54 protein-coding genes and 1 riboswitch (2 of these 55 running past the window's edge) are annotated in these 57,671 nt (G+C 49.7%); of the genes, 19 read left to right on the plus strand and 35 right to left on the minus strand.

Annotation, left to right across the window (positions count from 1 at the left end; translation table 11 throughout):
• The 4 genes from nrdE to LRP54_RS06400 form a co-directional block, all read right to left on the minus strand.
• Positions 1-1,526, minus strand: the 5' portion of a protein-coding gene (nrdE, locus tag LRP54_RS06385) for a class 1b ribonucleoside-diphosphate reductase subunit alpha (RefSeq protein ID WP_231235412.1). The gene continues 631 nt to the left of window position 1, outside the view; 1,526 of the gene's 2,157 nt are visible here — the first part of the coding sequence; it begins with the start codon at positions 1,524-1,526; its stop codon lies off the left edge, out of view.
• Positions 1,496-1,912 carry a class Ib ribonucleoside-diphosphate reductase assembly flavoprotein NrdI gene (gene nrdI / locus LRP54_RS06390; protein ID WP_231205708.1) on the minus strand — a complete coding sequence of 139 codons (417 nt, stop codon included), beginning with the start codon at positions 1,910-1,912 and terminating at the stop codon, positions 1,496-1,498. Before nrdI ends, nrdE begins: the two co-directional genes overlap by 31 nt.
• Positions 1,913-1,997: 85 nt before the next feature.
• Positions 1,998-2,258: a glutaredoxin-like protein NrdH gene (gene nrdH / locus LRP54_RS06395; protein ID WP_231205707.1), complete on the minus strand. Its 261-nt coding sequence runs from the start codon at positions 2,256-2,258 to the stop codon at positions 1,998-2,000.
• A gap of 512 nt (positions 2,259-2,770) precedes the next feature.
• Positions 2,771-3,085, minus strand: coding sequence for a hypothetical protein (locus LRP54_RS06400; protein ID WP_231235413.1), 315 nt, complete (start codon positions 3,083-3,085; stop codon positions 2,771-2,773).
• Positions 3,086-3,221: 136 nt separating this feature from the next.
• Here LRP54_RS06400 and LRP54_RS06405 point away from each other — a divergent pair, with 136 nt between their 5' ends.
• The 3 genes from LRP54_RS06405 (at position 3,222) to LRP54_RS06415 (ending at position 5,050) form a co-directional block, all read left to right on the plus strand.
• Complete coding sequence (locus tag LRP54_RS06405; RefSeq protein ID WP_231205705.1) at positions 3,222-3,698, plus strand: RidA family protein; 477 nt, start codon at positions 3,222-3,224, stop codon at positions 3,696-3,698.
• 154 nt (positions 3,699-3,852) lie between these two features.
• Complete coding sequence (locus LRP54_RS06410; protein ID WP_231235414.1) at positions 3,853-4,401, plus strand: DUF2249 domain-containing protein; 549 nt, start codon at positions 3,853-3,855, stop codon at positions 4,399-4,401.
• Positions 4,402-4,570: 169 nt separating this feature from the next.
• Positions 4,571-5,050, plus strand: coding sequence for an SRPBCC family protein (locus tag LRP54_RS06415; protein ID WP_231235415.1), 480 nt, complete (start codon positions 4,571-4,573; stop codon positions 5,048-5,050).
• Positions 5,051-5,135: 85 nt separating this feature from the next.
• Here LRP54_RS06415 and msrA read toward each other — a convergent pair whose 3' ends face one another.
• Both msrA and LRP54_RS06425 read right to left on the minus strand, forming a co-directional pair.
• Positions 5,136-5,663, minus strand: coding sequence for a peptide-methionine (S)-S-oxide reductase MsrA (gene msrA / locus LRP54_RS06420; protein WP_231205702.1), 528 nt, complete (start codon positions 5,661-5,663; stop codon positions 5,136-5,138).
• Positions 5,664-5,744: 81 nt separating this feature from the next.
• Positions 5,745-7,472 (minus strand): L-serine ammonia-lyase, iron-sulfur-dependent, subunit alpha, encoded by a 1,728-nt coding sequence (locus LRP54_RS06425; protein ID WP_442984628.1) that lies wholly within the window; start codon positions 7,470-7,472, stop codon positions 5,745-5,747.
• A gap of 75 nt (positions 7,473-7,547) precedes the next feature.
• Here LRP54_RS06425 and LRP54_RS06430 point away from each other — a divergent pair, with 75 nt between their 5' ends.
• The 3 genes from LRP54_RS06430 to LRP54_RS06440 all read left to right on the plus strand — a co-directional run bounded on the left by LRP54_RS06430 (position 7,548) and on the right by LRP54_RS06440 (position 9,486).
• A complete protein-coding gene (locus LRP54_RS06430; RefSeq protein ID WP_231205701.1) occupies positions 7,548-8,021 on the plus strand; it encodes an S-ribosylhomocysteine lyase in 474 nt (157 codons plus the stop codon).
• A 42-nt stretch (positions 8,022-8,063) separates the two neighbouring features.
• Positions 8,064-8,843 (plus strand): 5'-methylthioadenosine/S-adenosylhomocysteine nucleosidase, encoded by a 780-nt coding sequence (gene mtnN / locus LRP54_RS06435; protein ID WP_231235416.1) that lies wholly within the window; start codon positions 8,064-8,066, stop codon positions 8,841-8,843.
• Positions 8,844-8,967: 124 nt separating this feature from the next.
• Positions 8,968-9,486 (plus strand): low molecular weight protein-tyrosine-phosphatase, encoded by a 519-nt coding sequence (locus LRP54_RS06440; RefSeq protein WP_231235417.1) that lies wholly within the window; start codon positions 8,968-8,970, stop codon positions 9,484-9,486.
• A gap of 106 nt (positions 9,487-9,592) precedes the next feature.
• On the opposite strand, the gene LRP54_RS06445 is transcribed toward LRP54_RS06440, so the two are convergent.
• Both LRP54_RS06445 and LRP54_RS06450 read right to left on the minus strand, forming a co-directional pair.
• Entirely contained in the window at positions 9,593-10,144 is a 552-nt protein-coding gene (locus LRP54_RS06445; protein ID WP_231235464.1) for a phosphoribosyltransferase, read from the minus strand.
• A gap of 142 nt (positions 10,145-10,286) precedes the next feature.
• Positions 10,287-10,925 carry a hypothetical protein gene (locus LRP54_RS06450; protein WP_231235418.1) on the minus strand — a complete coding sequence of 213 codons (639 nt, stop codon included), beginning with the start codon at positions 10,923-10,925 and terminating at the stop codon, positions 10,287-10,289.
• A gap of 374 nt (positions 10,926-11,299) precedes the next feature.
• On the opposite strand from LRP54_RS06450, the gene LRP54_RS06455 reads away from it, so the two are divergent.
• Both LRP54_RS06455 and LRP54_RS06460 read left to right on the plus strand, forming a co-directional pair.
• Positions 11,300-12,025 (plus strand): nitroreductase family protein, encoded by a 726-nt coding sequence (locus LRP54_RS06455; RefSeq protein ID WP_231235465.1) that lies wholly within the window; start codon positions 11,300-11,302, stop codon positions 12,023-12,025.
• Positions 12,026-12,507: 482 nt separating this feature from the next.
• Positions 12,508-12,903, plus strand: a complete 396-nt coding sequence (locus LRP54_RS06460; protein ID WP_231235419.1) for a hypothetical protein — start codon at positions 12,508-12,510, stop codon at positions 12,901-12,903.
• A 97-nt stretch (positions 12,904-13,000) separates the two neighbouring features.
• Here the strand turns inward: LRP54_RS06460 and LRP54_RS06465 are convergent, their stop codons facing one another.
• The 6 genes from LRP54_RS06465 to LRP54_RS06490 form a co-directional block, all read right to left on the minus strand.
• Positions 13,001-13,747: an amino acid ABC transporter ATP-binding protein gene (locus LRP54_RS06465; RefSeq protein ID WP_231205695.1), complete on the minus strand. Its 747-nt coding sequence runs from the start codon at positions 13,745-13,747 to the stop codon at positions 13,001-13,003.
• A complete protein-coding gene (locus tag LRP54_RS06470; RefSeq protein WP_231235420.1) occupies positions 13,747-14,631 on the minus strand; it encodes an amino acid ABC transporter permease in 885 nt (294 codons plus the stop codon). The genes LRP54_RS06465 and LRP54_RS06470 overlap by 1 nt, the downstream gene beginning before the upstream one ends.
• Positions 14,632-14,802: 171 nt before the next feature.
• The gene (locus LRP54_RS06475) at positions 14,803-15,663 is read right to left on the minus strand and encodes an ABC transporter substrate-binding protein (RefSeq protein WP_231205693.1); all 861 of its coding nucleotides are present in this window, start codon (positions 15,661-15,663) and stop codon (positions 14,803-14,805) included.
• 237 nt (positions 15,664-15,900) lie between these two features.
• Entirely contained in the window at positions 15,901-16,356 is a 456-nt protein-coding gene (locus tag LRP54_RS06480) for a cupin domain-containing protein (RefSeq protein ID WP_231235421.1), read from the minus strand.
• A 9-nt stretch (positions 16,357-16,365) separates the two neighbouring features.
• Positions 16,366-17,766, minus strand: a complete 1,401-nt coding sequence (locus LRP54_RS06485; RefSeq protein ID WP_231235422.1) for an amidohydrolase family protein — start codon at positions 17,764-17,766, stop codon at positions 16,366-16,368.
• Positions 17,767-17,889: 123 nt separating this feature from the next.
• Entirely contained in the window at positions 17,890-19,566 is a 1,677-nt protein-coding gene (locus LRP54_RS06490) for an adenosylhomocysteinase (protein WP_231235423.1), read from the minus strand.
• Positions 19,567-19,728: 162 nt separating this feature from the next.
• On the opposite strand from LRP54_RS06490, the gene LRP54_RS06495 reads away from it, so the two are divergent.
• Entirely contained in the window at positions 19,729-20,604 is an 876-nt protein-coding gene (locus LRP54_RS06495; RefSeq protein WP_231235424.1) for a Cof-type HAD-IIB family hydrolase, read from the plus strand.
• Between the two features lie 145 nt (positions 20,605-20,749).
• On the opposite strand, the gene LRP54_RS06500 is transcribed toward LRP54_RS06495, so the two are convergent.
• Complete coding sequence (locus tag LRP54_RS06500; protein WP_231235425.1) at positions 20,750-21,367, minus strand: hypothetical protein; 618 nt, start codon at positions 21,365-21,367, stop codon at positions 20,750-20,752.
• Between the two features lie 173 nt (positions 21,368-21,540).
• Between LRP54_RS06500 and LRP54_RS06505 the strand changes: the two genes are divergently transcribed.
• Both LRP54_RS06505 and LRP54_RS06510 read left to right on the plus strand, forming a co-directional pair.
• Complete coding sequence (locus LRP54_RS06505) at positions 21,541-22,062, plus strand: peptidylprolyl isomerase (RefSeq protein ID WP_231205688.1); 522 nt, start codon at positions 21,541-21,543, stop codon at positions 22,060-22,062.
• A 146-nt stretch (positions 22,063-22,208) separates the two neighbouring features.
• Positions 22,209-23,069, plus strand: coding sequence for a rhomboid family intramembrane serine protease (locus LRP54_RS06510; RefSeq protein WP_231235426.1), 861 nt, complete (start codon positions 22,209-22,211; stop codon positions 23,067-23,069).
• Between the two features lie 214 nt (positions 23,070-23,283).
• On the opposite strand, the gene LRP54_RS06515 is transcribed toward LRP54_RS06510, so the two are convergent.
• Positions 23,284-23,547, minus strand: a complete 264-nt coding sequence (locus tag LRP54_RS06515) for a cell division protein CrgA (RefSeq protein WP_231205686.1) — start codon at positions 23,545-23,547, stop codon at positions 23,284-23,286.
• A 122-nt stretch (positions 23,548-23,669) separates the two neighbouring features.
• Here LRP54_RS06515 and LRP54_RS06520 point away from each other — a divergent pair, with 122 nt between their 5' ends.
• The 4 genes from LRP54_RS06520 to LRP54_RS06535 all read left to right on the plus strand — a co-directional run bounded on the left by LRP54_RS06520 (position 23,670) and on the right by LRP54_RS06535 (position 26,197).
• Complete coding sequence (locus LRP54_RS06520) at positions 23,670-24,470, plus strand: DUF881 domain-containing protein (RefSeq protein WP_231205685.1); 801 nt, start codon at positions 23,670-23,672, stop codon at positions 24,468-24,470.
• The gene (locus tag LRP54_RS06525; RefSeq protein WP_231205684.1) at positions 24,451-25,224 is read left to right on the plus strand and encodes a class E sortase; all 774 of its coding nucleotides are present in this window, start codon (positions 24,451-24,453) and stop codon (positions 25,222-25,224) included. Before LRP54_RS06520 ends, LRP54_RS06525 begins: the two co-directional genes overlap by 20 nt.
• A gap of 16 nt (positions 25,225-25,240) precedes the next feature.
• The gene (locus LRP54_RS06530) at positions 25,241-25,396 is read left to right on the plus strand and encodes a hypothetical protein (protein ID WP_231205683.1); all 156 of its coding nucleotides are present in this window, start codon (positions 25,241-25,243) and stop codon (positions 25,394-25,396) included.
• Between the two features lie 156 nt (positions 25,397-25,552).
• Entirely contained in the window at positions 25,553-26,197 is a 645-nt protein-coding gene (locus tag LRP54_RS06535) for an anthranilate synthase component II (protein ID WP_231235427.1), read from the plus strand.
• 120 nt (positions 26,198-26,317) lie between these two features.
• Here the strand turns inward: LRP54_RS06535 and pknB are convergent, their stop codons facing one another.
• From pknB to LRP54_RS06620, 17 genes are all read right to left on the minus strand, one after another.
• A complete protein-coding gene (pknB, locus tag LRP54_RS06540; RefSeq protein ID WP_231205681.1) occupies positions 26,318-28,291 on the minus strand; it encodes a Stk1 family PASTA domain-containing Ser/Thr kinase in 1,974 nt (657 codons plus the stop codon).
• Positions 28,264-30,012, minus strand: a complete 1,749-nt coding sequence (locus LRP54_RS06545) for a serine/threonine-protein kinase (RefSeq protein ID WP_231235428.1) — start codon at positions 30,010-30,012, stop codon at positions 28,264-28,266. Before LRP54_RS06545 ends, pknB begins: the two co-directional genes overlap by 28 nt.
• Positions 30,009-31,466 carry a peptidoglycan D,D-transpeptidase FtsI family protein gene (locus LRP54_RS06550; protein WP_231235429.1) on the minus strand — a complete coding sequence of 486 codons (1,458 nt, stop codon included), beginning with the start codon at positions 31,464-31,466 and terminating at the stop codon, positions 30,009-30,011. Before LRP54_RS06550 ends, LRP54_RS06545 begins: the two co-directional genes overlap by 4 nt.
• Positions 31,463-32,851: an FtsW/RodA/SpoVE family cell cycle protein gene (locus LRP54_RS06555; protein ID WP_231205678.1), complete on the minus strand. Its 1,389-nt coding sequence runs from the start codon at positions 32,849-32,851 to the stop codon at positions 31,463-31,465. The genes LRP54_RS06550 and LRP54_RS06555 overlap by 4 nt, the downstream gene beginning before the upstream one ends.
• A complete protein-coding gene (locus LRP54_RS06560; protein WP_231205677.1) occupies positions 32,851-34,173 on the minus strand; it encodes a PP2C family protein-serine/threonine phosphatase in 1,323 nt (440 codons plus the stop codon). Before LRP54_RS06560 ends, LRP54_RS06555 begins: the two co-directional genes overlap by 1 nt.
• A gap of 2 nt (positions 34,174-34,175) precedes the next feature.
• Positions 34,176-34,676 carry an FHA domain-containing protein FhaB/FipA gene (locus LRP54_RS06565; RefSeq protein WP_231205676.1) on the minus strand — a complete coding sequence of 167 codons (501 nt, stop codon included), beginning with the start codon at positions 34,674-34,676 and terminating at the stop codon, positions 34,176-34,178.
• The gene (locus tag LRP54_RS06570; RefSeq protein WP_231205675.1) at positions 34,673-35,380 is read right to left on the minus strand and encodes an FhaA domain-containing protein; all 708 of its coding nucleotides are present in this window, start codon (positions 35,378-35,380) and stop codon (positions 34,673-34,675) included. The genes LRP54_RS06565 and LRP54_RS06570 overlap by 4 nt, the downstream gene beginning before the upstream one ends.
• Positions 35,381-35,862: 482 nt before the next feature.
• Positions 35,863-36,702, minus strand: coding sequence for a DUF1684 domain-containing protein (locus LRP54_RS08485; protein WP_231235430.1), 840 nt, complete (start codon positions 36,700-36,702; stop codon positions 35,863-35,865).
• A 119-nt stretch (positions 36,703-36,821) separates the two neighbouring features.
• Positions 36,822-37,796 carry a class 1b ribonucleoside-diphosphate reductase subunit beta gene (gene nrdF / locus LRP54_RS06580; protein WP_231205791.1) on the minus strand — a complete coding sequence of 325 codons (975 nt, stop codon included), beginning with the start codon at positions 37,794-37,796 and terminating at the stop codon, positions 36,822-36,824.
• 273 nt (positions 37,797-38,069) lie between these two features.
• The gene (locus LRP54_RS06585; protein ID WP_231235431.1) at positions 38,070-38,696 is read right to left on the minus strand and encodes a hypothetical protein; all 627 of its coding nucleotides are present in this window, start codon (positions 38,694-38,696) and stop codon (positions 38,070-38,072) included.
• 210 nt (positions 38,697-38,906) lie between these two features.
• A complete protein-coding gene (locus tag LRP54_RS06590) occupies positions 38,907-40,301 on the minus strand; it encodes an alpha/beta fold hydrolase (RefSeq protein ID WP_231235432.1) in 1,395 nt (464 codons plus the stop codon).
• A 32-nt stretch (positions 40,302-40,333) separates the two neighbouring features.
• Positions 40,334-41,311: a ribonuclease H family protein gene (locus LRP54_RS06595; protein ID WP_231235433.1), complete on the minus strand. Its 978-nt coding sequence runs from the start codon at positions 41,309-41,311 to the stop codon at positions 40,334-40,336.
• Positions 41,312-41,391: 80 nt separating this feature from the next.
• Positions 41,392-43,635, minus strand: coding sequence for a S9 family peptidase (locus LRP54_RS06600; protein WP_231235434.1), 2,244 nt, complete (start codon positions 43,633-43,635; stop codon positions 41,392-41,394).
• 323 nt (positions 43,636-43,958) lie between these two features.
• Positions 43,959-46,457, minus strand: coding sequence for an ABC transporter permease (locus tag LRP54_RS06605; RefSeq protein WP_231235435.1), 2,499 nt, complete (start codon positions 46,455-46,457; stop codon positions 43,959-43,961).
• A complete protein-coding gene (locus LRP54_RS06610) occupies positions 46,454-47,173 on the minus strand; it encodes an ABC transporter ATP-binding protein (protein ID WP_231205668.1) in 720 nt (239 codons plus the stop codon). The genes LRP54_RS06605 and LRP54_RS06610 overlap by 4 nt, the downstream gene beginning before the upstream one ends.
• A 187-nt stretch (positions 47,174-47,360) precedes the next feature.
• On the minus strand, positions 47,361-49,127 hold the full coding sequence (locus LRP54_RS06615) for an ABC-ATPase domain-containing protein (RefSeq protein ID WP_231235436.1): 1,767 nt from the start codon (positions 49,125-49,127) through the stop codon (positions 47,361-47,363).
• 303 nt (positions 49,128-49,430) lie between these two features.
• Positions 49,431-49,976: a hypothetical protein gene (locus LRP54_RS06620; RefSeq protein WP_231235437.1), complete on the minus strand. Its 546-nt coding sequence runs from the start codon at positions 49,974-49,976 to the stop codon at positions 49,431-49,433.
• Between the two features lie 364 nt (positions 49,977-50,340).
• Positions 50,341-50,452: riboswitch (TPP riboswitch) on the plus strand.
• A gap of 48 nt (positions 50,453-50,500) precedes the next feature.
• Between LRP54_RS06620 and LRP54_RS06625 the strand changes: the two genes are divergently transcribed.
• Genes LRP54_RS06625 through LRP54_RS06640 form a run of 4 tightly spaced genes read left to right on the plus strand, consistent with a single transcriptional unit; the run spans position 50,501 to position 55,387 of the window.
• A complete protein-coding gene (locus LRP54_RS06625) occupies positions 50,501-51,598 on the plus strand; it encodes a thiamine ABC transporter substrate-binding protein (RefSeq protein WP_231235438.1) in 1,098 nt (365 codons plus the stop codon).
• A 30-nt stretch (positions 51,599-51,628) separates the two neighbouring features.
• Positions 51,629-53,386, plus strand: a complete 1,758-nt coding sequence (locus LRP54_RS06630; protein WP_231235439.1) for an ABC transporter permease — start codon at positions 51,629-51,631, stop codon at positions 53,384-53,386.
• On the plus strand, positions 53,386-54,714 hold the full coding sequence (locus tag LRP54_RS06635; RefSeq protein WP_231235440.1) for an ABC transporter ATP-binding protein: 1,329 nt from the start codon (positions 53,386-53,388) through the stop codon (positions 54,712-54,714). Before LRP54_RS06630 ends, LRP54_RS06635 begins: the two co-directional genes overlap by 1 nt.
• Positions 54,707-55,387 carry a hypothetical protein gene (locus LRP54_RS06640; protein WP_231235441.1) on the plus strand — a complete coding sequence of 227 codons (681 nt, stop codon included), beginning with the start codon at positions 54,707-54,709 and terminating at the stop codon, positions 55,385-55,387. The genes LRP54_RS06635 and LRP54_RS06640 overlap by 8 nt, the downstream gene beginning before the upstream one ends.
• Positions 55,388-55,491: 104 nt before the next feature.
• Here the strand turns inward: LRP54_RS06640 and LRP54_RS06645 are convergent, their stop codons facing one another.
• Positions 55,492-57,414, minus strand: a complete 1,923-nt coding sequence (locus tag LRP54_RS06645) for a dipeptide ABC transporter ATP-binding protein (RefSeq protein ID WP_231235442.1) — start codon at positions 57,412-57,414, stop codon at positions 55,492-55,494.
• A gap of 8 nt (positions 57,415-57,422) precedes the next feature.
• On the minus strand, positions 57,423-57,671 hold the final stretch of the coding sequence (locus LRP54_RS06650) for an ABC transporter permease (RefSeq protein ID WP_231235443.1). 723 nt of this gene lie beyond the right edge of the window; only the last 249 of its 972 coding nucleotides appear in the window; its start codon lies off the right edge, out of view — the gene reads right to left on this strand; the stop codon is at positions 57,423-57,425.

The raw sequence follows: 57,671 nt of genomic DNA on the forward strand, positions 1-57,671 counted from the left end.
CATTCGTAGGCAACAGCAAGGAAATACATATTTGTGAAATCAAGGGCTTCTTCAGAACCGTAATAAACGCGCTCGCGCGCCAAGTAGCCATGCAAATTCATCTGCCCTAAACCAATCGCATGACTCATTGAGTTTCCACGAGCAATTGAAGGAACAGATTGAATATCCGACAGATCTGAAACAGCTGTCAGAGCGCGCACGGAAGCCTCAATAGTTTGTGAGAAATTCGGTGAATCCATGACTTGCGCGATGTTGAGCGACCCAAGGTTGCAGGAAATATCTTTACCGATAGTTTCATACGACAGATCCGCGTTGTAGTGTGAAGGCTCAGATACCTGAAGGATTTCACTGCATAGATTCGACATCGTAATGCGACCGTCAATCGGATTTGCACGATTCACAGTGTCCTCAAAAACGATGTATGGATAGCCGGATTCAAACTGAATTTCCGCAAGAGTTTGAAAGAAGCGACGTGCATTTATTTTCTTCTTACGGATACGTCCGTCATTGACCATCTCGCGGTATTTTTCTGTCACAGAAATATCGGACAGAGGCTTCCCGTACACGCGTTCGACATCGTAAGGACTGAAAAGGTACATATCTTCGTTATTACGTGCCAGTTCGAACGTAACATCAGGAATAACAACGCCAAGAGATAATGTCTTGATGCGAATTTTTTCATCCGCATTTTCACGTTTCGTATCTAAGAAACTCATGATGTCAGGGTGATGAGCATGCAAATACACAGCCCCCGCGCCCTGACGCGCTCCCAGTTGGTTCGCGTAAGAGAAGGAGTCTTCCAAGAGTTTCATTACGGGAACAACACCGCTGGACTGATTCTGGATTTTCTTAATCGGAGCACCGGCTTCACGCAGATTTGTCAGTGAAAGTGCAACGCCGCCGCCTCGTTTAGACAGTTGGAGTGCTGAGTTAATGCCGCGAGCAATGGATTCCATATTGTCTTCGATACGCAGCAGGAAGCAAGAAACCAGTTCACCGCGTGCAGCTTTACCCGCATTCAGGAAGGTCGGTGTTGCCGGTTGGAAACGGCCAGTCATGATTTCATCTACCAGTGTCTGCGCGAGTTTGACATCACCACGAGCAAGGTAAAGCGCAACCATGGTGACGCGGTCCTCGAAACGTTCAAGATAGCGCGTGCCATCGAAAGTTTTCAGAGTGTAGGACGTGTAGTACTTGAAAGCGCCCAGGAAAGTGGGGAAACGGAATTTATGCGCGTAGGCTTGCTTGTAGAGCGCTTTAATATCAGCGAAATCATACTGATCGAGGACATGTTTTTCGTAGTAGCCCTCGGTCACTAAGTATTCAAGTTTTTCTTCTAAGTCGTGGAAGAAAACGGTGTTTTGGTTGACGTGAGTCAAAAAGTATTGGCGAGCAGCCTTCCTATCAGCATCAAATTGGATGCGGCCGTGCTCGTCGTACAGGTTGAGTTGCGCATTGAGGGCGTGGTAATCCAGCTCTGGAGCAGGAGCAGGTTCTACGCCGGTGTCTGTGAGGTTTTCTGCCAAAACTCGCTCAATCCTTCTTGAACTCGTGAGACATCTTCGGGCGTGCCGAGGAGCTCGTACTTGTACATATGAGGGACACCTAGTTTTCGGGAAATAATATCCCCTGCTAGACAGTATGCTGTCCCGAAATTTGTGTTGCCGGAAGAAATTACTCCCAGGCAGTGTTTCCGATTGTCAGGGTCGTTGAGGAAACGAATAACTTGTTTGGGAACGGCGCCCTTAAAGCTTCCACCACCGTATGTGGGAGTGATGAGGACGTATGGTTGGTCAACATGTAAGGGTTCTTCCCGCGGTAGCAAAGGGATACGCTGTGCGGGGAAACCTACTTTTTCTACGAAGCGCCGAGTGTTTTCAGTCGCTGAGGAAAAGTAAACGACGTTGACCATCAATTGCCCTTTAATGTGGAAAAGTGTGTGAGGCCATGAAAGTACCTCCCAGTGGTATGGCAACACACTGAGAGGCAAGGTTTATTTAGGCGTGCACAACCTGCAAAGCAGGAGCGGTGGCAGCAGCGATAGCGGCTTTGATGCGGTCGGGGCGGAAACCGCTCCAATGATCGTCGTCGGTGACCACAACAGGCGCTTGCTGATAGCCCAAGCCTTTGATGTATTCCAAGGCATCCATATCCTGTGATACGTCGATGGAGGTGTAGGCAATACCTTGCTTGTCCAAAACCCTGTAGGTGGCATCGCACTGTGGGCAACGTGGCTTGGAGTAAACGGTAATCGCCATAATTAACCTCTTTCGGTGCAGTGTTACGGGCATATGACATGCCTGTAATCACATGGATGTTATTTCGTAAAGACACGGTGGCCTCTTTGATGAACTCAACACTACACCTTGTGTCTAAATTCGTCAGCGACCACCATATGTTGTGTTTCACGCTCTGTTGCCTCAGGGGGTGTGGATAGGGTGTGGAGACAGCGGCAGGCACATGTGGAAGACCCTCATGAAGGTTGAATCACCCCATGAAAGATTGTCATGAACAACAGCATATGTGTCGTGATTTGTTGGCAAAAAATGACCTTATCTGATGGGGTGAAAAGTATTACTCCCCTCTGTGGATAAATCATCTATGAGTGTCCACAGGCTGTGGATGATGAAGACAAATCAGCTCACACGTGACCGGAAAAATACTTTCCTCATCGGCGTGTCGTCCCGAGTCCGTCCACTATCTGAACATGGGTACTGTTGATGAGTTCCGCGTATGCAAAGCCGCCTATTTACAGGCGCATATCAAGTTTTTATACGTTTGAATTTCCTGTATATGACGGGTTTGCCTCGCTATCACGCGGTGAAGGAGTAGGAGCATGAGACGTGGATGGCGCGGCAGAATCCGCTGAGAAAACAGCATCAGCTGAAGAAGTAGAATCAGGTGAGGAAGTCTGGGAGTTTCCGCTAACTGAAGTAAAGACACCGATAACAATGCACGTAATCGCAGCCCATTTCAGAAAATGACCATAAGAGGTATGCGCTAATACGGCTGCCAGTATTGATAAAAGCACTCCTGCGCACACTATGCCGAGCAATACCCATTGTTTTGTCGTGAAATTACGCATAAAAGATCCTGTCCTCTGTAATACATACATAGTGTCTCATGAGGCCCGAGTGGGAACAGGAGCATGAAACCTGCGGGTAGTACTCTGAAAACACGTCTATACATACAAGCCCACAGATAAGTAAAGGACACAATTGATGACAACTTTGAGCCAACGCCTCCAAGAACGCGGAATCGAACTCCCTGAAGTTCCCACTCCCGTTGCCGCTTACGTTCCCGCTGTAATTGACCGAGGCGTTGTTCGCACTTCCGGTCAGCTCCCGATGGAAAACGGTGAACTCGCATGTATTGGCGCAGTAGGAGCTGATGGGGCTGACTTTGAAGATGCTCGTGACGCTGCGCGAGTATGCGCCCTCAATGCTTTAGCTGCTGCCGCCGCAGAAGCTGGAGGCGTGGATCGTTTGGAGCGGGTTATCAAAGTGACAGCTTTTGTTGCCTCCCTGCCCGATTTTTACAATCAAGCGCAAGTGGTCAATGGGGCTTCTGAATTCTATGCAGATCTTTTTGGTTCACTTCACGCACGTTCAGCAGTCGGTGTGGCCTCCTTACCTTTGAATGCTTCCGTTGAAATTGAAGTAGAGTTCGCGCTTGCCGACTCACACAACATCGAGTGAATGTGGATAGCGTCCACAAGATCGCCCTATATCGCGCAGTTCATGGCACATATGCGTACACTAACGACCCAGAAGGATATACCCTCACAGGGTATATAAAACGCTGTGAAATTAAGGTGGCAAACACCATGCCACCCGAACCGGAGAGTATGTAATGAATGAAACTCACCCAGATGTAACACCACATGATGATCGACAAATGTTCCGTCTAGTCGATTCACGTGTAAGCGCTCGCCCAGCTGGTTCAGGCTGTGGGTGCGGTGGCCACGGACACGAGCAAGCCTCGCATCTTCAAGAAGCTACAGGAGGGCCTGAACTTGCGCGACATCGTGGCGGCAAAGGGTGCGGTTGCGGAGGCCATGCGCACACATCCCACACAGCAGATGCTGCCACGCCTGCGGAAAAACCTCAGCATGGCTCTCATGGTGGCTGCGGCTGTGGTGGTCATGGGCGAGGACATCGCGCTGAACAGGGAACACAAACAGAAGAACTGGTTGTCCACTCGTGGCCACGTAGCGTGCGTAAAGCTATGATTTTTGCAGCTGTCGATACCTTACCGGCAGGTGAAAATCTGGTGATCGTGACACCGCATCAACCAGAATCAATCTTTGACCACTTGCAAGCCAGTGACAATCACTACCGTGTTGAAACCCTGCAATCTGGTCCCGATCAGTGGCGTTACCGTATTACACGTATTTCATGAAAAGTATGGCAGCGGTACCTTGAACCTGCTATTTGCCACACAACATTTGCGCAAAAGCACACAAGTTACCGCTGCTTTACCTACATGCTGACAGGCCAAACTGTATGTAGCTCTAAGGGGCAGCGTTCATTCTCTGGCGAAAACCTGCATATCCGGTTAGCGTACATATATGAATATCTTTGGTGAAAACGAAATGTCGGATGTGAATGAAGAATACGATGTTGTAGAAATTGACACCCACATTCACGCGCCCACAGAATCAGTATGGTCCTTAGTAAGCGAAGCCGGCTGGTGGATTAACGACGGTCCTTTAGGTGACCATGAAGTAAGCGTTGACGAGGAAGGAATCTACCATGTGGCCGACCCTGAAGCTGGTGAATGGCTGGTAGAAAAAGTAGATGAGGACCCTATGGACCTCGTTGCTTTCCGCTGGTACCCGCTAGCTGGCGATGAACTTCCAGAAGAATACGCAACACGAGTGGAAGTTTCACTCTCTGAAGAAAACGGTTCCATTGCCCTCCATGTAGAAGAAAGCGGCTTATCCACCGTCAGCGATGACGAGGACGTGGCTCGCAGTGCATGGGAAAACGCTTCAGGTATGTGGCACGAAGTACTTGCAGAAGCAAAGAAATACCTCGAAAACTCCTGACCCGCACATATACGAATACTGCAAAGAAAACAACAGGGGAAATTGAAGCGCACTGACACGTTAAATATCAATGCGCCGTCCCCAATCACAAAGACTGTGCCCGAGCAAAAGCAACCGGACCAATGTGACAATAACCCCGAGGATTCTTCATGAGGTAATCTTGGTGATCCTCCTCAGCAGGCCAAAAATCACGTAACTGCTGGACCTCAGTTGCAACGGAAACCCCAAGCTTTTCCTCGCATGCCCGCACGGCCTCAGCAATAATTGGTAGATCCGCTGAATCCTCCCAGTAAATACCTGTACGGTACTGGACACCGTAATCATTACCCTGCTTATTCACCGCTAGAGGGTCGATTGTGTCAAAAAATAAATCAAGGAGAGGGCGCAGAGGCATTTCATCTTCATCGAAAGTAATGCGCACAACCTCAACATGCCCTGAATCACTGCACACATCACGGTAACTCACAGGAGTAGACCACGGCTTCCCATCAGCGCTTATCGGACCATTTGCATAACCCACTTCTGTATCTTGCACACCTCGTACAAGTTGGAAAAGCCGTTGAAGCCCCCAGAAACAACCGCCACCCAGAACAATGCTATGTGGAGTAGACACGGAAATCTCCTTTCACTTATACCTTCACCTTAGCGAAGTGCAGAAAGATGTGCTTTTTGTAGCAGGAACAGCCACAGTGGATCAACATTCCACCACATTCACCGCAAGACCACCGGCAGAAGTTTCCTTATATTTCGACAACATATCCACACCTGTTTGACGCATAGTTTCAATAACAGCATCCAGACTCACCGTGTGGCGACCATCCCCCCACAACGCCATACGTGCGGCGTTAATTGCCTTCACCGCGGCAATCGCATTACGTTCAATACAAGGGATTTGCACGAGGCCAGCAACAGGATCACATGTCAGGCCTAAAGAATGCTCCATAGCAATTTCAGCAGCATTTTCCACTTGATGAAGAGTCCCACCTAAAGCCTGCGCTAAACCTGCCGCAGCCATCGCAGAGGCTGAACCCACTTCACCTTGACAGCCCACTTCAGCACCAGCAATTGACGCATTCGTTTTAATGAGGACACCTATAGCTGTTGCCGCCAAAAGGAAATCATGGACAGCGCGACGGCGACGCACACACGCTTCATCATGATTATCAGGCGAGAGACGGAAAGGCGTGCGACGCTGCGAATTCGTTGGAGCAAAAGCGCCAAAAGGAATCCCAGCTTCAGGACAATACGCAACCAGATAGCCTAAAACCGCTGGTATGACACCTGCTGCACCATTCGTCGGTGCGGTCACCACACGATGTCCGGCTGCGTTTTCCTCATTCACAGCGAGCGCGTATAAATTCACCCAATCCATTGCTCGCATAGGGTCATCAGTGGTGGAAGCCCACGGTACAGCTCCCGTGCTGTCACTCGGATGCGATACTACACGTGCATGAAGTTTTTCTGACAATGCATGTGCACGGCGAGGAACATCCAAACCTCCAGGTAAAAATCCCTGAGCTGACATGCCGGCATCCACACAATCAAACATCGTATTTGCTACCAGATCAAGGTGAGCGTCAAGCTCTTGAGCGCTGTGATGCGCTTCCTCATTTGCGCGGACAAGTTGTGCAATCGAAAGAGAAGAAGCCTCACATGCAGCGAGTAACTGCGCACCCGTTGTAAAAGGGTACGGACTGGTGCTATGCGAAGACTCAGGCGAATATGAATCAGTGTTATCGTGACGGAAGGTGAGGGGATCTGCCGTATCTGAATGCGCGCAGTTGGAGGAAATAAGACGCGTTAAAACTTCATCAAGAGGACGGACAACAGGGTTTTGGTCATCTCCCGCGTTTTCTGGGCATGTGCTGATTTGCGCCATAACGAAACCACCACCTACGGAATAGTAGGTTCGCTGCAAAATAGGGGCAGTGCTGGCATTTGCGTGATGCGCAGTGATTGTGAGGGCGTTGACGTGATACGGCAAAACGACAGCAGGTAAGAATTTCACGTCCGCAGCTATATCAAAGGCAATAGCATGACCCCCATGAATTACCAGCTGCCCGGTACGAGCAATAGAAGGTAAGAGATCTTCAACTTGGCTGATGGATACGGTTTCTGGCGCGTATCCGGCTAAACCTAGCAAGACAGCGCGATCAGTATTGTGGCCGCGACCTGTTGCACCTAAAGAACCATACAGATTAATACTGAGGCGTGCGGGAGTCATGTTCCCTGCGACATATGCAAGTTCTGCGGCAAAAGCTGCTCCGGCTCGCATAGGGCCAACAGTATGTGAGGAGGAAGGACCTATGCCGACACGGAAAATATCCATAACGGAAAGAGAGGACAGTGAGCGCGCGCTTTTACTTTCAGACGTAGTGGAGGACGTGCTTGTGTACGTGGAAGTAAATGCGCCTGAATCCATGGGAAAAATTGTCTCATGTGTTCGCATTATGTGAGTGGCTAGAAACTAGCCGCCTGCTCCTCGTACACTCAGAGTATGACTGAACGCATGAATGTAGAATCTTTCAACCTCGACCACCGCACAGTTGTTGCCCCCTATGTGCGTATTGCTGACCGTAAAACCCTGCCAGGCGGGGACGTCCTCGTTAAATACGATGTCCGTTTTACTCAACCAAATAAAGCGCACCTGGATATGCCAGCAGTTCACAGTATTGAACATCTCAGTGCAGAACTTATGCGCAACCACACGGATCGCCTGATTGATTTTGGTCCTATGGGATGCCAAACAGGTTTCTACGCGATGTTACTTGGTGTGGAAAAAGACGAATTCTTACAGATTCTGCGTAGCACATGCGAAGACATTCTCAATGCAACAGAAGTACCCGCAGCAAATGAAGTGCAATGTGGATGGGGTGCTAACCACAGCCTTGAAGCAGCACAAAAAGCAGTACGTGAATTTCTGGACGCATATGAACAGTGGACGATTGTGACCCAAGAGGACGCACAGTAATTACGTGCTACACGCCGAAAACCTACTCATCGGAGTAAAAATATGAATGCAACACATTCCGCCACTGAACACCGTGCTCACACATTGCCTGAACTGCCAGAACGTATCCGCGTGAGGGCTGTCATCCAATGCGCAATGGATATGGAAGCAGAACCAGTCCTATCAGCATTAGATCCGCAGTCACCACAAAAGACCCTAGTGATCGGAAACGATGACGCGCATCAGCAGATATTCACGCTAGGGACACTTGAAGGCCACAGCGTACTAGTTGTAACCAGCGGTATTGGTTTAGCAAATAGTGCCGCAGCCACAGCACGTGCTCTGACCCTTGTTCAACCAGATATTGTCATAGCTGCAGGCACCACAGGGGGACTGCATAAAGACATTCGAGTGGGCGATATCGCTGTTGGTGTTCGCACGGTTTACAGTTGCGCAGATGCCACCGTTTTCGGATATGAGCGAGGACAAATTCCGCGAATGCCAGCGGATTATCGCAGCTCTGAACGGGCACAGGAAGCCCTCAACACGCTGTCAGATCACATTGAATATCAGGTCATGGTAGGGGATATCGTCTCCTCTGATTCTTTTATGAACGGCGACATTGTTGATATTGTTCGCGCAGATTTTCCAAACGCCATGGCATCAGATATGGAAACTACCGCTATGGCGCAAGTGGCCTGGTCTTACGGCAGTGACTGGGTATCGTTGAGAGCCGTATCTGACCTATGCGGACCTAGCGCAGGGGACGATTTCCGTATGGACGGCCAAAAAGCAGCTCAACATAGTGCAGAAGCTGTGCGCGCATACCTGTCGTTGTACTGAACTAACCCGTAAAGCATGAAATAGCCCTGCACTGACATGTTCCGTGCAGGGCTTCCTCATATGGGTTACGCTTCCTTGCGAAGCAGCGCAACATAAGAATCAAAGGAAAGAAAGAGGACCTGTAATGACGGTGCGTGTACTCATGGTGTGTACCGGTAATATTTGCCGTTCAACAATGGCTCATCAGGTTTTCGCTGAAGTAGCAGCGCAACACGGATTGGATGTCCACGTGGACTCAGCGGGTGTATCCGACGAAGAACACGGTAATCCAATTGATCGTCGTGCCGCACGTGTCCTACGCGAAGCAGGCTACGCAGTACCTGACCATCGTGCTCGTCAAATCCACGCACATGAACTGAGCCAGTGGGATGTCGTTCTTGCCATGACGGACTATCACTTACGTTCCTTGAATCGTTTACGTGAACGCGCGGGGCTGCCTTGTCCATCCTCATCTGATGCTCAATCCCCATTCGTAGGGCCGGACATTCGCATGTTCCGTGACTTTGACCCGAAAGCATCAGCAAGTGATCGTGACCTGCCGGACCCTTGGTATGGCGGCCATCAGGACTTTGTGCAGACCTTAGAAGTCATTGAACGGTCGATGCCGAATATTGTCGAATACATCCGGTCCTTAGGTGCTTAAATTACCGTGAATCACCCCTACGTACACGCAGCGTTGTCATGCGCATGTGAACGTGCCTGGTAATGGGAAACCCAACCCAGGTAATTCCTCAAAGTTTCGATTACCCTCAGGCGCGCGACTGAACTGTAGGCAAAGTAGACCATGGAAAATTGATCCATAAATCTGTTTCGCGCCACACATAATCGGGAGTAATCACAGAAACAGGTTTGCAATACAAAACAGCGCTGCGTGCATCCACGTGACTGCTGTTATTCCCATCTAAAGTAAGACCACGATCAGCAATCATTGACATCACCATTTTGAGTGTTCGGCCCGAATCGGCAACATCATCAACAACGAGGACACGCTGCCCATCAAGCGCAGACACATCCATGAGTGGAGGCAACAGTTCAGGTTCAGCAAGAGTCTGACCAATACCGGTGTAAAACTCCACATTCATCGTGCCCATAGCTTTTACTCCCATTGCGTAGGACAACGCGCCGGCAGGAATGAGTCCTCCTCGCGCAATAGCGACAATCAGATCAGGCATCCACTCAGAATCCACAATGCTTTGCGCAAGCTCACGAGAAGCGTCACCAAAACCCTGCCATGTCAAAATTTCACGATCAGAACTAACGACATCATTGGCAAAAATACTTGCACCATCATCGAAAGGCATGTGATGGGTGTTCATACATACTCCACGTTAATCGCAGGGATAAATTTCCTTTATTTTACGCTGAGCAGAAAAGCCAAGCTCACACCTGTCGCATACACCATTTCACATGGAACAACACGTAGTTTCGTAAGTATTCTGCAGATTACAGGACATTACCCGCATAATCACAGAAAGCCGGCCCTTCAAAATCTTGAGAGCCGAGTACCTGTAGGACACGATCCATTAATTCTTCAGGGCGTTGCAAACCCATTGAAAACTCAGGATGACGCAGCTCAATCGCAACCATTCCAGAAGGATCACTCACAGGTTCTGTGTCAAAAGACTCACGCAAAACAGGTGCCAGTAATTCAAGATCTGACGAGGCACCGAAAATCCACGTGCGCGCCATCGGACCGTCCGCAGTATCCCCTATGTGCAGACGAGTGAAAACCACATGAGAGCCTGCGCGCGGCCATATCTGACCTGAGCGCACAAAAAGGTGCACATCATCTTCACCAATAGATTCTTCAATCAGGCTGTAAGCGTATGCTCCGATGCCTCGTAAAGTCAATGAATCAGCGATAACACCTAAAAACTCATCATCGAAAGGAGTGTCTTGGAAATATATTGCCTCACCATATGTGGGCATGTGCGTTCCAAAAGGACGGACAGGAATCCCAGCGTCTTTCAGGGCTTTAACAACAGCGTAAACATTGTGCTCAGGGAAAGGATGGAGGACTGCTGCGTTAGAACTGACACGTTCAACAAAAACATATGTGCTGAAACCAAATGCGGTGGACATTCCCATATTCTATGCTCTTTCTGGCTGCTTGCTAACTAAATCGACCAAATAGCCAGTACTTAAAGCTACTTGCACATATAAACCACCAGCACCTCCGCTGTCACGGTGTACAGTGAATGGTGGAACTTCCCTGTCAATGACTGCCAGACACTATGGATAAAAATATGCAGGCTTAATTCTCCCACCGCCTTGGTAGTGACGATAACTGCCTAGCCATCTACAGATCCACAAGCACAGCGCATAGAAAAACAGCACATAGAAAAGAGGCCACGATGCGCACCGACATGACACCACAAGAGGACTTATCCCAGACCACGAAGGTGCTACACACCCCTGAAAACACGCCTGTTTCTAATCCAACAATTGACCTGCAAATGGCTCACAGGACGATCCGCGCATTCACAGAGCAGCCCGTCAGCAACGACGAACTCCACACCCTCTTTCAAGTGGCACGCCACACGGCAACAGCAGCTTTCTTACAACAAGCCACATTAATCCACGTGCGCGACCAGTCCATACGTGACGGACTCTGCCAGGTGAGCGGACAAAAATATGTCGGCGGTACACGCGGTGAACTCTTTGTTTTTGTTGCTGACCTGTATAGAAACGCCACAATTCGTCACGAAGCCGGAATTGAGTCAGAAGTATTTGGCCGCACAAATATGTTCTTTGAAGCTATCGACGATACTTTGCTTGCCGCACAAAATGTGGTTGTTGCCGCTGAATCAATGGGGCTGGGCACAGTCTACCTTGGCTCATTAAATTCTGATCCTCGTCGCGTTATTGACCTGCTTAAACTCCCGCGCTTGACCTACCCGATTCTTGGCCTCCTTGTCGGCCATCCGGATCAGTCACCGATGTACAAACCGCGTTTACCCTTGTCGGTGACAGTAGGCGTTGATACCTACCCGCATGTGGAATCATATAGCGATGTTTTAAATGACTATGATGCGCTGGTCACCGAATACTACGATTTACGTGAGGCTCAGCAGCGAATCGATTCTTTCACTCACCAAGTACGCACACGTGCAGGCACAGGTGCTTCAGAGCTGTCACCAATCCTTGAAGTCCTACATGAACAAGGCTTAGTGCTCCACTAAAAGTCACATGGCATTATGGTTGGTATTTCACTGACGCTTGGTGCCACAGTGGGCCCTGCCGTCATATCAACGGTGACGAATCAAGCTATTCGTACAGTTGATACGGCGTAGATATATGCAGGCATTATTGTGTTCAGGTGCGCTTTGTTGAGCACTTACCTGTGTTCGTAGATGTGAAGTATTCATTCCAACTATTGCAATCGTCACAGGAGCAATTGACGCGGGTTTCCTATTCATTAGGATTCCTATGATTTACCTACACGTATCCGAATAGTCCCTATTTGTGATGATATGTTCTGTTTACGTTGGTATTACAGGGCTTCGTACCTCATTGTGGGGGTTTTTGGAGTGGTCGCACCGATTAGTCGGCATGTATTACGTGAAGAAAAAGAAAAATGGTAGTCAAGGAATACACAAAGGCAGGTAGGGCCAAATTTTGGCGAAAATCCGCCAAAAAATAGAATGAGAGTAGCATCGTTTTCATGAGTACACGAAAGATTTTGACATCCGTTGCCGTACTTTTGATGGCAACTGCTTCTTTAACAGCATGTAGTACCCCCTCAGCACATATGAGCGGCATGCAATCAGCAGGTAAGGCAGCAGCTCAAAGCTCACAGCCAGCACCAATCGCCAAGCGCCCCGAAACCATCAATGGTTCAGAGGTAAAGGTTCCTGAACAACGTGGTCTTGTTCTGATGATCGCTGAGAATGCTGACAAGTGGACTGCTGAAATAGCGGACTCATCAATCGTGGAATTTGTCGCCGGTGAGAAACCGGTATTTAAGCCACTCGCTGTGGGTTCTACAGAGGTCACATTGACCCCGCCTCAGGGTGAAGCTATCACTTTCACATTAAGTGTCACCCCTGGTGCTAACTGATAAATACCACTACAACTAACAAGTTGGGCCTTTACCTGAGCGGTAAAGGCCCTCATCATATGCTGTGCAAAATAAAGTCAGCACATAGGCAAAGAATTTAATGCAACACGCGGCGCAGAAATTCCTGAGTAGATTTCTCCTGAGGATTATCAATAACTTGTTCAGGAGGCCCTTGCTCCACAATACGACCGCGTTCTAAGAAAACCACGCGATCAGCGGCACTACGAGCAAAACCTATCTCATGAGTTGCCATCAGGATCGTTGATCCTTGCGATTTCACTTCACGTACAAGGTCAAGGACTTCACCTACCAAAATAGGATCAAGAGCAGAAGTGATTTCATCAAGCAGCAGTAGCTCCGGATTCGTTGCTAAAGCGCGAACAATAGCAACACGTTGCTGCTGACCACCGGATAAACGATCAGGATACTCACGTGCTTTTGACTCTAAACCAATACGAGTCAGCAACTCCAGACCACGTTTTTCAGCGGCTTCCCGATCATGCCCATGCACCTTACGTGCAGCCAAGGTGACATTGTCTAAGACACGTAAATGCGGGAATAAGTTGTAATGCTGGAAAACAACACCAATCCGAGCACGCACTTTATTCACATCCACATGAGGAGTTGTAATATCCTCGCCTGAAAGGAAAATTTGTCCGTCATCGAGTCTTTCCAACAGATTCACCGTGCGCAATAAGGTGGATTTACCCGAACCGGACGCTCCTAAAAGGACGACGACCTCATGCTTGGCAATCTCCAAATCCAAGCCGCGCAAAACAACATTCGTGCCGAAAGCTTTAACAACGCCTCTGACATCCAAAACAGGCATATTTTCAGCAGACATCAGACGGTCCCTCCTGTTTGTTCGCGTTTTTGCAGACGCGCTGTGTACCAGTCAGATAAACGAATGAAAGGCCAACTCAGCAGAATAAAAAGCAACCCAGCGGTCACATAGGATGTGAAGTTATATGTCATAGCCTGATGAACCTGAGCTGCACGGATCGCATCCACCGCACCAAGAGTGGAAATAAGGCCCACATCTTTTTGCATAGAAATAAAATCATTCATTAACGCGGGGGTCACTTTACGTATAGCCTGAGGAATCACTATATGACGCAGAGTTTGCCCGTGAGTTAAACCCAATGAACGAGCCGCAGCGCGCTGAGATGGATGAACTGCTTCAAGACCGGCACGCAACACTTCTGCAACATACGACGTGTAGGTGAGAACTAAAGCAATACCACCAAGTAAAGCAATAGGGATACGTACCGTTGGATTAAGTGCGGGAACACCAAAACCTACAAGATACAGGACAACAATAAACGGCAGACCGCGGAAAAGATCCGTGTAAGCGGCAGCCAAGAAACGTACAGGAAAGAAAACCGGCCCACGTAATGAGCGTGCAGTAGCCAGCAAAATAGCTAAAACAATAACAAAAAATGCTGCACCTACGAGAATACGTAAGTTCAGCCATAAACCCTCAAGTACAGAAGGCAAAGATTCAATGAAATATTTACGAGAGAAAAATGTTTGTTGCGTCTGTGCCCAGCCAGGTGAATGAGCTAAAAGCACAACCACCAGTGTGGCTACAATAATTGAAGACGCTGTGGCGATACTTGTACTTCGTAGTGCGCGCAATCGCCGTAGTTTGCGACGTTCCAGTTCAACAGGGGTGACAACGTGCGTGAAATCACCGATCACTTCCACGGCACTGTCTGAATGAGCCATACATGCTCCTCAAATGGAGGCAGCGCAGAAGGAACCATGAAAGTGTGGAACCTACCGAAACTGCCGAACATTGACGTAAAAAAGGAGAGCGGGCGTGGATGCCCATAAGCCGCCCACGTGTACGACGATATTACATACGAAGTCACATCGCACACGCAGGCGACTCAAAGATCATTGAAGAACAGGGACAGACACAGAGTCAGAGAGCCACTGTGTTTTGATTTTCTCTAAAGAACCGTTTGCACGAAGAGCATCAACAGCCGCAGTAACAGCAGCAGTTAGTGGCGAATTCTTTGGCAGGACTAAACCAAAGTTTTCAGCAGCGGAAGCATCTTCAAATTGGCCAACGATCTTACCGTTATCAAATTCTGTGGCGTTCAAATGAAGCGCAGTTGGCAAATCAACAATAATTGCATCAATCTGACCACCTTTAAGTGCCTGAACGACATCTACAGAATTGTTGAAAATCAGCGCGTCCTTTGTGGGCTGAATTTTTTCTTTAAGGACTCGGGCGCTGGTTGTTCCCACTTGCACACCAAACTGAATACCTTTCAGATCAGCAAGAGAAGTTGCTGAAGCGGCAGGAGATCCTTCTGTTGTCAAAATAGCTTGGCTGGTGGTGTAGTACGGGGATGAGAAATCCACGGCCTGCTTACGTTCCTCGGTAATAGCAAACTGTTGGAGGTTGAAATCCCAGTCCTTTGCGCCTGGAGCAATTGCAGAATCAAAAGTGGTACGTACCCACATGACATCGTCATGTGCAAACCCAAGCTGGTCAGCAACAGCGTAAGCAACAGCTGCTTCAAAACCCTGACCAGAAGCCGGATCATCATTTTCAACCCACGGGCTGTAAGCTGGCCCACCTGTGGCAATAGTGAGTTTACCTGCGGTTACTGTTGGCAGTGCGCCACTTTCTCCACTGGCAGTTGCGGTTTCAGTGCTTTGAGTTGAGCCGCCCGTGCAAGCAGAAAGAACAAGAGCGACGGTAGCGCTCACAGCAGCGAGGGCAGAGAAAGTTTTCAAGCGAGTCATGGATCGTCCTATGTGTTAGTTGACATGACGGGCTGAAAAACTCCGGGGAGTTTTTCAGTGACGCGATTCCTTTCGTGTACGCGCACTATGTGAGCCTAGTGCTATACGCAGACGCATATACAACAGGGTCAATCCAGTGAGACTATGCAACATGCTATGTGACCCACATTTTGACATCGGGAACATTCGCCACCAGGTATGCAGAAAGCGAGATTTCCTTTGATATTTCAGGATTTTCTATTTATCTGCGCTGTGAGCAAGAGTCCAATCATCAAAAGAAAACTCAGGAGAAACAATACAGGTGGCAAAAGTCACGTCGTCACGAGCGAAAGTGCGCTGCCATGTACCCGCAGGAATTAACACCTGCAAATTCCCATCTTCGCCTGATAAAACCACAGGGTCAGGATCTTCTTGAGGAAAGTCACCGGTGCCTCCCCGATGAATCTCTAAACGGCCTGGGCCATGCCACAACCACAGTTCATCTGAGAGGACCACATGCCAAGCAGCTTCTTCATCCTGATCCAGTAAGAAAATAATCGCTGACGCTGTTGCCCGGCTGCCGCGCGCTGTTTCCACACGTGTTGGCGCAGTCCACGTGCGTTTATACCAGCCGCCTTCTGGATGAGGTTGAAGATCATGCAGACGCGTAAGATCACGGACACGTGCAGAAGAAATATGAGAACCCGCAGACATGATAAAGCCTCACCCTTTCACCGTACGCGTAGGAAAAACTGAAGAATCCGCAGATTGACCTGCAACATCATCATGAGGAAAATTTGTGGCCGCATAACGCAACTGTCCCTCAATAATTGTTGCTACTTGACGTCCAGCACCTTCACGCACCACACACTCGATAGTGCTCATCACATCTGTGACAGGCACATCAACTACCACCATATCAGCCAACGCGCCCGCTTGAAGCTGCCCTACACGATGCTGTCCGGTCGCTAAACCAAGAGCTGTTGCCCCACCCAGCGTGGCAGCCTGTAACAAGCGCCGACTTAAATCTGAACTTCCATACCCTTGACGACGAGCAATATCATACAAAAGTGCTACATCTTCCAAAATATCGAGGCTAGGCGAAGACGACAGAGAATCCGTACCGACAGCAATCAGATTCCCCTCACTCAAATACGCCGCCACAGGAGGCTCATCCAAACCAATCACAGCATTGGAACGCGGACACAAAGCAACAGCTGTTGAACGCGCCCGCAAACGACGACGATCATCCGCAGTCATATACACGCCGTGTGCAATATGACAGTCAGGGCCAAGAACCCCTAACTGATCGACAAATTCAGTTGCAGAAAAACCAACACCAGCTTGACGTATGGAAGTAAAAGAAGCCGATTTTTCATTGCGCCACAAATCTGCTAAAGCCGCGCCACCTTCCACATCATCCCAACGGGCCTCCATCTGTGCCTCACCTAAATGAATATGCAAACGTAAACCACGACGGCGCGCTAAATCAGGTATTTCCAGCAGGGGAGCAACTTCTAAAGAATACGGAGCATGAGGTGATATCCCAATCGCAGGGGGTGTCGGCATTTTTTCAAGGGCCGAATGGACAGAACTAACACCGCGCTGCGCCCACTCCTCATTTGAATAACCCATGACCTCCCAGTAGGCCACGCCATGCAGCCCCGCGTCATGGAGGGCGCTCGCTGCTTCAGGGTCCGTTACCACGTCAGCAACACACGTAGCTCCATAACGAAGCATATACTCGGCACCCTGTGCTGCGGAAGTCTCCCAATCTAAAGGCCCCGCGTCGTAAATAGCATCAAATGCGGCCATCCACGAAGGGAAACCATCATACTGACGCAACCCCACCTCAGCCATATTCGTGTACTGCAAATGAGTATGCGCATTCACAAAGCCAGGTAGCAGGACACCAGGAACATGAGTTTCCGTGTACGTCATACCGCGCTCACGTAAAGTGGTGATAACCCAATCGCGTGACCCAATATGTTCAATACGGCCATTTAATACGGCAACAGCCCCCCCAAGGACAGAAGGGGCGGTAATAGGGACAACAAGATCAGCGGACCACAGATGGACATTAGCTGGCACCTGACTACGTTCAGATACGGAGGAAGTATTCACAAGTGAAGGCTTTCTGTGTGTGAACATCATCGTGTATGAGTGTAAAACGATACATGGCTTTTGTTGCTGTGCGCTTGCACCCAAAAGACCTGTTTCACAGGGACGGGAAGTATGAAAAAATACTCACGTACGTAAAGTATCGCGGCGCTCAGCATCATGTTTGAGTGAAAAATCAGATAAAACAGAAGCGCTAGGAGCAAAAAACTTAAGAGCCATCTGAGATATCCCATGATCGAGCGTAGCGGGGAGAGCATGCAAACGAGACTCTCGCGCATTCATACCGGTAAGTAAATATTCCACCGCCGCTGTTTGGACACCAAATGACATATCCATGATTTCTATAGGATTACCTTCACCGGCTGTGCAATTAATACACCCGCCCTTATCCATAACTTTCAGTCCACGACCATCAGCAAAACGCAGAATATCCACAGCCCGATCACCCGTAGGCTCCCATGATGCACCTGCTGCAATGGCCTCCTCTAACGCGATTTCCTGTGCGACACCACCGATCACCGAAAGGACACAGCCATCAGGTGCGCAAGCAAGTACAGAACTGTTGATGGTATGACGTACTCCAGTAGCCGACACAATCCACTGCATATTTTCAGCTACCGCATCAGGTGAAATACATACCTCATATCCATCCATATACGCTTGAAGAAGGCGCACTGAATCCGTATCACAGATCGTTACTTTGGCACCGAAAGCACGGATAAGGCGCGCAAAGCCTCGCCCTACGTCACCATAACCAATAACGAGCACATGCAGGCCACCCATATGTAACCCCTCATGGTTCGCATCCAGTAGATCCATAATGGTAAAGAGACAGGACTGCCCTGTCCCATACGCATTATCAAAAAGTGTTTTCGATCGCGCATCATTACTGGCAACAACAGGTATTTTCAAAGCGGAATCGCGTTCCATAATCCTCAAAGGACGCAAACCGGAAGTTGTTTCTTCCGCTGCACCAATCATGTGCCGCAAAGCAACAGGCGCGTACGCGTCCTCATGGGCCATCCGAATGAGATGTGACCCATCATCCAATAGGACTGTGAGCTGCTGAGAAAGAAAATCGACAGCGGCATGTTTTTCCTCTTGCGCGCTCATCTGCGCATACCCGTAGACAGGTATTCCCTGATGACGCAGGTAGTGCGCAACATCATCACGGATTTCATCAGCATGACCAAAAACACTGACCGTAGCACCAGCCTCATGAAGGAGCAGCGCAAGAACAGCCGTTTTAGGTTCAAGGACCAGCGACAATCCAATACGTTGATCCATTAAGGTCCCCCGCTCAGCTAAACGCTGAACGGCAGCAGTTGTGACAGGCATATGCGCTCGCGCCCATGCGATACGTGCCTGAGCGCTGGCAGGACAAGAGCTGTGAGGATCCTGTAATTCAGTATTATCAGGGCCGATGACATGAATATCCGTCGTAGAGTGAGCGTGTACGACAGTAGTTTCAGGATGTTTTTCTATAAGGCCCGTGAAATCGAAAATAGCTGCGTAGTGCGCAAGTGGCAGTGGGGCATCATTGAGGCCGTGCCCGTGATGCGCATGGGCACCTAAACCTGTGAGCAGCTCGTCAAGGGCATCCGCAATAGGCACGTACCCCTGATAATTCGTTTGCTCAGATTCGGGCGGTGTCAGGAGGAGGAAACGTCTTCCGCAGATCAGAAGGTTCGTAGCGGCAGCCCACGTGCGTAGGAGGACCTGTGCTACGCGCCCAGAAGCTGATGTATGCGGGTGTGGAGTTGGGATTGCTCCACCTGTGGAAGATAAGCGTGGAAGTGACACGCCATGACCGTAGCAAGAATGTGTGCCTAAAGCCAAAGGAGGAACGTTCACTGTGGAACATATGTGTTCCTGTTTTTACAGGGAATGTGAGCTGTATTAAAGCGATGCGAAATAGCTTTGTGTGTAAGGGAAGTGTCTTACAGATTCTGGGAGAATGAGTACATGAGTGCGTCACCTGCTTTCCCTTATGACTCCTTACCGCGCGATGTGGATATTCGACTTGTAGCGGTCGATATGGATGGCACACTGCTGCATGATGACAAGTCAATGCCTGAACAAATGTGGTCTTTTCTGCGTGAACTATCTGAACGCAATGTGATTTTCACTCCGTCCTCTGGCCGGCAATGCTGGACGCTTCTGGACATGTTTGAACGTGTACGCGAACCTATGACGGTAATTGCTGAAAATGGTGCGATTGTCCTGCGTGATGGAGCGGAGGTTTCTTCCGCTGCAATGGACCATGCAACCGTGCGTGAGGTTATTCGTCGAGTACGTGAATGTGTAGCCACAGGCGTGAATGCGGGCCTGATGATGTGCGGTAAAGTGAGTGGCTACGTTGAACGTGGTGATGATGAATTTATTCGCTCCTGCATTCCCTACTATCACCGGACACGTATCGTTACAGATCAGTGCGAAATATTGGACCGCATGGAATCAGGGGACCTTGATGATGATGTCATTAAATTAGCGGTTTTTTGCTTTGACGCGGTTATCCCAATTGCGCAGATCGCATTGCAGCCATTTGCTGACACGCACCAGTACGCGATTTCTGGACACAACTGGGCAGACCTGCAAATGAAGGGTGTTGACAAAGGGAGCGCTGTCCGTGCCCTACAGCAACACTTAGGAATAGGTCCTGAACATACCCTTGTTTTCGGTGACTTCCATAATGACATCAGTATGCTTCAAGCTGCCCACTGGTCTTTCGCAATGGCGAATGCTCACCCTGATGTGATTGATGCTGCTCGTTTTATTGCGCCTTCAAATAACGAGGATGGGGTGTTGCGCGTTACTCGTCACTTGCTGGGAATTGACTGAATCAATTACGGCGCGTGCGAGGAAAAGCGAATATCCACAGAAGAACCTACGGTCCGCGACAATGCGCATATGGGGCAAACGTCACATGAATGTCACGCTCACCCCATATGTGAAAAGATGCAAAGAAACATGCTGATAAGCAGGATCACTCGTCTTCAGCGGCAGGAGTTTCGTCCAGATCCTCTAATTTTTCAGCCTCCGTTAAAGGAACAACGCTCTCAGAATCTAAGTCAGCCCAGTATTCTTCTGCCCAAGGGTCTTCAATAGGCTGGCTACGTTTCCACAGTAAATAACCGGCTCCTACAACAACACCTGTAGCTGCAGTCCAACCGAGGGTGCGCAGGAAACGGCGCTTGCGGCGTACTTTACGTGTGGGAGTTGTTAAAGCGGTAACGGATGCTTTACGGGCAAGTTCGGCGCGGTCAGTCAAGGGAATATCTCTTTTCAGTGCGGATGCGGATTCTTCAACTGCGCGATTAATACGCGGCAGGTAATCGTCAACAACATTGTGACGAGCTTCTTCGACGGTAGGCTTTACGCGTTCGGCAACATCAATGGCTTTGTCAGCAGCTGACTCAACCAGTGGTGTCGCGCGTTTAATGGCCTCTTCAAGGGCGGCTTGTGCGCGTGGGGCAGCCCAATCAAGGCCCTGCTCAGCCAGATCTGTTGCAGCAACAGCAACACGTCCAGCATGTAAAGCAACAGTGTCACGTAGTTGCAGTGCTTCTGTTTTTAATTTGTCGGTCGGTGGAGTCTTTGCCATAAGGTTTGCCTTCCTCGTATGTTGTGCGCCGAGGGTGGACAACCTCAATGAGCGCGCAAGCCAACACGAACACTCTCTATTGTGCCTTGAAGAAGTGTGACATGCAGCCTAAGTGAGACAAGAGATTATGTGCTACTCGTCGAAAAAGCTATTTGTCTGCGACGATTGAATACATGGAAACTATTATTCACACCACTCTTGGTGATATTCGCATTGAACTTTTCCCAAAGCAAGCTCCTTACACGGTAAAAAACTTCGTGGATCTTGCCCTTGGCCAGCGCGAATGGATGGACCCTGCTACCGGTCAGAAAACCTCGCGTCCCCTTTATGATGGAGTGATCTTTCACCGAGTAATCCCTGGATTCATGATTCAAGGTGGCGATCCCTTAGGAACCGGCACAGGTGGCCCTGGTTACACTTTCAATGATGAAATTAGTCCAGAGCTTACTTTCAATGAGCCTTACCTCCTCGCAATGGCAAATGCTGGTAAGCGTATGGGACAAGGGACAAACGGTTCACAATTCTTTATCACAGTTGCACCTACGCCATGGCTGCACGGAAACCACACGATCTTTGGGCGTGTCATTGATGAAGAATCCAAGCGAGTAGTGGACGCGATTGTTTCTGTTCCTACCGGTCGTAATGATCGTCCTATTGAAGAAGTTCGTATCACTTCAGTTGAGGTGAATGAATAAAAACGCATACTTCCGCAAGGATTTCCTACGCGTGAAGTCATGTCAGTGAGGTCGGGGAGCTGCTCCGGCCTCACTTATTTATGTGTAAAACATGCGGATATGTTGGCTTGTAGCTCATGATGGATACACGAGTGAAAGGAAAACATGTGAACGGTTCTGCGCTTTACGGTCAGCGGTCAAATTATTCTGCCGCGCCACCGTGTCCACGACACCCATCGGTACGTTCCGTTGACTACTGCAAACGGTGCAATCGGCCAATATGCGTTGATTGTGCAATTCCAACAGAGGTACGTTCCATCTGCGTGGAATGTTCAGGACAGAAACGAGTACAGATCCGTCATACGACACCGTATATCACCTACACGCTGATGGGTGCATGTGTTGTGGTGTATGTGTGCGGAGTGATATCACCGCTCCTATGGCAATACATGGCTTTCACACCACTGGTGGGGCTGATTCAGCCGTGGCGTTTCTTGAGCACTGCTTTCCTGCATAGCGGCATCGTGCACCTCTTGTTCAATATGTCAGCGCTGTACTTTGTTGGCATATCGCTTGAGCAAATCCTTGGTAAGTGGCGTTTTATTATCCTGTACGCTTTGAGCGCTATCGGCGGTTCTGCCGCTGTATTGGCGTGGGTGCTATTTGCGCCGGGTACGTATAACCAGATAACGGTCGGTGCTTCAGGTGCGGTTTTCGGGCTTTTCGCGGCGATTTTTGTTATACAAAAGCGAGCAGGTTTAGATACGAGGTCAATTATCGGCTTGCTTGTGGTGAACTTTTTATATGGTTTTATTGCTCCCAATATTTCGTGGCAGGCCCATGCGGGAGGAATGCTCACCGGATTGTTGGTGGCGTGGGTGCTTATTATGTTGATGCAGCCTCGCCCAGGTCTAACCGCTCGTCAGCAAGAGATACGTTCAGTTTTAGCGTCTGTCGGCATGATTGTTGCCATGTGCGCGCTGATTGCGCTGATATATCGGGTGATATTTGAGGTATTGGGTTCCTAAACCCTCAATCATCTGTCATGTAGGTTTGCATAGGGGATAAACAGCGGAAATACATCCGTGTTATTTATCCTCAACTGTGCATAAACCTGTGGATAACCATGTGTCAGGTGAATGGGAGGTGTTTTACGCTCCCCCGTGTACCCTCGGTAATAAACCGCAGAAAACAACAAAGGGCACCGCGTCTGCGATGCCCTTCACTACGAGTAGTACGTTATCAGCGCCAACGCATTGTCATAATGAAACCAACCATCATGACACCAAGACCGATCACTAAATTCCACCAGTTAATGTGCGGAATTGGATACAAACCACCGGAAATGTAATACACCAGCAGCCATACCAAACCTATAAGCAGCAATGTAATAAAAGTGGGAGCCCACCAGCTAGGCGACAAAGGAATACCATCCGTCCACGATGGAATAGAGGTATCTTCAGCGGCGTCATGACCGTTCTTTTGACGTTTCCGAGACTCAGGCACGGTAATCCTTCCCAATCAAAGCTTCCATAGATGAAAGTCCTAGGCGTGTGTAACGAGCAATGACACCGCACCTCGCCTAGTCTCAGAGAGAGAACTCGTAAAGCCCTACGCAAGGAGGTGACATGACGCACGAACTAAAAGATGATCTTACACCGTCTGTGCAACCTCCGACCAATATATCCGACACATCAGCACAGAAAATACTCAAACGTAGATCACATGTTCCCCACAGGAAATATGTCACCCTCCGTCACAAAATCACGGTTTTTATCGTGACTTTAGCGGCAGGGTTCCTTTTCATCCTGCCTGCACGCCTCGCATTCCACAATGACAACACCACTGATGGTGACCTAGTGAACCTAGTCCGTAGCCGACAAAATAGTGTGAACGAACTAGAAAAAGAACACAATGCTCTGGCAGATCACGTCCAATCTTTCACAGAGTTGGCTGAACCTGAAACCACAGAAACCTCCTCACAGGTGTCCACAAAGCAGTCACTCAGTGGACCAGGAGTTGTCATTACGCTCACAGATTCGATGAACCACACCCCCCATGAAGGACTCACAGCGAATGACCTTGTCATCCACCAACAAGACATTGAAGATGTGATGAACGCACTGTGGAGTGGAGGCGCAGAAAGTATGACAGTACAAGGAATCCGAGTGACTTCACGAACTGTTATCCGGTGCATCGGAAACGTTATTTTAGTCGATGGAACATCATACTCACCTCCCTACACCATAGCTGCTATAGGTAATCCGGAAGCTCTGACACGAGCTGTTTACGCTGATCCTCGGGTAGCAAACTACCTGCAGTATGTGGCACTGTATGGTTTAGGCTGGGAAATGAAGGTAGATAATTCCCTCCACATGCCAAGGACATCGCAAGATGTCACGCTCTCTTATGCGAAAGTGGTGGATTGATTTGGGCTCGCATGTTCGTAAAGCATCACGTGGCTCCAAGATTTTCTACGAAATCCTTGGAGTCATCGGTGAGCTGCTCATCACGGCAGCGATTGTATTGGCTCTTTTTGCTTTCTGGCAGGTCGTATGGACCAACGTCCAAGTTGAAGCACCGCGTAAAGCCGCAGTTGTTAAATACCTGGAAGAAAACGCGCCCGTTACCAAAGACGAAGGCGTATCAGAAGAAGGCGACCCTCCGAAATTTGACGAAACCCTCAGCCCAGGGCAAATCTACGGTGTCCTCCACATTCCCAAATGGGATTGGAACCGTATGCCCCTAGCTGAAGGAACCGAAATGAATGTCCTCAACAGCGGATGGGCAGGACACTACAGAGACACCGCATTTGCTGGTGAAATTGGAAACTACGCTGTCGCCGCGCACCGACGGACATTTGGTAACAGCTTCCTACGAATCAACGAACTAGAAAAAGGCGACCCTGTTGTTGTTGAACTATCCGACCGATACGTTGTCTACGAAGTAGATAGTTACGCAATTTACTCAGCCTACGATGAGACGAATGTTAAGGTCATTGCCCCAGTTCCCGGCGACCTGACTTTTAAGGAAGTGCCCACTGAACGTTGGATGACAATGACCACATGTAACCCTGACTGGGGAGACTGGGAACGTTACATCGTTCACCTCAAGTACAAATCATGGACCAAGAAATCCTCTGGAGTTCCTTCAGCTCTGGTAGGCGAACCTCCGCTTGAATGAAAGAGAATGACACAGAATGTACAATTGGATTTTCCGTCACCTGCCTGGACCCACATGGCTTAAAATCATTGAATCGTTGATCCTGATAGCAGCCATCGTCGCTGCCCTATTCGTATGGGTATTCCCTTGGGCACAAAGCTACCTCAACATTGGTGACGCTAACGTTGGCTAACCTAGTGGCTAACACGATCAATAAAAGTAAAGACAGGCGATAAAAGTTTTCCTCAATATGAGGACACCATCGCCTGTGATGGTGACATCAAACAAAGGAACTCAGCCGCTGTGCGCTCACAATACCTGCTCGCCAGCATATAAGGAAGGTACGGATATGACGCGGATTCTTTGCGTAGATAACTACGACTCATTCGTGTGGACTATCGTCGGCTACCTGCGTCATATGGGTGCTGAAGTGGATGTTATTCGTAACGATCACGTTGATCCTCACTGGTGGGCTCAAGGTCAATACGACGGTGTGCTTATTTCACCGGGACCAGGCGATCCTAAAGGCGCGGGCGCCTCACTTCAAGTCATTGAGGACTGCGCTGAACGGTCAATACCTATGTGCGGAGTGTGCCTAGGCCATCAAGCATTAGGTGAATACTTCGGTGCCACAGTGACCCACGCTCCAGAACTCATGCACGGAAAAACCTCCGTTATCACACACGATATGCAAGGACTGTTCCGCGGAGTTCCTTCACCGCTGACAGTTACTCGATACCACTCATTAGCAGTCGACCCTGCGACAATGCCTGATGAACTGATTGCCACCGCATACACCGATAACGGAATCATCATGGGGTTACGACACCGCACCCTTCCTTTAGAGGGCGTGCAATTCCACCCAGAATCCGTTATGACCGAGCACGGTCACCTCATGCTTGCGAACTGGCTAGCCCAATGCGGTGAAACAGAAGCCCCAGTGCGCGCACGCTCCCTGGCACCAATAGTCGCTCAACGTCAACTACAAGCATAAAACCCACTAAAGCTCAGGCCCCTGAAAGGACAACACATTAAAAGGGGCATCAACAAAGAATCACATGCACATACATAAAAGGCCGGCCTGAAAAACCAGACCGGCCTTTTTATGCCATTATTAATTCCGACTTGAGGACGAACGTGGCTGTTCTTCAGGTTTTGGACCTTTCGACACCATAATCGTCACCTTGGAACCCTGCGGAATTTGACTGCCCTCAGCCACCGACAATTGTGTAACCACACCAGCATCCGCATTCACGTCATAATGCTCAGAAGCCGTCACAGTCAAACCCAACTCGTCAACAAGTGAGCGAATTACCGCGTCTTTTTGCGCGCCAATCAAGCCTGTCGGAATCGTCACCTTGCCATCAGATAACGTTAAACCAACCTCATCGCCCTTCTTCAGTTCAGTACCAGCAGCAGGCTCGGTAGAAATCACGCGCCCCTCAGCAACTGTTGAACTATTCTTCGTCAACACATTGCCGAAACTCAAACCAGCAGAACGTAAAACTTCACGCGCTTGATCCTGAGTCATCCCAGACAAATCAGGTACAAGCACCTTTTCTGAACCAGAAGACACGTAACCAGTGACAGTGCTACCCACTTTCACTTTCCCACCTGAGGAAGGATTCACGCGGACAATTTTGCCTTCAGCCACATCATCAGAAGCCTCTTTCGTATCTGAAAGTTTCCAGACCAAACCTAAAGCCTCTACAGCAGCTTTCGCTTCATCAGGTGTCATCCCGATCAAACCGTCAGGAATCTTCACAGAATTTGGCCCCGACGATAAAAACAAGGTCACGGTGGAACCTACCTCAGCATTATCACCACCAGGAGGATCAGTGCGCGCCACAGACTCAGCAGGTACCGTGTCGGAAGGCTCCGGCTCGCCGAGCTTCCATTTGAATCCTGCTGCTTCAAGAGTCGTTTTTGCCTCTTGCTGGGTCATACTGACAACATTAGGCACCACAGCAGTTGCTGACTGAGTGCTTTGACCCCCAGATAAAGCCCACACAATCGCCATAATCATGCACAGAGCAATCACGATAAGGCTGATACTCAAAATAACAGGGCCACGCTTCTTCTTTTCAGGAGTTTCAGGTGAAGGCACAGCGGTCATCACCTGTGTTCCTTGAGGTGAAAACATACTTGTGTGGGGACCTGAGGCAGGAGTGGGCAACATCTGAGTTGTTTGTGAAGCCCACACGGATGTTTCAGGTGCGGTGACCTGACTACCTGAGAGCATACGGATTAAATCAGCTTTCATTGACGAAGCCGTGACATAACGATCATCAGGGTTTTTCGCCATTGCTTTCATGACGATACGATCCAGCGCCTCTGGAATATCTGAAGCTAAATGTGAAGGAGTAGGAGGCAACTGCTGCACATGCTGGTAAGCCACAGAAACTGCTGAATCACCCTTAAAAGGCGGTTGACCGGTGAGCAGCTCAAAAAGCACCACGCCGGTTGAATATAAATCTGAGCGCGTATCAACCTGCTCACCTCGGGCTTGCTCAGGCGACAGGTATTGCGCAGTTCCCACAACAGCATTTGTTTGAGTCATTGTGGACTGCGAATCAGTCAAAGCCCGGGCAATACCAAAGTCCATGACTTTCACTTCACCCTGCGTGGTCAACATGACGTTACCGGGCTTGATATCACGATGCACTAGGCCCTTAGAGTGGGAATACTCTAAAGCTGACAAAACGCCAGAAATAATGTCAATCGCTTCATCAATAGGCACAGGAGTACCGTCAGCCAGTAAGTCTTTCACCGTGTGGCCTTCAACGTATTCCATCACGATGTAAGGCACAGCAAGCGTGTGACCACCAGGCAAAACTACGGGATCTTCACCTGTGTCATATACCCCGACAATATTTGGGTGGTTCAATGAAGCAGCCGATTGTGCTTCACGGCGAAAACGAGCTTGGAATACAGAATCTTTTGCCAGTTCTTCTCGAAGCATTTTGATAGCGACGATACGTGATAGCCGCGTATCAAAACCAAGGTGGACTTCCGCCATACCTCCTCGCCCAATAAGTGAGCGCACTTCATACCGCTCTCCTAAACGGCGTGCCATGTGCTCAGCCATGTTCTAACCTCCTCCATTGTCGCGGTCTGAGTGCTGCTGATAAGTGTGGAAAAACCGAGTCTGTGATGGATGGTGGCGGCCACAACCAGCATCACAGTGAGCATGAACAGTGCGATCACCACCCATTTCCCGATTCTGTGACTTAAAGGCGTGGGCGGGGATACCACCGAACGATTGTATTTAGTAGATAGGGACTGTACACCATGGGTGTCATCATGGGTACGCCGCATATGCGACGTAGCGCGCGTGTCGGGCCACATAAAAGGCTCCGCGCGTAATGCCGGATTGGCTGCTCGGCGCGTTGAATCAGGACGCGAAGTACGAGGCAACGAGAAGTGACGCTGCTCGGGGTTTGTCTCTGCTGAAGAAGCACGCTTTGTAGGGACAAAAGAAGGGCGACCATGCCTTCTTTGTTGAGATTTTACTGATGAAGGGCCAGGAAAGATCGTATCCGAAGCCGTTGTATGAACAGAATGTTCCGATGAGGGCGGATGAGGCTGTACGGTCCGCCGACGAAAATCTGGGAGCTGTCCTCCCGTATGTGTGGGGGCGGCAGGTGAAACAGTTTCACCTGATAAATCATGAGATGAAGATACGTGTCCTGGTGAGCCAGAATATGTATCTTCATGGCTCACATGAGGTGCAGGTGTGGTCGATTGCCTTGTGCGGTCACCTGAAGGAGAAAAATGCATACTACTGGAAATACGTGGCACGTCAGGTAGCTGCACATCCATATCCACAGGCTCAAGATACTTTGCTGGCAAGCGTGTATGAGGTGTGTGACGCACTGGAGCAACGACAGGTTGTGACGCGGTTAGTGGCATGTCACGTTCAGAGTTTTCAGGTAAAGGTAATGGATGCGGCTGCAGATCAAGGTGAAGCTGTGTTGCCGCATTCATGAGTTCACGGGCAAGCGCAGTACCAGAGGAAGGCCGACGTTCAGGTTCTTTTTCTAGCAGGTGCAAAACCACATTCGCAATAGGTTCAGGAATATCACGAGGCAGGGGAGGTAACGGGTCATTGACATGTGCGAATGCGATATCTACCTGAGATTGACCTGTATATGGACGCTGCCCTGCAAGTGCTTCATAGGCGATAATCCCGAGGGCGTATAGGTCGCCCAATGGTGTGGCGTCTTTGCCCATAGCTTGTTCGGGCGGTAAGTATTGGGCGGTTCCCATGACCATGCCATCGACTGTTAAATTCACTTGGTCATGTGTGCGTGAAATGCCAAAATCAGTAAGTTTCACAATGCCATCGTCACGAACCAAAATATTGGCAGGTTTAATGTCACGATGAACGACACCGGCTTTTTCGGCGGCATCTAAAGCCATAGCGACCTGCATAAGAACAGGTAAAAGATCTGCTACAGCAATGCGGGAATTATTGGCCAGGTAATCAGTCAGTGGACGACCATCAACTAATTCCATGATGATCCAGCCGCGCCCGTTAGCCTCTCCGGAATCGTACACGTTAGCAACATTAGGGTGAGTGATGCGCATAGCATTTGAGGCTTCAATTCGTAGGCGCGACAGTGAGATTTCTTGACCGGAAAACTCAGATTTCAGGATCTTTGCTGCAACAAGACGCCCAGTTTCACGGTCACGCGCTTTCCATACTTCACCCATGCCACCTTGTGCAACATGCGCAAGTAACGTGTAGCGGCCTGCTAGGACGCGGCCAGTAAGCGTAGTAGGGTGCTGTGATCCTGAATGTGTCATTTGATTCCCGCCTCCAGTAGTGCGCGCAAGATCGGGCCTGCTGCGGATTCTCCTGTGGGTTGAGGGTCAGCATCATCACCTTCAACAAAGATTGCGAAAGCTATCTGAGGGTTATCAGCTGGAGCAAAACCCATCACTGAGGCTGTTGTTCGTTTGTGTTCATCCCCGTTTTCCGCTGTTCCAGTTTTAACAGCAATAGGGAAAGGGAGTCCTAAAAGGCTGCGTGCTGTTCCGTAAGGAGCTTCCACGACATCACGCATCATGCGTGTTAAAGCGTGGGCGACCTCTGCACTTATAGGCGCTCCTAAAGATGTGGGTGAAGTTTTTGACTGGGTTTGTAGGTCAGCATCGAGTATTTCGTTGATGAGATACGGTTTCATCATTTCGCCGTTGTTTGCGATAGCCTGCGCAATCTGAGCCATCTGTAAGGGCGTGACTTTCACATCGAATTGACCGATTGTGGTCAATGCTAGCTGTGCGGGGTCTGTTTTCTCTGGGAAAATCGAGGGCGTGACTTTCAGTGGAATTTCAAGAGAATCACCGAAACCGAATTTTTGTGTCAGGCCAGCTAAATCATCGTGAGTCAATGATGCAGACGCAAGGACAAAAGTAGTATTGCATGAGCGCGCAAATGCTTCAGCGAGTGTAGGGTTCCCATTGCCACACGCAGAATGCCCGTAGTTTTCAATAGAAGTCCTTGTTGTGGGTAGAGTCGCTTCTGTAGGCGAATCCATATGCGTATCTGGCTGTGCAACACCTTTTTGCAGTAGCGCGATGGTGGTGAGGACTTTGAAGGATGAACCAGGGCGGTATAGGTCACCGGCGATAGCACGGTTATACAAGGGCCTTGATGGATCCGTAACGAGGGCTTCATATGCGGCTTCTGCTGCGGCACCATCTTGTACGGCAAGCGTATTTGGATCGTAGGAGGGGGAAGAATACAGTGCGCGAATAGCTCCTGTTTGTGCGTCGAGAGCGACAACAGCGCCTTTACGTGAGCCAAGTTTTTCGGCGGCAATACGTTGAAGTTGTGGGTCAAGTGTGAGGGCAACTCCTCCACCTTGACGAGTATTCCCTGTAAATAAGTTACGTATGCGCTGTATTAGAAGTGCAGAAGAATCACCACTGAGTACTTGTGAGGCCGCGGCTTCTATGCCTGTGGATTGGGAAAATGTTGAGGAAAAGTAGCCTGTGACAGGTGCGTAAAGAGGGCCTTCAGAATAGGTGCGTTGATAGCGCCTTGTGTCCTCAATTTTTGATGAGGAAGCAACAGCAATCCCATCCACAATAATTGGTCCACGATCAGTTTCTGCCGCATGCAAAATTGAGCGCGCATTACGTGAATCAGCATTGAGCTGTGGCGCACGAAGTACATGATTATGTGTTACAGCTAAACCTAAAGCACAGAACATCAGGAGCACAACGACAAAAAGTTTACGAAGCTGATTATTCACTGCGTACCTCCTGCCATTGCTGGAATTTGACCAGAATCTGACCAAGGAGTTGGGGTGGCGGGTCGTCGGGCTGCGTCAGATATGCGCAGCAGTAAAGCAACTGTTATCCACGAGGACAGCATGGAGGAACCTCCCGCAGCCAAGAATGGCGCTGTCAGCCCTGTGAGCGGAATAAGTCCGGTCACACCTCCAAGTACCACGAAAAGTTGCAAAGCCAAAGAAAAACTTAAACCGGCTGCAAGGAGTTTCCCAAAACCGTCACGGACCCCAATTGCGGCGCGGAAGCCTCGTTCAATCAGAATCACGTAGAGCAATAAAATTGCGAAAAGACCAGTTAATCCGAGTTCTTCAGCTAGAGACGACAAAATGAAATCAGAATTTGCTAGGGGTACCAACTGAGGGTATCCGCGTCCCCAACCGGTTCCCATCAGCCCACCGGAGGCTTGTCCAAAGAAAGATTGGACCAACTGGAATGATCCTCCGTTTTGTTCGTAAATCGCAGGATCTAACGCGTGTAACCAGATGGTGAAACGGGCACGTACATGCCCAAAGATACGGATAGCTAAAAGGACAGCCGGTGTGAAAAGGACGAAACCGAGGACAAGCCATGAGACTCGATTTGTTGCCACGTATAAGACAGCAACAAATAATCCGAAAAACAACAAAGATGTCCCAAGGTCGCGTTGCAGAACCAAGATAGCGATTCCCAGCAGCCATATAACCATGATCGGCCCAAGGTCACGGATACGGGGCAGGCGTAGGCCCAGTACCTTCGGTCCTCCGATAGCAAGATTGTCACGGTTAGCTACTAAATAGCCTGCAAAAAATATGGCAAGAGTGATTTTGACGAGTTCTCCGGGTTGCAGTGAAAGCGAGCCTATACGAATCCATACTTTTGCGCCGAAAGTTTCATGACCAAGCCCTGGGGTCATGGGAAGTAAAAGGAGTATCAGTGACAATGCTCCACATGTGTACGTGAAGCGACGTAATTTACGATGATCGCGTAAGACAATGAGGGCAAGCGCGCCCAAAAGTATCGCTAGACCTACGAAAATGAGTTGCCGACGACCGACAATATTTCCTCCGATGAGGGCATAGGACTGATCCAGTCGATGAATCATCGCTAAACCGATACCTGTTAAAGCGACTGTAATCGGCAAAATAACGGGGTCAGCGTAGGGTGCTAAAAAGTGGACACCAACTTCAGCAATGATTGCAAAGGCAACAAGGATACTGACGTGTACGACCAGGTCAGAGGGTACTTCACCTGTGCGGTTCACGGAGGTGAGTATGTAACCGCCGACGCCGACAGCAAGTGCCAGTAGCATCAGGAGCATTTCGAGGAATCGTCGTGGGCGTGCGGGCGCGATCGTCACGGTAGCCATCAGGACACAGCCTCACTTTGAGGCGTGTTTTGCTGGGAATCTGACTCACCTATCTCAGATGACTGCGTATTTCGTGTATCAGCCCCAGATTGACCAGTGCGTGGGGTGCTTTCCTTCATAGATTTTTGGCTGGAAAGCCGCAATTGTGAAATATACGAATCAATGTCTTCACGTGAGGAACGAGTCACCGGTTCAGTTAAACGTTGCCTATCAACAGGGGTGAGATCCTGAGTACGAATATCTGTCACAACAACCGGATGGGAAAACTTCCACGGCCCGATAGATTGAGGGATTCCTTGGTGGATAACAACGTAACCGTTGACAGCGAGGGCATAGTACTGGGTTTGCGTCCATGCCCAGCCAAGCCAGCCTGCTACTACAAGAATTACGCTCAGACAGAAAGCAAGAGCAGGGGCTTTCCAGTTGCGTCGCCGTGAAATGGGGGTGTCATTATGTGTGGAGGTCAGGGCAGGTGTGGGACGTAACGCTGCGGCGCGTGCGGCTGCTCCTGTTCCGCCGCGTGAAGGGGCTGCGTGGTCAACAGCGGCCGCGCCAACGATTTGTGGCTGCGTGAAAGTCTGAGTTCCTGTCGGAACCACATCCGCCACTATGCAGGTAATGTTATCGGGTCCACCTGCGCGTAGTGCAAGCTGAATGAGCTGTTCCGCGCACTCACCGGGGTCTGAGATTTCTGCAAGAACATTGGCAATAGTTTCGTCAGAGACGACACCGCTTAAACCATCTGAACACAACAGCCAACGGTCACCGATGACAGCTTCACGAATTGTTTCATCCGGCGTGGAATCGGTGTCGGAATCACCGAGAATACGCATCACAACGTTACGTTGCGGGTGATGCTCAGCTTCTTCTTTCGTGATTTGCCCAGTGTCTACGAGGTATTGGACAAACGAGTGATCCGTAGTGACTTGCACAAGTGCATGGTCCCTGAGTAGGTATGCGCGCGAGTCTCCGATATGAACCATTGCCAGTTTATTACCGGAACGCATGAGGGCTATGACTGTTGTGCCTAGACCTATGAGTTCTGGATCAAGGTGGGAACGCTCAGTGAGGTCTTCATGAGCTTGCGCGAGGGCTTTATTCAGTAAAGGCAGTAAAGAGTCAGCGGGGTGCGTGTCCGTGTCGAGGGGCGCGAAATGTGCTACTGCTACAGAGGAAGCAATGTCGCCTCCCGCATGGCCGCCCATTCCGTCAGCAAGGACCAGCAGGTGAGAGCCAGCGTAAGCGGAGTCTTGGTTACTTGCCCGCAGTAGGCCTACATCAGAACGAGCAGCACAATTAAATTCAACGACATCGGAGACCATTGCTACCTCACCAACTCCAGTGTGGTTTGACCGATATGTACGGTCTGTCCCATCTGTAATTGTCGAGGGTCAACTAGTCTTTCCCCATCAACAATTGTTCCGTTACGTGAATTTAAGTCCTCGATCCACCAGTTCCCCTGATTATCAGGTGTTAAACGTGCGTGGCTGCCAGATGCGTATTCGTCTTCGAGGACCAGTGTGGACGCGTGTGAGCGGCCAATGACAATAGGGGAAGAACCCAGTGGGATAAGGGTTCCAACAAGTGACCCTGAAGTAACCAGCAAGTTATGTGGAGTTGAAATGTGGCCTTTGCGATCAGCATTGCGGCGGTCTTTACGGGATTCGCGTCGTCGCGCGTCGTGATCTTTTCGTCCTTTACCGCGAGGAAGGACGATTGTGCCGAAAATGTCACGGCGTAAAAGAGAAACAGCCCCAAGGACAAGGATCCACATGAGAGCCAAATATCCTAAACGTAAGACTGTGAATGTGAGATCAGATGTCATATATGCGACTCACTTTCACTGGTATGTGTCCAAAAGAGGATAGGGGTGCGGCCAATGACGATTTCATTTCCGTCTACCAGTGTGGCGGCGTCAATCTTGTGTCCTTCAACGAAAGTTCCGTTTGTTGAGCCGAGATCTGTGGCAATTACTCCGGTGGGGGTAATACGAAGTTCAAGATGACGACGTGACACGCCAGTGTCGTTCACAACGATGTCACATTCAGAGCCTCGCCCGATAACAGTGACGATTTCTGTGAGTAGCCACCGGCGGTCATCAATTTCAACAATGGGGTGTTCGGGTGACGGTGCCACATTTGTTGCTGGCGCAACATGGCCGCGTACGCTGGAGGCTTCCACGGTGAGATGGCCGGTTGTTTCTGTTTCGTCTGCGAAAAATTCGACAGAAATAGGCCCAAGGAGCGCGTATCCACTGGCGGAAGCGTGTTGAGTGGCTTGTTCAGCAAATTCTGCGGCGAGTGCATCAAGATCATGACTGAGATTGCTTAGATCAGAGGAGGAAAGACGCACGAGGAAATGGTTTGGTGTGACTGTGCGATCAGTGGAGACTTCGTGAAGGTTTTCGTCTTGTGCGCGCCGGATAGCTGAATTAATATCAACTGCTTTTATTCCAGATTTGAATACGCGCGAGAAAGCGCCGTTGAGTCCGCGTTCGACTGCGTTTTCGAAGCGGTCAAAGATGCTCATCTCGTCTCCTTACACTGGGTGTATCTGGCTATCGTAGTCATATGTTGACACTTGGCCCACCGCCAGTCTAACGGTCAAGTCCACATTGAGGTGTATTCTGAACCTAAAATCTGTCGGTAAAGTTTTTGTATTTCCCTTCTTTCGCCTTTATTTTCAGCAAAATCATTGAAATGTGGCGCTTTGCTGAAATGTGCCTATAAAAACAGTGTGTGTGACTTTTCTTAATGGTTCAGTAGGAGTGCGCGCTTGTGTACGGTCTGCTCCTCATCAATCATGGGGTGTAGGACATGAAAGTGTGACGGGTATGTTCCGCATGTGCCTCAAAAATATAAAACTGAAGATATGGGCTGTACTTCCGATTATCCGTACTGTAAACGAGGACTTTCGTGGGTGTCGTATCGGAATGGAAGCTACACATTTCATGTGTGCTCCCTAGGTAAAAGAATTCGGCAGAGCTTCTGGTGGGCCTACAGGAAGGTTTTTTACGACAGGATTGGTGATTTCTCACCTGCTTCTACTCGCAGGGGAATTTTGTTGCCTGCTGGTGGCATAGGGCATGTGCCAAAAGGTGTGAAATGGCTGGGAAATACTTGGGAACAATTGAAATTAATAAACCATTGGCCGCCTGAAATATTCCCCTCAGATGTGCAGTACACAAGAGGGGCTACACGCCACAGTGGAGTATCAACACCATTTGTGTGATCGTGGAAAATAATGGAAGGCTCATTGACACTGCCAGTCACAGTTAAAGTAATGTGTGAGCCGTCAGGTAAAGAAACGCGGACAGTTCCCACACGAGTAAGGGATGTCGTTAAATTTTCTTGAGCACTGGTCACAGTAATTACTGAAGTTTCCTCATCCCACATCGGCACACACGGGCAAATCCATGTGGGAGTGAAATCCCAGACAGGGACACCGGTAAATGACGTGCGCAGGGCAGAATGTGGATCGCGTATGCGGATGAGGGACCCTTCGCCTCGCTGCGCAACCTCCGCGATTTGGTCTTTGTAGCTCAGTGACATATCGGATTCGCCCCGTGATAACACGAATGTTGCCTCACGCACAGGCATACCATCACGGAAAAATTCTGTATCACTATCCGCATGAACGTTCACAATGAATACGTTGTTTTCCGGTGAAAAAATGACAGACCATAAACCTGGGAAATGAGGTATGGGTGAAGGAATATCTGATAGCCAGGTCAGTGATGTCAATGATAACCAGCCGTGGGGTTCCTTCAGGGCCTGTGTGCGTTTGCTACGCCATTGGTTCCAGTGGGTAATGGTCATGGTATCACCGCATTTATCCAGCTGATTTTCCACAATGACTTCCCTCTATGACACGTGGCAAATATACGTACCTGACCACCGCATTTTCGTAATGAAAAGTAGGTGGGCAGGTAATGCATTCGTCACTTGTTCGCTACCGCGTTGCGTGTCGATCAGAAATCCCAGTCCTCGTCCTCTGTGTCAACGATTTCACCAATAACATATGAGGATCCTGAACCAGAGAAGAAGTCATGATTTTCGTCTGCATTCGGTGACAGTGCGGCTAAAATCGCGGGATTCACATTTGTTTCATCTGATGGGAATAAAGCTTCATACCCTAGATTCATCAATGCTTTATTCGCGTTGTAGCGCAGGAATTTCTTGACATCTTCGGTTAAGCCCAGCGGATCGTACAGATCTTCTGTGTATTGTTCTTCGTTTTCATACAGTTCAAAAAGTAAACTAAAGGTGTAATCTTTGAGTTCTTGTTGGCGTTCTTCAGATGATTCCGCTACAGCAAGCTGGTACTTGTAACCAATGTAGTAACCATGAACGGCCTCGTCACGGATAATCAACCGAATCAGATCAGCAGTATTCGTCAGCTTCGCATGTGATGACCAGTACATTGGAGCATAGAAACCGGAATAAAACAGGAAAGATTCCAGCATCGTGGACGCGACTTTCCGTTTTTCGGGATCATTACCCTCATAGTAGGACTTCACGATTTCTGCTTTACGTTGCAAAGCCTCATTTTCTGTTGACCAGCGGAAAGACGCATTAATGTCTTCCGTTGACAGTAAGGTGGAAAAAATCGACGAATAAGACTTTGCGTGAACAGATTCCATGAACGCGATATTGGTGAGTACAGCTTCTTCATGAGGTGTGCGCGCGTCAGGAATCAATGAGATAGCACCAACTGTGCCCTGCAAAGTATCAAGCAAAGTTAAACCGGTAAATACGCGATTCGTCATTTGTTGTTCTTCAGGAGTCAATGTTTTCCACGAAGCAATATCGTTAGACAACGGCACCTTTTCAGGGAGCCAGAAGTTACCGGTTAAACGATCCCAGACCTCAAGATCTTTCTCGTCCTCGATGCGGTTCCAGTTAATCGCTTCAAATACCGGTTCGTTCACTGCTTTGCCTTTCATGTAGGTCACATGTATTCGTAGTGTGTGGCGCTTGTGTTTCCCTCAGCCTAACGCCCAGCAGCCTTAGAGCTTCACACATCATGCAGGGTTGCGTTGCTTGATATTCTTCACCGTCAAAGTAACAAAGAAAAATGTGGAATCCTCACCTGTATGCCACGCGCACCGCGGATATGAGGCGATAAAGGCATACACGATATTGTGCGTTCATGCAGCTATTTCACGAGCAGCGTCACATAATGGATAAATGGGAGCACAAGCTTTCAAGATTTGAGGCTAATCCTGATCGTATGCGCAATTACTGAGGAAAGCATTCGCAGCTAAAGAACAGGCGCCAGTGAGCAGAGCCAAAGGCAGGGCCTGTGCAGTATGAGCCAGCTTCTTTCCAGAGAATCGACGGCGTTCTGCGCGACGGAACAGCCATTTTTCACCAGCAACAGAGGCGGCAATACTCGCACCTGTAAGGGCAAGGCCAGCAGCAATAAAAGGCAAAGGATTTTCTTTTACCTGTGACATGAAATCTTCAGGTAAATCCTGACTGCAGCACACGCTTTGATCGTGCGAGCAGCCACACTCATGAGAAGTTTCAGAATCGGAGTGCTCTGTCTGTAAGACATCTGAGGAATCCGTAGGAGTATCGGGAACATGTTCTTCTTCCACGTCCTCTAGCCAAGGATCTGCGCAGGTTTGATTTGCCACACTACGCTGAGCAACCACTACTTGCGTTGCAAGTACAGCAGTTTTAGCGATGAAACGAAGAGAACGCGAACGCACGAAATCAGGCATGGAATACCAGGCGAAAACAGTGCCTGCAGCCGCTGCTGCATCTTTAAGAGCCTGCGGGTTTTCGGCGACAAAATCGCGGACAGCCGCTGAAGTTAAAGGCAAAGACAAGGTACTCATCATCTCTCCGTCAGTTGTAGGAGGGGTTCATATAAGCATTTATAGAAAAGACTACCGGTGTTATCTGCTGAGCGCTGCTGGAAAGAAACAAAAAGCAGATACATGAACACAGCGTGGACAGATTCCGGCATAAAGCCGTGAAATCTGGGCCGGCTGGAGCCAGCCCAGTGACGATCACAAGCCAACAAAGGATCGATACGTCCGATACGATCAATCCTCCAAGAGCGAGGCCATATATTCGAGGACACGTGTACCAGAAGCCCGTAGACCATCATGCTGATACTCATTAGTAACCCATGTGCGTGTCCCACGAATGAGCGCCGCAGTATCCATTGACAGTTCCCGTGGAACAAACATGTCGTCGTAGTACACGGTTGCTACTACAGGAATATCATTATCAGCCAAAACCTCAGGACGATACACGCAGGGCCAGTCTGTACGCTGAGCCAAAATGTCGGCAGCCTCAGCGAAAGGTTGCAGTGCAGGGCAGGTCTGATACAGAGAACGCATCATATGTTCACCGGTCAAATAATAAGGTTCGCCCATATCTAACGGGTCAGCATCAGGAACAAAGCCACGGATTTGCTGAGCTAAACGATCAGCAGACCAACCTGTTGCACGGTCAGATATGTCACGAATTGTTCCAGCATAAATAGTTTCATGGAGAACCGCGTACATGGGGGCGATAGCTAACTCGTTGGAGATATCTTCAAGGAATTGGTGAGATAAACGTCGCTGCCCTCGAATATTTACCCACGGCCCCTCAAGTAGGTAATGCAGCATGTCTGTACGTGTTTGAGTACCAAGCCCCAGACCAATCATACGGAAACGGTCAGAAGTTAATTGTTCACCTGTAGGTAAGAATTCTTCCGTGTCACGCACATGAGCAGCTATTTCGCGGATAGTACGTTCATCTGAAGGGTGCATACGCAGGTACATGCGGTTACGTGCAGCCGTCTGTTGATATGTGAGGCGGTAAATGTCATCGACATGGGTAAATCCTGGTAGACCACCGGTGATAAAACACTTCTCTAAACCCTCAGGAGCTAACGACAAGTATGATGTGGTAATGAATCCGCCGAAACTTTGCCCCAACGTGGTCCAAGGTTTGCCGCCAGCCAATGCGTGTCGCACGTATTCTGCGTCGTAGACAATCTGATCTTGGCGGAAAAACATGAGGTAATCCGCTAAAGCTTGCGCGTCAAGGTTCCCATCAGATGTCCTGAAACGATCATCTTCACATAGGCTACGCGCATCTAAACGACCTGATTGTCCGGTGCCGCGCTGATCCAGAAGGACCAGACGGTATTTTTTCAGCAAGAACCCTAACCATCCGTCACGGAAATCACCGGCCCGCGGTGAACCATAACCAGGTCCGCCTTGTAAATAACACAGGTAAGGAAAGTTTTCGCCGCCTTCTGGGACTACTTCACGAACAAAAATTTCAATGCTTTCATTGTGCGTAAGCCGAATGGACGTTGCCTTTGCTGATTCTTGTTCAGCGGTACCAGAAGCAGTATGAGCCTGAGCACGGTGATCTAAAGGAACAGTGAAACGGTGTTCGTGAATGATGCATCCATGCTGCCGATATGTTGAGGTGCGCATAACGTAAACCTAACGTGTCAGTGAGGGGAAAATCAGGACAAAGCAATGGGTGTGGATTGATAGTGAACTAAATACACAGGTCGTGAAGTCGGGATATCTGCGCGCCCCAAAGAAGGCGTATCATGTGATTTTTTCTGTTCCCACACAGCGAGGTCGAAAGCCGAACCTGAATCCCACTGAATACGGTGACACACCAACCACGCGCTTTCACCAAGAGGACGCACATCCACTCGACCAACAGATAACGACGAAGGAACAGGCCCACTCATACTTTCTGTTACCTGACCATTGGGCCACACACGATGACAGCGTGGAGCGCACAACTGATTCACAGTGTCTTGATCCCCATTAATCCACGCTTGTAAGAACAACGTATGCGTGTCACGGATAACGCGAAGCATATCGTCATCTGTTTTCGAGCAAGCCTGCACTGATACTTCTTTTGAGGAAGCATCATCGGCTGGTGCGGGCACGTGTGAATGAGGATCTGCGATCTGAGAGTCAATATTTGCGAGGCTACCCGGGGTTTGCGTTAAAAAATAGCGGAAAGCAGGGCCAGTTGGCGGCTCAGTGCCATCCTGATAGGCCTGAGCACAAGCTCGCGCACGCGCATCAGCTTGTTCATTCAAAGGATGACCAGCATGGCCTTTCACCCACGTAAACTCCACTGTGCGTCCTGCGATCAGTACGTCAATATCTTGAATAAGTTCCAGATTCTTAATGGGTTGTTTGTCGGATTTTTTCCAGCCGTTTTTCTTCCACCCGTGCCGCCATTTTGTCACCACGTCAATGGCGTAGCGTGAATCGGCGAGGATATGCAGTGGCTGGTCGGCAAGTCCGGCAGCTTCAGTGGCACGGAGTAGTTCACGAATGGCGTTGAGTTCACCTAAATTATTTGTCCCAATTTCCCAGCCGCCTGCATCCCAACATTGCTCAGAAAGTACCCACGCCCATCCTGCAGCACCTGGGTTCCCTAAAGATGAGCCATCAACCGCTACTGTCAGTGTCATAGGGAAATCGTAGCCTTTCTGTGATTTTCCTTGCTTTGTCATCCGTGTTTTACAGGCAAAGTTTACGATAACGCAGCAAACTAATGACGGATACCTACGAGCGAAAGTGCAAAAGATGATTCTTCACCCCGCGCTTTCCACCGTTCCTCACGTGCAGATGGACCACCGTGACCAGCAACCATTTCTGTCCGTAAAACAACAGGTGAAAGCAGCGGGTCAGAAATCGTCGCCTCACGTATCCGCTGCACCCATTTCGCTGGTTCAACAAAAAACACGCGAGTGTCATTCATAGATGTAGTCGCCATTAACGCAGGATAAGCCACGCGATCACGTACATTCTCGTATGGAGAATACGCTCGCATAAGCTCATATATGTGCCGGTCCGTTATCGGATTACCCCATTCTTCCCATTCGCCAGATGTCAGCGGCAACGAAGCATCCAAAATAGTGGTGAGAGCATCAACGAAAGGGACCCCAGCTAAGACAACACGGAAAAGCTGAGGAGCTTCATTCATAACCGCCCCCATGAGCAGACCGCCGGCAGAACGCCCCTGCGCGATCAGACGATCTGGATGCGCCCAACCTGTGTCAATGAGCCATTGTGCGACATCCAGAAAATCTGTGAATGAGTGAATTTTTGAGCTTTTCTTCCCGTCCTCATACCATGCGCGTCCGCATTCACCGCCTCCGCGCACATGCGCAATCACATGAATGACTCCGCGTGTCAGGGCAGGCAGTAGGCCCGTATCAAATTCGGCATCGAAACTGACTTCATAGGCACCGTACCCGTGCAACCAAGCTGCATGTGAGCCATCAGGTGTGGCATCTTTCGGATAAACAATGGTGACAGGAATACGTGTTTTTCCATCCCGTGCCTGAACCCATACGCGTTGTTCTACGAAATCAGAAGGATCCCAATGAGGTACTTCCAGTGTTTTCAAGTGGACGCGTTCGCCTGTAGATGGGGTGATAAGTTCCCATGTGGGCGGCACAGTAATGCTGTGATGCGCGATACGTAAAGAACGTGTATCGAATGGGCCACAATGACTGGGCATGAGTGTGCGCACAGGTGAATCAGTGGAGATTCGTGTCCACTGCCCCCATATGTCCTGTAGGCGGTGACTTTTCTTTACCTGAGGCGGACTGAGTCGTTGGCAGTATTCAACATGCGGCAGTGAACCTGAACGTAAAGAAAGAACAAGGAAATCACGGTAGGCTTCAACGTCAAGTATGCGCTCGCCGGCCCCGGCTTCACGTAAAGTAACCCAGATATCAGGTGAGGCAAAGGGGCGTGTGTTTTGCGTGTGACCGGCGGGTTGGGCCATAGGTAGAGGGGCAAGTGCGACGGTGCCTTCTTGGTTATGCCGCGTGTGAACGAGGACCAGATGATCGCCCGCAGGCTCAACGGTGACCATGACATCTTTTTCACGCGGGGTGATGCACAGTGGTGGCGTATACGGGTGATCTGTGTACCACAGCCATGCTTGTCCTGTTGTGGGTGAGGTCGCATGGATAGCCACATGCGCAGGATCAGGTGAGGGGGAAAACCACAGGTCAAAACCTTCATCATCTTCATGAAGTAACACGCGATCTGTTTGGGCTTGATCCCCTACGGTGTGTACCCATACTTCATGCTGTCGCCATGCGTGGTCAACGCGGGTATAAATACAAGCGGATGAATCAGATGACCAAGCAAAACCTGTACCTGTTCCTGTTATGGTCGTGTCAATCACACGTCCTGTACTTACCTCATGAATTGTCCAATCCCATCGTTCATCTCCTGAAGTATCACATGACCATGCCACAAAACGACCGCATGGGCTGGGAATAAGCTCACCCAGGCGGAAATATTCATGACCGAAGCTGTGAGCATTTTCGTCGAGGACTAGTTCTTCTTGCGCTCCGACGCAGTGTGCGTCAATTTGAGGGGGCCTGTCCTGATGTGCTGAGGCATACAGGCGATAGTGTGTGCGATATTGCTGGTTTTTATTCCAGCGGGAAAACCACCAGTAATGGCCGTATCGGATAGGGACAGTAGCATCTGTGAGGACTGTGAAAGAACGAATTTCGTTGGCAATACGGTCACTGAAATCACGTATCGGCGCGCATACGTGATCTGTCCACGTATTTTCTGCTGCCATATGAGCAATGACTTCAGGGTTATTTTTGTCGCGCAGCCAGTCCCACGGGTCGTCAAAATGGTCACCGTGAATATCGCGTACTCGGTAGCCTGTTTTCTTACGCGCTTGAGGCGGGTGTGCCGCGTTGTGGGGGTGAACCTGTATCGGTTGGTGTTCGGCAGTAAAAGAATGTGAAAGTGTCATCGTCTTCTAGGGTGCCATGTGTGGGGCATTGAATGTTCATGAGGTGGCCGCATGTGAGATGTGAGGCGCATAAGCGGCGGGGGCGGGTGTGTGGCTTGCCATTGTGCCACACACCCGCCCCCGCCTCCTCGCTCATCTGTGCTTTTACTTCAGGGCAGCGCCTAGCCCTTTCATGAGGTTGCTTGAAAGGGATTTTGTTGCAAGCTGCCGCTTCAGCTGTTTCACGAGGTTGAGAGTAGCGAAAGCGCTTGCGCTTCAAGATGGTGCGCTAGCGCGCCATTATTCCATCATGCTACCGCGTCGCCACTCCGTCACCTCACCAGTTATTCATGAGCCAATGCTTCCACTGGGCTGGTTCGTGAAGCTCGGCGGCCTGGCAACCATGAAGCCACCAATGCGGCACCGATAGCTAAAGCCGACATACCTGCAACGATGCCCCACGGGAAAACAATGAGGGTATGGTCAGTAGATATTGGTAAAGCGTACACACCTGCGATACCAAATCCCGTGCCCAAGATGATGCCGGTCAGCGTTGCAGCACAGGCGATAAGCAGGGCTTCAACGGCCAGCATCCAGCGCATATCTTTCCGTTTCATACCGAGGGCACGAAGCAACCCATTTTCACGTGTTCTTTCATGTACGGATAAGGACAGGGTGTTTGTGACACCTACCAGTGCGACGATAACGGAAATCCCTAGCAATCCGAGGACTATCATCAAAATAACGTGAATTATTTTCATGTACATGGCGCGTTCAATGGCGGCTCCATCAACTGATAATGAGGAATCAATGGAAGCTAAGTCTGATTGAACGGTGATAGCGTCCGCGTCAGATGCCAGTTTCACAATAACCATGCCGACTGGAGCCTGGGGGCTTAATGATGTGAGTGTGCGTTCTGATACGCGCAGAACCCCGTCGTACACGTTTTTTTGAATATGTCCGGTGAGTGTTGCGCATGTATTCTCGGTGACGCACACCGTGACTTTATCGCCATCATTTACGTGCAAATCCATGTCAGGTAGCAGCACAGTATCATCCGCTATTGGTTCTACAGGTGAATGTGCGACGGAATTCAAATCAGGATAGCCACGCAGGATGAATTGCATGACCTCAGCATCTGACTGTTTGTGTGCTTGCGACAGTGTGGCGTTGATTTGACGTACAGGGACAGTTACTTGAACACCGCGAGTTGTTGCAATACGTTGTTGTAGGTCACTGCTGATTTCTGTGTTTTGTGTGGACACATTAAGGTCGTAAGGGCGTTGCGTGTCAACCTCAGTAATCAGGGTTTTTTGGACAGAGAACGCGCCTAAAGCCATCATTGTCATGAGGGTGACACCAATGGTGATGGCAACCGCTGTTGCTCCTGAACGTCCGGTTGAACGGATGATATTTTCACGTGCTATCTGGGGGATGATTCCGCGGGTCAATCGCCCTAAACTGTAGGCGACGTAGGGAAGTAGGGCGGCGCATAGGATCATTGAGGCGATCAGGGCCACGAAGCCACTGGCTAACGCGAAATTGAAAGCATGATCGTTGGTACTGCTAAAAGCGAACCAGGACATTGAAGCGGCAGAGGCCAGAAAAACCAGAGTGGATATTATGAGGAATATGCGGCGTGATTTTTTGGCTTCTGTATTGTAGTTTTCCAGAGGTGACAGTGCTGCTACAGGTGAAATACGTGCCATATTCAGTGCGGGACGTAAAGCAACAAGTAATGTCACGAATGTTGCGCTCGCCCATGTAATAACCATTGAGGTGACGGGGAATAAGGTTGAAAGACTTAAGTGAACGAGGTCAAAGTAAGCCAGAATACCTGCCCCGAGTGCTGCGCCACAGAGTACGCCAATGAGAGCAGAAATAACTCCGATCATCACTGCTTCACAGATGACCAGGGATCGTACTTGCCGAGTTTTCGCCCCAATTGCTCGCAGTAAAGCAAACTCGCGGCGGCGTTGAGTCATGACCACTTGGAAAGTTGTGCTCACGACGATAATGGCGACGGCTGCGGCGATGAGTGGGAATACAAGGATCATAGCCAAGGATGTATTACCACCCATACGTGCTTGTTCTAACTCCTTTTCTAAAGCAGCGTGTGCTGTTTGTACGGTGAATCCGCTATTTTTTCCCAGTCGTGTTTCAATACGTTCAACAAGGTTTTTTTGCGTATCAGCACTGGGCTGAACATTTCCGTCGGATATGAGTAACTCGTGGGGTTGGAATGAGCCGAGAATTAACTTGGCGCCTTCAGGTAAGACCACCGCTGAAGGAAAGGCTCCCAGTGGCTCTTTGGTGATACCGCTGATGGTCATGACGTTTTTTGCTGCTTGTACGCCGGCACTGTCAATAGTTATGGTGAGGCTGTCACCCACGTGAAGGTTGAAAGAGGAAGCTTGTGCGCTGTCTATAGTGATTTCTGAGGCTTTGGCTGGTACTTTTCCTTCCACAATGTGCGGTTGGGTGAAAGGTTCGGTCGCAAGAGTTGTTAAAAATACTGGGAATTTTTCCTCTCCTGTTATGGCAGAGGCTGGGAACATCCAGTACTTGTGAATATTTTTCACACCGTCGATAGTTTGTATGGCATCTGCGACTTGATCCATGTCCTTGAAAGCAGAATTTTCGTGGGAACTATCGACTGAGTAAGAGACGATAGCAGCAGTGCTGTGGTAACGATCAGTAATTCTTTGGGTTAAAGAGTTTTGTAATCCTGCGCCTAAAGATAAGCACGTCATAATGAAAGCGGTTGAAATAACAACGGCAAGTCCAGTGGCAATGTAACGGCGTGCGTGGGTGCGCAGATTTGCTCGTAGGAGCTGATTCATCGTAAAGCCTCCTGCAATGCTTCAGCTTGTGGGTGACGCATATCCTCTACGATGTGGCCGTCGCGCATGACGAGTACACGATCGGCAGCTTCGGCGCATGTAAGGTCGTGAGTCACCATGATGACGCTTTGGTTGAGTTCTTTCACGGCAGAATGTAAAAGTCCGAGCACTTCACGGGAAGCTTGTGAATCGAGGTTACCTGTTGGTTCGTCAGCAACAAGTACGGCTGGGCGTGATATGAGTGCCCGTGCGACAGCTACACGTTGTTGTTGCCCGCCGGATAATTCATGGGGCCTGTGTGTGAGGCGTTTTTCAAGGCCAAGAATTTTAACAATGGATTGGAACCATTGATTGTCAGCTTTTTGTCCTGCTAGGCGTAGTGGTAGCAAAATATTTGCTTGAGCATCAAGGGTAGGGACTAGGTTAAAGCTTTGAAAAATGAATCCAATACGGTCACGTCGAAGCTCTGTTAAAGCATTGTCATTGAGGCTATCGAGGGCTACTCCATCAACGGTAACACTTCCACTGGTGACATGGTCGAGGCCTGCCAGGGTGTGCAGCATTGTTGATTTACCGCATCCAGAGGGACCAATGATGGCTGTGAATTCACGTGGAGCAAAGTCGACACTGACATTATCTAAAGCGATGACTTGTGCTTCACCGGAACCGTAGATTTTCGATACTGACTGTAAACGTACAACTGGTGTAATACTCATGTGTACTATTGCATGTCATAAACGTTTGAAATGATAGTAGGGTAGCCCCTGAAGCGCCCCTGAATATTCCCTGAGGCTGTGCTGTTCTTTAATTCGTGAGGGTGGCCTCCTTTGAGGTAAATCAAGGATTAATACTCACAATAAATATCTTTGAAGGAAGCGGGTACAGTTCCTGCACCTACTTTTCTTAGACGTCGTGTCGTACCAATGTCAAATGCCGTACCCGACTGATTGCAGCTCCAAGGTCTACGCGGCGTGGTCTAGCTAAAAATGCCGGATAGGGTCGTGCTCCGGCTTTGGTTAATGTATCTAAACCTTCAGAATTTATGAGCCGTTCCATACGAACTAACAGTTCAGATAAGGGGGTTTTAGCGTCTGCGAGATGTTCAAGCACCATCCGGATGCCCCATGCGATAGCTTCAGTTTGGCCTTGATCGACTATCTGTTCCAGATCTGATAAATCAACATTTTGCTTATCGAGCTGAATATGTGTTGTTCCGCTGACTTTTGTTCGTGGTTTATCACCTGAACCGCGTGAACGTAAAGGTGTGCGTGCCAGCGAAATATCTGCGACATCGAGGTGCGTGACAGGTCGCGGCATCTGTGCAACTACTTCGCGTGCCCGATTGGTCACGTCGTAGCAGTGGTAGGTATCGAGCATGAGGACATGATCGGCCACATCAAGATAATCCCCTGAACCACCCATCACCATAATCGTTGATACCCCGTAATCGTGAGCAAAAGATCTGACTCGATCAACGAAAGGGGTGATCGGTTCACGGTCAGCTTCGACCAGTGCCCGCATACGCGAGTCACGAATCAGCAGGTTAGTTGCGCACGTGTCCTCATCTAATAGCAGCACAGGAACGTTAAATTCGATAGCTTCCATAATCGCTGCGGCTTGTGAGGTGGAGCCTGAAGCATTGACGGTTGAAAAATCTCGTGTATCTGTGCCCGCCGGAAGGTGACTAATGAAAGGGGACACATCCACGCCGGTAACGGCTCGCCCATCTGCGGCCCGTACCTTCATGGCATCAGGAAGTGTTGCGACTAGTTCACGGCCGTCACCGTGAATATGCGCGTATACGCCGCGTTGTATTGCGGATAAAAGAGTGGATTTCCCGTGGTAGCCACCGCCAACGATGATGGTGACTCCTTCAGGGATTGCCATTCCGCTAATGCGACCTGCGTAAGGGAGGTCAACATGTGCGCGTAACGTGTCGGGAGACGTAAAGGGAACGCCATCTGCTAAGGGCTCCTGTGAAACACCGCTGCGTCGGGCAAGCATCGCGCCATCAGCAATAAAAGCTACCCATTTTTTTCGGGTCAGTTCTGTTTGCAGATGCTGGTGGTCAAGGTATGTGTGGATGTGAGTGAGTAGGTCCGCGGTTTTTTTGTGAACGTCAGCATTGTCAGAGATAAAGTCACATAAATCTAAAGCAAGATCAGGGATGTCTTCGTCAAAAAGACGCGCGGCAGCGTGACCCATAATTGTTCGGCCACGTGCAGGCAGTTGCACCTGGAAACGAATTTCCACGCGATCGGAAGTAACAGTTGCTGTGGAGCGTTGAAGGATTTCTTGTCCGATGCGGGCAATATGTATGGCACCTTGAGAATTGTGCGCACCTAGTTTTGCTATGAAAGTACGAATCAGGAAGTCGGCGGTGGCGACGCGAGCATGGTGACTTGCTAAGGATTCATCGGGCAGTCCCATATGTGAAGGGCTGGCCAGTAGTCGCACAGATGAAGGCGGCGCATAAGGATCCGCTTGAATGTGGTCAATCGCGATAGTGAAATCACCGTAATCCCATGTGCCAATTACTGATTTATAGGAGCCGTAGTTTCGATTGTCGAGTCGATGTAAAGATGAAATGAGTTCTTCGTCTGTGCCGACGCGTCGTCGGATAGTGCGCTCATGTGAACGTTGAGGGCTGGCGAAAGGAGCGGGTGTCATAGGACAAGAGTATGTGAGTTCGCTGTGTCTGCGCGAATGAAAAGAATCTGAAGGGTAGCGCGTTTCAGATGGGTATGACGTAAAAGTGTGTTGCAAGTAGGGTGCGGGTGAGGTGTGGTGAGTTGTGAAAATGAGTGTCCCCACTGTGATGGGACTGTCCCGTGAGGGGCCAGGCATGTGGAAAATGTTCTTGTCGCCCCCGCATCGGTGATGGGAGTGTTCCGTGGGGAGAGGGGGCTAAAACATGGTGCCCGAGTAACGCAGGAAAACGTAACTCGGGCACAGAGAGTGTGGCGCTGAAAATCAGTGCATCCACATGGGGGCGTGGCTTGCAAATGTGACAATGAAAATAAAGGTGAAAACTATGAGGAGGATAATGAGGAATGTCCACAGAGCAACACCGATAATGCCGAGGATTTTCGCCCATTTTGCCTGCTGAACTGCCTCAACAGGAATACCTGCAGCGATGGCCTTATTTACGATACTGCTACCCCACACCCATCCGATGATAGGGCCGATAAAGGGGATGATGCCGATAATCCCTAAGAGGGACAAGATGAAAGCAATCGTGGCATTTGATTTTAAGGATTCAACATCCACATAGTTTGGGCTAGGGGTGGTGTAAATCGGTTGGTTGTACCCATATTGGGGTTGGCCGTATTGCGGTTGTCCGTAAGGCGTTTGAGGTGCGCTGTGTGCGTATTCAGGTTGAGGTGCGGGCTGGCCGTACTGTGGTTGCTCGTAAGCAGTTTCAGAAGCAGAAGGTTGGGCTTGCGCGCTTGTTGTTGGAGCAGTTGTTTCCACGTCGTGGTTGTTATCCGGTGTAGGCGCTGCGTAAGGGTTTGACATGTGTTCTTCTTTCAATAGTACGCGAGACATACACATGGCTGATGTCACGCATAGCGGTTTCTTTCCTGTCGTTCAGACTAACTGAACGGTAACGAGGTGCGCTATAAGGGATTACCCTGATAGCGGATGTTTCTTCAGGGATTTCCCTGAGTTCATAGGAAAAGTACAGCGCAAGTATGAGAAATACCTGTGAATGACTTAAGCAGAATCTGTGGGCGCGCTTCCTTACCTTCTTACTTGATGGTGAATAGCTGTACAGATAAGGAAAGCCTAGAAAAGGGCCTGAATGATTATCTGCGCCATATGACACATCTGTAATTGGATGAACAGGCTATGAGTCTGTGTAGGGACTTGCTAGACTCAAAGAGCAAGACAGGGGAGCACCCACCAGCATTGGTAGGGAGCTGAGAGTGCGAACGCAGACCCTTACACCTGAACCGGTTAGTACCGGCGTAGGAAGTCGCAATCTCTGGTCATATTCGTGTGACTGAACCCCTCCCGCTTATGCAGAGGAGGAATTCTCAATGAAAAACACATTCAGGTATCGCGCATACCAATTAAGCGCCACAGGAGCAGTACTCGCAACGGCACTGCTGGCCCTCGCCGGCTGTTCCACATCTACAGGTGGTGCGCACCAATCAGCCCAATCTGCGACCGCAGATCAAGTAAGCGGAAAACGATCTATCGTTGTTGTCTCACATGACTCATTCGATTTCCCTCAAGAATTACTTGATGAATTTGCTAAAGAAACAGGTATTAACGTCACAATTCATGCGGTAGGTGACGGCGGCGCACTAGCAAACCAACTGGTCCTATCAAAAGACGCGCCGCTGGGAGATGTCGTGTACGGGCTAGACAACACCGTGTCCTACCGTTTAGCCGGGAAAGATGTGATTGCTCCTACCACGGTCCAATCACCGGATAAAACCTTGAATTTCACAGGTGAAAACGGTCTGATCCCCATTGATGAAGGTGATGTATGCGTCAATCTTGACAAAAAATGGTTCGCAGATAAAGGACTCACCCCGCCACAAACCTTTGAGGACCTCGCCTCCCCCGAATACAAAGACATGCTGGTAGCAATGAGCCCTGCAACTTCAACCCCAGGTATGGCTTTCATGCTGGCAACAATCGCCCACTACGGCCAAGAAAGCTGGATTCAATACTGGAAATCATTAAAAAATAACGGAATGAAAGTAACGCAAGGCTGGTCAGATGCTTTCGCTGTTGACTACTCTGCAGGCGAAGGAGCTGGCCCTTACCCGATGATGGTGTCCTATGGTTCTTCCCCTGCTTTCTCGGTAACAAAAGATGGTAACGACACGACAACAGCTTCCTTACCCGCAACCTGCTACCGACAGGTGGAATACGCAGGTGTCCTCAAAGGCACTAAAGATGCAGATGCCGCCGCAAAATTCTTAGCATTTATGCTCACACCGAAAGTTCAAGAAGCAATTTCGGCCGTCACATACATGCATCCAACAGTGAGTGAAGCACATGCGCCCGCAGATCTCGTGAAATTTGGCGCGCTATCAGAAAAACCTGTTGTCATCCCAGCTCAAGACATTGCTGCTCATGCTGAAGAATGGTTACGCATGTGGCAAGACGCTGTGCAAGGCTAATAAAAGCTGCGTAAAACACGCACAGAATCAGTGAAGAAAACAGGTAAAGGACAGGAGCAGGCGGCAGGTGAAAACGTCATGACATGGGAACAGATCACATCCCACATAAAGACACTCACCCGCACGCCGCGCCTGTCTTTTTCTTTACTCCACGTTACTATTCTGGGTGTTTTCATAGCCATTCCGCTTATTTTTCTGCTGATCTTTTTTGCCTGGCCAGCAGCGACCCTTATCGCCCGAGGATTTATCGACCAGGCAGGTGCCTACGACCTCAGTGGATTCTCTGAAGTTTTTTCACGCCCACGCACACTACGGATCATCGGCCTGACCCTTGGTATGGCAACGTGTGCGACCGTGCTTTCACTCCTTCTTGGAATCCCCGGTGCGTACATTCTTTACTGCTGTCGTTTCCCAGGGCGTGCCATTGCGCGAGCAATCGTCGCGGTTCCTTTCGTGCTGCCGAGTGTTGTGGTTGGTGTTGCTTTCCGTTCCCTTGTCGCCAGAGGCGGCTGGTTAGAATTTTTACATGTGGATGGGAGTGTAGCCTCAGTTATCGCTGCAATGGTTTTTTTCAACTATTCACTGGTTGTACGCACAGTAGGTGCAGTATGGTCACGACTTGACCCGCGTATGGTTCAAGCTGCTCACACACTTGGTGCCCGACCCGCACGCATCTGGTTGACAGTAACATTGCCGTGCATACTTCCAGCAATCGCTTCTGTGGCTTGCGTGGTTTTTCTATTTTGTGCGACAGCTTTCGGAATTGTCCTCATCCTCGGCGGCTCAGATTTATCGACCATCGAATCTGAAATCTATATCCTCACTACCGCTTTCCTTGACTTACGTAGCGCGGCCGTTTTATCTGTTGTTCAACTTGTTGTTATCACTGCTGCTTTGATTACGGCAGGCTACGCACGTAAAAAAGGTGAACGCGCACTCGCGTTACGTACAGCTCCCGTTGAACACTCAATAACACGAGGTGACCTCGCGCCTTTCGTAATTACTGCCCTCGTTATAGGTGGCCTTCTTTTAAGCCCGCTTCTTGCCCTCATATGGCGTTCTTTTCAACGAAACGGACAGTTCACGTGGGCAAACTGGTTGGATTTAGGATCAGCAGATGTCTCACCGGCAATCCGCGTGAGCGCCCTCGAAGCACTTGGACATTCTGTTCTTATCGCTATTCAAGCAGCAAGTATCGCCCTCATCATCGGTGTGATGGTGTCTTTAGCCATTACCCGTCAGCCACGCTTTGCAGGGGGACGCGCAGCCATGCATATGGTGGAATCCTTTTTCATGCTCCCCTTGGGTGTGTCTGCTGTGACAGTAGGTTTTGGTTTCCTTGTGACGCTCATGCAACCACCATTTGATTTACGTTCATGGCCCCTCTTGATTCCCATAGCGCAAGCAGTGGTAGCAATTCCTCTTGTTGTACGAGTGATCGCCCCAGTTTTACGAGCAATTGATCCGCGTCTGCGTGAAGCTGCAGCAACTTTAGGGGCCACTCCCTTACGCGCAATGTTCACCATTGATGGGTCGTATGTGCTTCGAGCAGGCGCAGTCGCCGCAGGTTTTGCTTGCGCAACATCACTTGGTGAATTTGGTGCGACCGCATTCTTAGCGCGCCCAACTCACCCAACTTTGCCGGTCATCATTTACCGCCTGATTTCTCGTCCAAGCGCTGCTGAACAAGGGGTAGCGCTCGCCGCAGCGGTATTACTTGCTGTGGTGGCTGCAACCATGATGGTCTGCGTGGAACACGCTCGTCCTGACACAACCGGAGGTATGTGATGTCCCACCCATCCAATCAGATGCCTGAAAAAACAGCAGATACTCAAGTGTTCACTTCACGTATTTGTGCCGCCTCATCAGGAAATGAATCTTTTGGCTTGGTGGATTCTCATGATACGGCAGGGGAAACAGAAGGACTTGTCCTTGAGTCGGTGAGTGTACGTTATGGTTCGCTAACAGCTGTTGACCATGTGAGTATAACAGTTCCAGCAGGGTGTATTGTCGCGCTCGTTGGAGCTTCAGGTTCAGGAAAATCATCCCTTTTGCGGGCTATCGCAGGTCTTGAACCCGTGGCAACAGGTGATATTTACTGGCAGGGCCGCAGTGTCGTCAATGTGCCGGTACATCGTCGAGGATTTGGCGTAATGTTTCAAGACGGGCAACTATTTCCTCACCGTAATGTTGCTGGAAATGTGGCCTACGGATTACGACATATGACACGAGAACAACGCAGGGAACGTGTGTTGGAAGTTCTACGTATTGTCGGTATGGAACAGTATGCTCACAGGCAAATTTCAACCCTGTCGGGTGGGCAAGCGCAACGTGTTGCCCTGGCACGTTCTTTAGCTCCTCAGCCGCAAGTGATCTTGCTGGATGAGCCATTGTCAGCTCTTGATCGTGCTTTGCGTGAACACTTATGCGCAGATATTCGTCGTATTCTTCGTGAAACACACAGTACAGGCGTGTACGTCACGCACGATCAGGATGAGGCATTTGCGCTTGCTGATTATGTGGCGGTTATGCGCGAGGGACAGGTTATTGCCTATAAACCTCCGGCTCAATTATGGGCAAATCCTGATCGTAAAGATGTTGCGGAATTCCTTGGGTACGGCCCGCATATTCCTTTGTTCCCTCACGCACTGCCTCAGCATCATGCGGCTGAGAGTACTTCGCGCTCTCATAAGGGCACAGGGGATATTTCTGATTCACAGCCCACATATTGGCGGGCTTTATCGCCTGTGGCATGTCGAATTGTCGGACTGGCCGATACGTGTGAAGGCGCAGAAGTATGTATTTCCCACGCAGATATACGTGAAATTTTATCTCAGGCGACACGTAATCTCACAGAAGATACAGTGTATATTCAGGGGGTTGTGTTATCTGTACGCACTGCTCGGGGATATTTCCTCAGCGAAGTACGTGTAGGTGATGTCGTTATTCGCACGGAAAATCCGTTGCGCAGTGAAACAGAAGGCCTTTGCATATCGGCGCAGGTTTCCGGTACTGATATTTCGCAGCCCCAGCAATCCCAACACGTGTTGAGTGTGGGAAGTTCTGTTGTTATTTCTATTGATGTGAGGCAATGCCCGGTGGTTGTTGGTGATTGAGTATCAATGGGATGGGTCTTTGCTGCCGGCCCCTGTTTTACGTGATGTCCTTTCTGTTGCTATTCATCAGCGAGGGAAACGTGTACGTGGCAGATGCAAAAAAGGACGTTGGTTGCGTCCGTTGATTTTGATTTCAGGTCAATCCGGTGCTGGAAAAACAACGCTAACGAATACTTTATACCAAGGGATGCGTATGGCAGGAGTACACGCACAGGTGCTTCGAGCAGATGACTGGTATCCCGGGTGGCATGGCTTTGAATCTGGTGGCGCAACACTTGAACATATGCTCACAGGAACACATCAACCTTTTCGTTCGCACGGCCAGCCTTTATTGATGTCAGCGCCACTATTGATGTCAGCACCTCGGGGAAACTGTTTGGGACATTACACGTGGAATTGGGATAGGCAGCTAGCTGATGCTGTTCGCTTACTGAATCCTTTACAACCGCTCATCGTTGAAGGGTGCGCGATAGTGACAGCCCGAACAGCTCAGTATGCTGACAGGGTAATTTGGGTGGAAGCGAAGCAAGGGGCAGCTTGCCGCAAAGAACGTGCGATAACACGTGACGGTGAAGTCTTTCGCCCATGGTGGGATGTGTGGGCTGCGTATGACGATACGTACGTGCGTGAAGATAAGCCGTGGCAATACGCCGATTGGCGTGTTTTGACGTGAACACGATGAGTCCTCATGTGAGGGCGATACGCAGATGATACAGCAGTGCGGTTTGCGGGAGTACACTCTCGATAACTTCCGCAAACCGCACTGGATGTAAGCTCTCAGAGGTTGAGCTGAATTTTACGTCCAGGAACCGCGTCAATAAGTTCCCGCGTGTAGTTTTGAACCGGGTGAGCAAAAAGATCATCGGAACTTGCAGCTTCAACCAGTTTTCCATGTTCCATGACGACGACATCATCAGCGATCTGGCGAACCACAGCCAAGTCATGCGTGATGAACAGGTAAGACAAACCAAGTTGCGCTTGCAGGTCGTTAAGCAGATAAAGGATCTGGTTTTGTACCAGAACATCCAATGCAGATACTGCCTCATCCAAAATAACAACTTCAGGGCTTAATGCCAAAGCGCGGGCTACAGCGACACGCTGACGTTGACCACCTGAAAGTTCATTCGGATAGCGACGCATAACAGAACGAGGCAAAGCAACCAAGTCCAGCAGCTCTTGAACGCGACGTACACGGATACGTCGTGGGTCCAAATCACGTTTTTCTTGGGATGTGAGCTGACGACCTGAGTTTGCGGCTTCCACGAGGATCTGTGCCCACTCAGCTGGCTTACGATTTGTGCTTTCAGCACGCGCGACTTCTTGGCGTGCATAATCTAAGGTCCCGTACTTGTGGACCCGCAGAGGTTCTTCGATGACACGGAAAATCGAATACATGGGATCCAGTGACCCGTAAGGGTTCTGGAATACGGCCTGCAGCCGACGACGCAGAGCGAAAAGTTCTTTTTCGCTCATCTGCGAGGTATCTTGCCCGTCAAAGTAGATTTTGCCGGAAGTAGGCTTAAACAGCTGCAAAATCATGTTCGCAGCAGTTGATTTACCTGAACCTGATTCACCGACCACGGCAAGGGTTGTTCCGCGACGCAACGCAAATGACACGTCATCAACTGCAATGAGTTTCTTGGCTTCACCTTTTGAACCACGAACGTCGAAAACTTTGGTGAGGTTTTCAACGCGGATAATTTCTTCGGTGGAACTGGAACCCAGACCAGAACCGGTGAGTTCTTCCTCAGTGACAGAGATTCCTTGCGCATGAGCTGATTCAATACGGGCTGATGCTAAGGACGGGGCAGCGGAAACCAGACGTTTCGTGTACGGATGCTGTGGGTGCTGCAAAATCTCTAATGCGGGACCAGACTCCACGATACGTCCACGGTGCATCACAACCAGTTGTTCGGCGCGTTCAGCCGCTAAACCGAGGTCATGGGTGATGAATAGGACCGCTGTTCCTAAGTCCTTTGTGAGGGTTTCCAAGTGATCCAGAATACGACGTTGGACGGTGACATCTAAAGCAGAGGTAGGTTCGTCTGCAATCAGAAGTTTTGGACGTGCAGCCATGCCAATGGCAATAAGTACACGCTGTCGCATACCGCCAGAAAATTCATGGGGGTATTGTTTTGCGCGTCGTTCAGCGTCAGGTAGGCCAGCTTCAGCGAGGAGTTCTGAGACTCTGCGGCCGACTTCGCTTTTTGATACCACGTGGTTAGCGACCAGTGATTCACTGACTTGCTTACCGATGCGGAGTACAGGATTCAGGTTTGTCATGGGGTCCTGAGGAACTAACCCGATACCTGAACCACGCAGGGATTCCCATTCTTTCTGGCTGAGACTTGTGATGTCTTTTCCGTCAAATTCGATGGAACCGCCTGTGATTTTGCCTGTGCCGGGCAAAAGGCCGATAACAGCGGCAGCGGTTGTTGATTTTCCGGAACCTGATTCACCGACGATTGCGACGGTTTGGCCAGGGTAGATGACAAGGTTAGCGCCACGAACAGCGGGGACAACACCTGTTGATGTTGTGAATGTGACTTCAAGGTCTGTGATTTTCAGCAGGGGTTGCGCATCATCAGGATGAATGTCGCCTGTTTCCTCATGTGCTGAGGTTGCCTCAGCGTTTTCGCCAAGGACGGTACGTGTGACGGCTGCTTCTAATGCGTCATCGTTGAGGGGAGTGTCATTCATATGCTCGTTCACTTCTTCCGCGCCTTCGGGTCAAGGGCTTCGCGTACAGCGTCACCCATCATGATGAAGCTCAAAACAGTGAGCGCCAAAGCTAATGCAGGGTAGAACAAAACCATTGGTTGTGTGCGTAGGGATTGCTGGGCTTGTGAAATGTCAACACCCCATGACACGGCTGATGATGGCAGACCGATACCCATGAAGGACAGGGAAGCCTCAGCAACAATGAAAGTACCCAAAGCAATTGTGGCGTACACGAT

This window comes from Schaalia sp. lx-100 (assembly GCF_021083625.1).
Classification (GTDB): Bacteria; Actinomycetota; Actinomycetes; order Actinomycetales; family Actinomycetaceae; genus Pauljensenia.

Coding starts and splice junctions, on each gene's coding strand:
- nrdI (WP_231205708.1), bottom strand. CDS start 1,912: ATGGTCAACGTCGTTTACTTTTCCTCAGCGACTGAAAACACTCGGCGC.
- nrdH (WP_231205707.1), bottom strand. CDS start 2,258: ATGGCGATTACCGTTTACTCCAAGCCACGTTGCCCACAGTGCGATGCC.
- LRP54_RS06400 (WP_231235413.1), bottom strand. CDS start 3,085: ATGCGTAATTTCACGACAAAACAATGGGTATTGCTCGGCATAGTGTGC.
- LRP54_RS06405 (WP_231205705.1), top strand. CDS start 3,222: ATGACAACTTTGAGCCAACGCCTCCAAGAACGCGGAATCGAACTCCCT.
- LRP54_RS06410 (WP_231235414.1), top strand. CDS start 3,853: ATGAATGAAACTCACCCAGATGTAACACCACATGATGATCGACAAATG.
- LRP54_RS06415 (WP_231235415.1), top strand. CDS start 4,571: ATGAATATCTTTGGTGAAAACGAAATGTCGGATGTGAATGAAGAATAC.
- LRP54_RS06425 (WP_442984628.1), bottom strand. CDS start 7,472: ATGGATTCAGGCGCATTTACTTCCACGTACACAAGCACGTCCTCCACT.
- LRP54_RS06430 (WP_231205701.1), top strand. CDS start 7,548: ATGACTGAACGCATGAATGTAGAATCTTTCAACCTCGACCACCGCACA.
- mtnN (WP_231235416.1), top strand. CDS start 8,064: ATGAATGCAACACATTCCGCCACTGAACACCGTGCTCACACATTGCCT.
- LRP54_RS06440 (WP_231235417.1), top strand. CDS start 8,968: ATGACGGTGCGTGTACTCATGGTGTGTACCGGTAATATTTGCCGTTCA.
- LRP54_RS06445 (WP_231235464.1), bottom strand. CDS start 10,144: ATGCCTTTCGATGATGGTGCAAGTATTTTTGCCAATGATGTCGTTAGT.
- LRP54_RS06450 (WP_231235418.1), bottom strand. CDS start 10,925: ATGTCCACCGCATTTGGTTTCAGCACATATGTTTTTGTTGAACGTGTC.
- LRP54_RS06455 (WP_231235465.1), top strand. CDS start 11,300: ATGGCTCACAGGACGATCCGCGCATTCACAGAGCAGCCCGTCAGCAAC.
- LRP54_RS06460 (WP_231235419.1), top strand. CDS start 12,508: ATGAGTACACGAAAGATTTTGACATCCGTTGCCGTACTTTTGATGGCA.
- LRP54_RS06465 (WP_231205695.1), bottom strand. CDS start 13,747: ATGTCTGCTGAAAATATGCCTGTTTTGGATGTCAGAGGCGTTGTTAAA.
- LRP54_RS06470 (WP_231235420.1), bottom strand. CDS start 14,631: ATGGCTCATTCAGACAGTGCCGTGGAAGTGATCGGTGATTTCACGCAC.
- LRP54_RS06475 (WP_231205693.1), bottom strand. CDS start 15,663: ATGACTCGCTTGAAAACTTTCTCTGCCCTCGCTGCTGTGAGCGCTACC.
- LRP54_RS06480 (WP_231235421.1), bottom strand. CDS start 16,356: ATGTCTGCGGGTTCTCATATTTCTTCTGCACGTGTCCGTGATCTTACG.
- LRP54_RS06495 (WP_231235424.1), top strand. CDS start 19,729: ATGAGTGCGTCACCTGCTTTCCCTTATGACTCCTTACCGCGCGATGTG.
- LRP54_RS06500 (WP_231235425.1), bottom strand. CDS start 21,367: ATGGCAAAGACTCCACCGACCGACAAATTAAAAACAGAAGCACTGCAA.
- LRP54_RS06505 (WP_231205688.1), top strand. CDS start 21,541: ATGGAAACTATTATTCACACCACTCTTGGTGATATTCGCATTGAACTT.
- LRP54_RS06520 (WP_231205685.1), top strand. CDS start 23,670: ATGACGCACGAACTAAAAGATGATCTTACACCGTCTGTGCAACCTCCG.
- LRP54_RS06525 (WP_231205684.1), top strand. CDS start 24,451: ATGCGAAAGTGGTGGATTGATTTGGGCTCGCATGTTCGTAAAGCATCA.
- LRP54_RS06530 (WP_231205683.1), top strand. CDS start 25,241: ATGTACAATTGGATTTTCCGTCACCTGCCTGGACCCACATGGCTTAAA.
- LRP54_RS06535 (WP_231235427.1), top strand. CDS start 25,553: ATGACGCGGATTCTTTGCGTAGATAACTACGACTCATTCGTGTGGACT.
- pknB (WP_231205681.1), bottom strand. CDS start 28,291: ATGGCTGAGCACATGGCACGCCGTTTAGGAGAGCGGTATGAAGTGCGC.
- LRP54_RS06545 (WP_231235428.1), bottom strand. CDS start 30,012: ATGACACATTCAGGATCACAGCACCCTACTACGCTTACTGGCCGCGTC.
- LRP54_RS06555 (WP_231205678.1), bottom strand. CDS start 32,851: ATGGCTACCGTGACGATCGCGCCCGCACGCCCACGACGATTCCTCGAA.
- LRP54_RS06560 (WP_231205677.1), bottom strand. CDS start 34,173: ATGGTCTCCGATGTCGTTGAATTTAATTGTGCTGCTCGTTCTGATGTA.
- LRP54_RS06565 (WP_231205676.1), bottom strand. CDS start 34,676: ATGACATCTGATCTCACATTCACAGTCTTACGTTTAGGATATTTGGCT.
- LRP54_RS06570 (WP_231205675.1), bottom strand. CDS start 35,380: ATGAGCATCTTTGACCGCTTCGAAAACGCAGTCGAACGCGGACTCAAC.
- nrdF (WP_231205791.1), bottom strand. CDS start 37,796: ATGAAAGGCAAAGCAGTGAACGAACCGGTATTTGAAGCGATTAACTGG.
- LRP54_RS06585 (WP_231235431.1), bottom strand. CDS start 38,696: ATGAGTACCTTGTCTTTGCCTTTAACTTCAGCGGCTGTCCGCGATTTT.
- LRP54_RS06590 (WP_231235432.1), bottom strand. CDS start 40,301: ATGCGCACCTCAACATATCGGCAGCATGGATGCATCATTCACGAACAC.
- LRP54_RS06595 (WP_231235433.1), bottom strand. CDS start 41,311: ATGACACTGACAGTAGCGGTTGATGGCTCATCTTTAGGGAACCCAGGT.
- LRP54_RS06600 (WP_231235434.1), bottom strand. CDS start 43,635: ATGACACTTTCACATTCTTTTACTGCCGAACACCAACCGATACAGGTT.
- LRP54_RS06605 (WP_231235435.1), bottom strand. CDS start 46,457: ATGAATCAGCTCCTACGAGCAAATCTGCGCACCCACGCACGCCGTTAC.
- LRP54_RS06610 (WP_231205668.1), bottom strand. CDS start 47,173: ATGAGTATTACACCAGTTGTACGTTTACAGTCAGTATCGAAAATCTAC.
- LRP54_RS06615 (WP_231235436.1), bottom strand. CDS start 49,127: ATGACACCCGCTCCTTTCGCCAGCCCTCAACGTTCACATGAGCGCACT.
- LRP54_RS06620 (WP_231235437.1), bottom strand. CDS start 49,976: ATGTCAAACCCTTACGCAGCGCCTACACCGGATAACAACCACGACGTG.
- LRP54_RS06625 (WP_231235438.1), top strand. CDS start 50,501: ATGAAAAACACATTCAGGTATCGCGCATACCAATTAAGCGCCACAGGA.
- LRP54_RS06635 (WP_231235440.1), top strand. CDS start 53,386: ATGTCCCACCCATCCAATCAGATGCCTGAAAAAACAGCAGATACTCAA.
- LRP54_RS06645 (WP_231235442.1), bottom strand. CDS start 57,414: ATGAATGACACTCCCCTCAACGATGACGCATTAGAAGCAGCCGTCACA.